Source organism: Prevotella sp. SGI.167 (assembly GCF_050313615.1).
Lineage (GTDB): Bacteria > Bacteroidota > Bacteroidia > Bacteroidales > Bacteroidaceae > Prevotella.
Genome location: NZ_JBNPLT010000029.1, coordinates 1 through 42563 on the forward strand (window position 1 = coordinate 1; position 42563 = coordinate 42563).

A 42563-nucleotide genomic window follows, 5' to 3' on the forward strand; every position below is an offset into this window, starting at 1 on the left:
GTAATTAACAACATTGAAGACTTTTGTCTTTTGCATTTCTGTTTTGTCTCTTGTTTCTTCCATATTATCTGATATTTTTGTGTTACGAATTTATATCTTTATGAATATAGAGTGAAACTAGTAACCATTTCTATCATCAAAAATCCCTCAGCCCATTCGATTTTATATCAAATTGAGCTGAGGGAGACGATTTTCTTTATTCTGTAATTATTCTCACCTATATCATAGACATCCTTATTTTTAGCTTGTTGTTGTATATTTTATCTCCTTAATCACAAATACTGTTATTTTATAAATCTTTCCAATTTAGGCTTCAAATCCTCATGTTTGGAATAGTCAAACAATAAGCACTTGTTTGCATCCTTAAAAGGTATGACAGCATGATATTCACCTGCCGCAAAGCAATCAATCTGATAAGGATGGTAGGTCAGGATGATTCCTTCTGGTAACACCGCAAAATGAGTCAAAGGAAAATCCTTCTCAGTAAATGGCTTTTCATTGTAACCTTTCCATCCAGCCCATTCATCACAAGAATAATTATGATCAAGTAAAGACAGCATGACATCATCCATGCCACTCATTTCTAGCATAGGGCAATGGAAAGAAAAAATGCTATGTGTAAAATCCGCCCATGAACTTTCACGTTCATAGCAGAAATCATACTCTTTCTTCAAACTTTTCAAAACCAGATGCCGAAACTGTTGCATCATAGCAGGTTTCACGGAGTTGTTTACATCAAGCAGCCCTCCTCTTCTCTTATCGTAAGTGATATAGTATTCACGAGGCAACTCATGAAGTCCACCATTATACAAACTTGCTTTATAATAATAAGTGGTATAGTCATCACAATCCACTATCATCCTCACCTTAATGTCACAAGTCATTCTCAACCTTAAAGTGTCTCCAGTTTGATATTCTGCCCGGCAGAGTTTTTCCCATAAAGCTCCATATTCATCCAATGAATGCTGCATATCATTTAGCGTCTCACACTTACCTGTTGGAATTTCAATATTGTGTTCTAGCAGGAAAAAAGCATCATCCTTTATGGCAGCTATTATCCATTCGCGAATAGCCTTGTCTGCTTCAGAATTAGCCTTCGGAACTTCCAAATCCACGCTAAAACCAGCTTCCATACTTTCATGTTTGCTACGAGGCTTGATATAGTAGTTCTTCATCAGCTTCTCTGTAGATACATCTTTTTTATTGCCTCCGGTCTTTTTCGCATGATATAGGTTGCCAAATGGGACATCTATTCTTTGCGCTCCTGCCACCAGAGTCAACACACCATTTTTCTTTGGTTTGCGGCAGAACACATCATCTTGAAGTCCAACATATTTCCCATCGGAGAAACAAATCGTATCAGAGTTTGCAAAAAGATGCAGGTTGTTCCATTTGCCAAGATAGTACAATCCTGAAGCATCACATTGAGACGAGAACAACACTTTTTTATCTTTTATGTCATAAACCTCCTTGTCGTCTATGCTCACAAAGTCAGTAGTATTATCAATTGACGTAATATCACTCCCACCAATTTGAGGATAATAGAAACCATTACGCTCATACTTTAAAAGATAGCATGGTGTTCTATCGTTAGAATGAGTATAGTTCCATACGATAAGCAGACTATCACCAATTCTTTCCCTGATATCAAATGTATCACCGTCCAACGTTATCTTATTTTCATCAAGTATTACACCCTTTAGACCGACACCTATTTTCAAATCTGAGCATGACAATAGGGATAGGTACATCATGATAACTGCCAATACTACATAATATTTCTTGTTCGTCATCGTTAATTTTTTATCTTTTCCATATCATCACCATTTATTTTGCAGTTTCATTTTCTATTTGCCGTGGCTTAGCAATCAACTCCAATCGTTTTATATCATCCTCTGTCAGTTGAATATTTCCACCACTTTTATAATAGTCAAGTACTCGTGCAGCACCTTTTCTTCCAAGCACAGCCCTTTCTTCTGCCTTCATATAGTATTCAACCGCTAGTTGTTCTTCTGTCTTACCATTTTCGTCAGGCTCATAATAGAGATTGCCAAGAAGGCTATAAATAAGCGGCACTTGTTCTGCAATCATCGCAAGTTTAGCAGCGTCAGCTCTTACGAGGTCTTTTCCATCAGGAACCATGGAGAAAATTTCTGCCAAAGAGCAACCTTTATTTGCAGCTTCTCTGATAAGGTTTTTCGCTGTAATTGTATCTCCTTGATCCATCAAAACAAAGGCGAGAAGCGTTTGAGCTTCGGGACTATCATTTCCACGAAGTACTTGCATCACACTGTCGGCACTTTCTTGAATATATGACTTGTAACTACCCATCAACATATACAAAGTTTTGAATTCATGCTCGTTTGGCAAATTTTTAAAATAGTCATCCATTGTTTGAATACCACCAAGTTCCTCTGCAATAGCCGTCATTGTTATCATCCCTAACAAGTCCTTCTTTACTCCAAAACCGTCACGATAGCAATCTGCTAATTTAAGATATGCCGAACTATCCCCCCAACGAGCTTGATTGAACAATGACGCAACAGAGTCTTTAGGAGAAACCGTCATGACTTTCTGTGCTGTCAACTTTTGTAGAGATGACGTTTCTTCCATTACCTGTTGTTCCGAACAACTTGCAAGGAGCAACATCATTATTATATATAAGTAGCAATTCTTCATCTTAATATTCTTTTTATTCTTACTCAACATAGCGTTTACTTTTCCTTATATGAATACCCCCAAACTTATTATTATTCATATCTCAATACCCTAATCCGTGTCGGGTGCAACTTCTAAAAATGTTATCGTCATTTTATTGCCTTTCCTGTCAACTAAACGATTTGATTACTAGAGCCATATTATCACTCAAGCACACATTGATAAAAAACTAGTTGATAGTTCCTAATCTTGTAGTACCTGTAGTTGTTGTTCCACCCTTTCCTTTAGCAGAGCACTTAACAAAATATTTCGTATCTTTCTTCAAACCAGTTATGGTTGCAGTAATAAGGACTCCCGATACTGTGGCTGTAACATATTTAGTTGGGTTGGAACTTGTACCATAATATATTTTGGCAGATGTCACTTTGGCCTTATCCCTATTATGTATTTTATAAACTACCTTCATCTTGGTTGGATAGGCAGTATAATCATAATAGTCTATATCCGGTTTCTCGTAAGAAGTAGAAGGAACAGTACCACCTGAACCACCATTATCTTCATTTGGCTTATCGTTAGAATCCTCCTTCTTATCATCTGAAACGTGATTTCTTACACCTCTAACTGATGCTCCATAACTAACATTATAGGCTGCTGGTAGTTTATTTTGTCTTCCGACATAGATATATTGTGCACTGGTAGATTTTGGTTCACCTGTTGCGGTCCAATAATATCCCGTAATACCCTCTCCAAAGCAAGTAGCATTTGCACCATAAGTATACCCACCAAAAGGAAATAAGATGCTATTACCATTCTTTGAAGTAAATTTCACACACGAAATGCCATTAACAGTTACCACTCTATGAGTGCAGTTCTTAATTAATTCCTCAAACTCTTGGGTTGTAGGCATTCGCCACCCATTGCCAAAATTTGCAGCAACTATGTCCATGTCAGAACCACTAATATTCTGCATTATATTATCAGCAATATAACTTACCTGAGTTCCTGTTGGATCTCCCCAACAATAATGTCCGCCATACTGCGTTGGAGTTTTTGCACCAACATTACAACTTGCCCAATCTACACTGAGTCCCATGTCAACTGCTTCCATCGTAGTAGACATAGCCAAAGACTCATTTATAGGCATAAACTCATCGTCATCTTTGCTGCATGACATCATTACTACACATGCAAAAATAAGAAGGATATTATTTAAAGCTTTCATTTTTCATACAATTTAATTAGTTAATAATTTTATGCCCTAGATTCGTGTCGGGCACAACTCTAATTTTTTCAGTAATTTAAATCTATTTTCCTTGTACTAGAGAGAGAACCAGTAATGTCTATATAAAACCATTAATAACTGGTCGGAATTTCCTCTATATAATGATTGTAATCAATTTTATATCTGAGCAAATAGATATTATCTCCATAAGGTGATATGGGCTCATTCATTTCTGTCAGTCCATAATCATCCCCATCGCAATCTATCGAGAATGTTCCATCGTCATATTCATAAACAGGATACGTCTTCTCACTTCTTGTTACCTGTCCATCTCCATCCATCTCAAAAACACTTGCATACCCACGAAGTCTTCCTGAGTGTAAATAAATATCAGTCAATAGCTGAACTTGTCTTTCAGTATTACCACAAGATGTTATACCAGTAAGACAAATAAGCATCACGGCAACCAATAAATAATAGTTCTTCATAACTTAACACCCTTATCTGTGTCGGGCACAACTTCTAAATTGTTTTTACCGTTTATGAAAAGTATTGAAACAAAGTAACCTATTTTTTGCAAATTATTTTCTCTTTCAAATACCCTGAGGCAAAATCCAAAGTTTTAATGATATGCGGTACTATATCTTTTGCAACCACTTTATCAGATATTTTATGGTCATAATCTAAAGATACCTTACCCTTATCTTTCTCCGACAACAATGCTTTAATGAATTTCACATTTCTATTGGTTTCATTTACTGCCTCTTTTAAAACATTTAAATCCTCTTCAGCAATTCCCGATACAAAAGGAATACAAAAGCGAATCATACTTTCGTCTTTGCCAACCACATAGAAATACACCTGGTCATTGTACCTAAAGTGCCAGCCTAATGATGGCAATAAAATGATATTACCACACATTCTACGAATCTCGTTTACTATTTCTTCCTGTTTCATAACTAAAATCATTTTGTTTTACTATTTATGAAATCTAGGAGAAAAAAGTAACCTTTAGTCTCAGAAATATCAAGTACTAAGACTGATGTCTGTAACTAATCCAGCATGACAAATGCGGCCCAAAGGTATGGATCAGGATGCTTTTTACGAATAATCTCTTTGGCTTCCTCAAAAGCTTTTCGTTTGTTCCAGGCATTATTCTTATCTGCTAGCCGTTCATAGAAAGTAGTCATAAACTCGGAAGTAGTCTTATCACTAACACTCCATAAAGACATAACAATAGTACCAACGCCTGCCTTTTTAAAAGCACGTTGTAAACCATAAACTCCTTCAGAAGTTATTTTCCCTTGTGCTGTCTGACAAGCAGAAAGAACAACCAAATCCGTTCCCCTAAAATCAAGATTAGCAATATCTTTTGCTGTTAATACGCCACCAAGAACCCCATCGACTTTTTTCTTTCCTAACCATGCCGCATTACCACCAGCAAAAACCAAACCCGACAAAGACATAGCGTCAGTATAACCCTTCAGAAAATTTTTGTCTTTAGCCTCAATAGGAGTATAGTAGAACCCATGTGTGGCAATATGAAGTATTGATGGGGCTTTACCACTCAAAGCAATAAATGATTCGGCATTACCTTTAGATTTTATGAACGTATTTATCTTATAGCCACTATTTTTTAAGGTATTCCCTATGTTCATTACCTCCTCTTTAGTTTTGCTCAAATCTTTAAACCCTTTTTCACCATATTCAGAACGCTCCACCCATGCTAAATCAGATTTATCATAACATTTGCTTTCCTCTTTCATCTTTTCCGGTGACAGACTATATTGCAAACCACCATAAAGAACTGCAGTTTTATCATTTGTCTTAGCTTTCTTCTTTAATATTTCTCTAGCAGAAGTGAGCCTGACAAAATTATAATGCTGCCCTAATGTTGTTCCATCAGCAAGAGGCAATGCTTCTAATGCTATGGTATGGATAACTCCCGACGGTATATAATATATAGTACTACCTGTTGGAATTGATTCTTTCAACGGCATCCATATCAATTGTGTTGCCTTATCTTTCAACAGTTCATAATTATAGAGCGAAAACGAATTCATTCCACCTAACAGCGAATCTAACTGCTCTTGAGTAAAACATTGTTTTAAAAGAGGATACTCCCTCTCTTTATCACATATAAAAACTACATATTGATGTATTGTATCTTCCTTTTGGAAATACGAGAAATCCATCAACACTTCATTTTTTGTCAAGTGATTTTTAACCATGTCATAGTCAATATCTAAATAGGCTTCATATTCTTTAAAACCCTGACATTTACTACTCAACTGTTGCTCCAATTCTCTTTGATAAATTGTCAAACTATCAATTTCATTTCTATTGTATTCATAATTATTTTTGAGAGCCAATAATCTATTATTCAATGCCAACAAGTTCCGATAACAAGAAATATCTTCTTCTGAACCCTCATTGCGAACTATATCAAGAACCGACTTTTCTGATTCCAATAATAGCGATTTTGAAAACAACAAAGCATTATAACAACTTTCTGTCAATTTATTATTGTCGTATCCGCATTTTACAGCAAATGATGCCATACCACTAAGATTTTTCAACGTTTCCATCCAAAACAGTTCTCTTTGTGACGGAGTTGCATATCGCCATAATTGTTTTAAGTTTCCAATAAAGTAATTCATAGAAACCCGAAACAAACGGTCTGCCTCTGTTATATTTCCTCGAGCACCTTCAATGTTGGCCAAAGCGAATAAAGTCTGATAATAAGAACCAGATTTATCTCCATATTTATTCTTACATGCTCTTACATATCTGCTATAAGTAGCAAAAGCATCATTATAACGTTTTTGTACGAAGTATACTTCTGCCTTGTTCAATAGACTTGCAAATTTTGAAGGAGAGTCCTCTGTCCTTTTGCCAGCAAGAGAGTTGTATGCTTTATTAAAATACTCTATTGCTGTTTCGTATTTCTTAAAATCGGCATAGCAACAACCTTTAATATTATAAAAATTAGCAATTACTTCTTTATCTTGATACGAATGACCAACGCCGCGTTCCAAACTGTCCAAACAAGCAAAGGCTTCCGTGCTGTCATTGTTCAAGGCATAGAGTTTACATAAATTACTGTAAGAAAGGTACTGCTGATCACTGCTTCTACCATTTAATTTCTTAGTCTGTTCTATATGGCTCTTAGCAAATCTGATTGCATCTTTGTATTCCTTTTGTTGTTGTTTCAAGTTCATCATGTTGCTGTAATAATCAAGTTTTGCCTGTTCGTGGTCAGAAAAAGACAAATCCTGCATCGAATTCCAACACTTTTGTAATTGAGTCTCTGCCATGGCTAACTCATTTCGGGCAAAATATTCTTTTGCCCAATATAAGTGATATACAGTCTTTAACTTGGCAGAATTGGTCACATTATAAAGAGAGTCTAACTCTTTCTGATAATGGTTGTAGCCAACAATGTTACCAGTAGTTCTATACAAAGAAATTAAATTGACCACAATTTTTGCTTGAACAAAGTCATCTTTGTATTCTACTGCCATTTGCAAAGCATCCTTATAATGATTGTTAGCTTTTTCCCATTCGCCCAATGCCACATTCAATGTTCCCATTGCCTCTACGGCTTGAATCTGAAAAGCTATATCACCAACATCACGATATCCCTTTTGTGCTTTACGCAAATGTTCATATGCTACATCGAATTTTCCTGCTAAAACATCGAATGAACATTGAGCCATCCAATAATGTGGACTTCCGTATCTGTACGGATTTACTTGAGCCCATGCGCAACATACAGACATGAACCATATTATTGCGCCCGATACAAGATATTTATACTTCATGACCTGCTTTATTCATGCTGCAATATTATGGTATCTGTTGATATTGAGTCAGTTGCAGAACTATCTGCTGGCACTTCCATTTCAAACACATCGTTTTCTTCACCACGCACATTACTATTTGTGGATTCATAAACAAACAAAGGTTTAATAGCAAAGAAGCCAATAACCAATATGGCTGCAATACCCGAGAACCATACCAGTTTCTTTCTGAAGTTAGACTTATGTCCTACTATTTTTATATCTTCAGCTACCCTATACTCAGGACGAGGACATGAACAAGCCTTAATACGCATTTCATCCTGTGCCTCATATTCCTCCTGGAATTCAGCCATAGCTTTCAGTTTATCACCACGGCTTTTCAATGCCTTCTTTATATTCTTTGTCAACTCATACTGCTCCTTTTTATCAGCATCCTCTTCTATCTCTTTCAGAAACTGTGCCTTGGCTTCCTCCGACATATTGTCTCCATGAAGCAGGTATTCGTCTATTCTATCTTGAAAATTATTATCCATATCCGTCTGCCTTTTTATGAGTTCAAATAGTTATGATAAATGTTCTTTGCAGAAGTGCGCAATGCCTCCATGCACTTGTGCTTCTTCGTTTTGAGCGCATTCTTCGAGTCAATGGTCGGAATCTCCAACAGAATAGTATCCAAGTCCTTCTCCTCATAATAGAACTTGCTCAATATCTCGCTACACCGCTCCGACATATGAGATATTACATCAGCAATGATATCGAGCATCTTGTTGTCTTCTGAGTCATACAGCATATTGATGTACTGCTGCGCATCAAAACCTTCCTCCTTTACTTTTCGTCCCATTTCCGTTTCTGGGTCAGCGTAAGAAGGATGTTCTCTAACCCATTCCAGGTATTTGATTCGTGCGATTCCCATAAAGTAGGTAAGGATGCTGCCACTCAACGGCTCGTCATTCTTGCCCATCACTCTATCTTCACTTGCATAAATCTTTCTTCTCTCTATGTTTTCCCAAAACGCAATAAATGTATTTTGAAAGATTTCTGTAGCTGTTTCCTCATCTGCAAAGAATATACCACGATAACTTGCCCAAAAGTATCGTGAGCAATAAGCATACAGTTCAGATTGAGCTTTTTTATTTCTATTGAACATACCCGCAATAAGCCTAGCCTCCAGCTGCGGCGTTGTGCGCATTTTCATTATCTTTTCCATTTATTTATAATAAAACAGTGTCACCACAGCCTACAATAATATAGGCTGAGATGACACTAAGTCATAAAAATACAATATATATCTTACGTATTTCAATTTGCTTCTACCAATTTCCCAAATTACTTGTAAGAATGAGATGACTTTGGATGGCCACAACAACAGATGGAAGGATGATTGTTTGTCGGAACAAAAGCTGGGCAACGGTAGTTTCCGTTCTTAAGACCACACTTTGTACAGTGTCCATCACCGTAACCTTCAACATGTACATCACTCATTTCTGAAGTATGATTTGCTGAAGCAAACGAACTTAAACCAATTGCAGAGATTGTAGAAACTGCAATCATTGAGAACACGAATAACATTTTTCTCATAATCATATACCCTAATTCGTGTCGGGCACAACTTCTAAGTTTTATAATCTATCTGTTTATGAGAGATAGAATTTAAAAGTAACCCTCAAATCATAAAAATAATTGTTTTTCTTATTTTTTCAGTATATCAATTATTTTATATCTGTTTATATCATCCCCTGTCATTACAGCATGCTGAGACCTACCAATCGTATTTATATCTACAAGTCTCTTGAGCTGCCTCATAAATTCAGCATTATTTCCAGTCGGATTTCCCACAAGCAGTTTAGATAAGGCATAAGTCAATTTCCCTACAGTCGGTTTTTTCATCTCCAAATTCACCTGGTCACTCTTACAGGCACTGATGGTTATCCACCTTTCCGAAAGGGGTTGAGCTCTAGGATTAGCAACCTCTTCCTTCACAAAGAAAGCTTTAATGGCTTGGAATACTTCCTCTACACCACGAACCACCTCTTCTTCACCCCTAGTAGCATCTCCACTATGACAGGCATCTATCGCAACCAATATTTTTCCTTTATCCCCTACTTTCTTGCGAATGGCATTAAGATAAAAATTAATCTCATCATCGGTCAGATGTTTCTCTCCATGATCCTTGGCACATGCAAACCTATAAGCATCATACGGTATCCAGCACTCATCAAGCCCATCGGCTTCATCATTATGAATATCCTTCATCTGCTGACCATGCCCAGAATAATGAACATATACTATATCACCTGGCTTACTGGCAGAAATCATTTTCTTGAAACCGGCAACAATCCCCGCCTTCGTTGCTTTTTGATTAATCAAAGTTGTTACCGATTTAAAGCCTGCTTTTTTTAGATAGCCTAAGACATAAGGAACGTCCTTATCACCATTGATTTTATTCCACTCCTTATCTTCCTGCTGTCCCAACCCAATAACCAAAGCTCTCTTTGTCTGAGCAGTAGCAGACAAAGAGAGCATCAATGAAAGTATATAAGGCAATATTACTTTTGCCATATCATCACTCAATCTCACATTAAATTTTCGTACGTATAATCATTGGTCATCCCAATTTTTCATTTCTTCATCCGTGGTTCTTGCTCCATGAATTAATTTTTCGATGCCCTCATTGCTATTTAGAAATTCCAACAAACTCGCCTTTTCCCCATAAAGGACTATTGTGGATGCGTCACACATACAATGAGGATGTAACAAATGCAAGGAAAGATAGCCATAATCTTCATTATGTTCATTTTTCCGTATTTCTAAAGCGACAGATCTCGCAAACCAGTCATTGGAAGCCAATACAAAACTTTCACTGATGTTATATTCTATGTTTTGCATGGAAACAAGCTTTTTGGATAGAGCTGATGTTATTTGACGAAATTGCTTATAAACAAATTCATCCTCTTCATTTACAGGTTCTGGCTTTTCCCGACGGAATAAATTCTTGAAATATGTAAATAATCTCATTTCTTTTTTACCCTAAATCCGTGACGGGCGCAACTTCTTAGTTTTGTCATTTTACTTTTTTATGAGATACATAAGATAATAGTAACCTATTAATCATCCCCAAAAGCTATTCAAATCCAGACCTTTCACCATCCAAGCGTAAAGTCATAGCAGACTTATCGCTAGTAGAAATTAGCTGTTTTTTGGTTTCATCCCATATAGCATATTTCCAAATCAAGCGATTCTTGTCAAAATAGTAAGACTCCACATCACCTTCCATTGGAGCTTTATGACAATCAGCAACCCGGCGAATATCATCTTCGCCTTTCACCCAATAAAGCCATTGATTGAACTCTAACGAGGTATTATTGTCAGAACACAAATAATATTTTCGCTTCTGAGCATCTTCAAGTTGAAAGATACTACGTACAGCAACAAAATCTCCAAGGCATATCGCCTCATAACCTTTCTTGCGTTTCAGAAACAAATACGACCACCAAGGTTGCCGATTATAACTAGTACCATAGTTGAAGATTCCGGCACAATGATCAGGAGTTTGCATTTCAACCAGGTATGTAATATCAGGGCTATAAAACGCAGCGCACATCATAAGGCATTCCCCATAAACCATATCTGTATATTCAGGTCCATGGTTGTTGACGATAGCTGTATTGAAAGATATGGATCTCAAACATTCGCTCACAAGAGTATCCGGGAAAAACTGAGCCTTTCCTTTACGATATGCTTCGATTCTTGCAACACACCTCTTTACCTTTTGATTAGTTGTATCCTCTTCAGGCAACCAAATAGGAATAGGATGTTTTGCTAAGATAGAATCAAAGAAAGATACCAAGTTTTCTATTTGATCAAAATCATAATACCCCATCTTTGCGTGCACTATCCTCTCATCGTCGTCACTGATGGTTGTAGTATCAGCAATCCCCATTTCTCTAATATTTACTATAGAATCATTATCTGAGTCCTCGCTACTTTGTTTATGATGGCAACCTGCCTCCATAAACAAGACTATCAGTATTAATAAATATTTGATTTTCATTTAAGTTATTTTGAGCGGTATCGTCAAAGTATCATAAGCTGTACATTTGATATTATCAACTAATCATCAAATCCAGTCAAGCAAAGCACTGATAATAATCAACACTCCAATAATCTTCAATATCGTTGCTATTATACCACGAATGTTCAACCATGCAGGAACTCTGTTTATTAACAGCCATCCAATGAGGATACGAACTGCGGTATGAATAAATGCATTAATCATATATGTATAAAATAATATTTATTCTATGGTTTGCAAGAGTTCTACAAGATGATTAACTTTTATACCAAAATTAAAATTTTGCGTTTTGTCAAATCCTGCAAAATTAACAGCAACTACTTTACCTTGCGAATCTAAGACTGGAGAACCACTAGAACCATGAAGAGAAGGAATCGTATACATGATTTTGTCTTCATCGGTATTTTGGCTAACTTCACCCTTGGTAATCTGAGCTTTCAATCCTTCTTTCGTAAGGGCTAACTGTGGACCTAAATTAAATCCTATCATATATAACGTTTTACCTGCTAAGGAACTTGCTCTTTTTTTTCTTTTATTTTCTTCATCATCTCCATTTCGCATCGAGCGTTTAGAAGTTTTGCTCATAGACATATCAAAAACAAATAACTTTTTAGGAGTTTCTTTTGTTTTCAATTGAATTAGAGCCAAATCATGTTCCTCATCAGTAGTCACAGTAACACAATCGGTAAAATCATCAGTATTCCTTACATGGGTATTATTAAAAGCAACCCCGATATCACTATGACGAGAATAATCACATTCTGCTGAATTGATCCGATTAATTGCATTGACTAGTTTTTGATTACCGTCTCTTTTCTGTGCAAGTTCTTGATATTGACTCATATATTCAGAGTTACCTGCATCAATTAGCAGCCTAAGTTCTCCTAAGCGCTCAGTCTGTTGATTAACAGCATCTTGTACTTTATCCGACAAATTATTGAACGCACCAACTATTGCAGCCCTAACATCCTTTGTTGAAAATGTAGGACTAGCAACATGTGCATTCGTAGCTATCAAGCCATCTTTTGAAACAAAAAATCCTGTACCATAGCACGTTACTGGCTTTACCTCATTTTCATCAAAGGTTACTCCTTGAATATTTCCCTCATCATCTATACCTGTAAAATATACGGTAAGATTTGAATCGAAATCAATACTATAATAATATGTATTTTTTATCAGTACAACCCCAGATGCTTGCTTAGCTTCTAACGACTGAACAGATACTTTTTTATTTTTTGTTTGTGTTCCCCCACATGCAGATAGGAAAACACACAGAATTGCAAATAAATACTTTTTCATCATTCTATGTCTTGTTGTTTGTTCAAAATGTTTTTAGGTATAATATAAATCAAAAAACGCTGATTTGACACTTCATTAGCTTCACGCATGGAGTTTGGATTAAATCGACCATCACCGCTACCTGCTATCTGTAGCTCACATTTAGAGCCAAAATCTAACTTACAAGTAGCTTGCCAAAATACTGCTAATGCAGCAGCTCTCTTAAAACTCAACTCATAGTTACTCCATGTGAGTTTGTCATTATCATACGAAGCTTGTCCTTCAATAATAAGCAAATACTGATTAGCACTATGCTTTTTAAAGAAATCTTCAATTTGCTTCCCTGCCGCAGCCAATTTCCTACGAGTTTCAGAACTAACGCTAGTCAGAGTATATTGAGCGATAGGAAAATTACAATTTACTTTCAATATGAATTTCTCATAATCTTTGCGATACTCAAAATATTCTCCGCGTAAATCTTCAGTAGAAGCCTCTACCTTTCGAATATTTTCAAGTTCTCTTTCCGTTGCGTCATTTTTCTTTTTAAGCATTATAGTGGTCAGAGCAAACAAGACCAACATAATGAAAAAAAGACTTGTCATTAAATCAGAATAACTAGTCCAAAAGTATGTATTCTTTTGCTTTTTCATAGCCCACTATTTTGTGATTCTCTTTTGTTTCCCTTGCTCATACCACTGTCCTTTAGAGTTACTATCAGGATTTTTAGCAGACAAAAATTTTTCTACTGTTGTAGTTGCATTTTTCTTTTTTCTCTTAAAGACATTAGATATTTTAGACAAAATTCCTCCTCTTACTGTAGATTCAGAAACACTTTCATTTATTATACTAGAAGTTGTCTTACTACTAGCATTCGATATCCTATTCTTTCTAATAGCTTCAGCCAAATTATTGATAGCATTTATTTCTGCTTTAGCTGCATTATCTGATTGTTTTACTGCATTATTCAAAGTTTTTTCCATCCTACCGAGTTGCTTTGGCATAGATTGCATTTCATGTACTAATTCCACGACCAAATCAAGCTTTGCTAATTTATCCGTTAACGCCGTGCCTTGCTGTAAAGCCAATTTTTCCATTTCATTCTGCTGCTTCACGTAAGTTTGTTTTAGTCCCAATAAACCTTGCTCAGTATTTGTCTGCAACGAAGCTAAAGCTTTCTGCAATGTATCATCAACTGATACTACTGACGATTTTATTGCATCCTGACGAAGTGCTATTTCATTCATCTGTTTTTTATAGAAATCTGCAATAATCTCAAGACTTTCGGTCTCTTTTAAATGAGAATCCAATTGTTTGGTCAACTTGCGAACCTCAGATAAATACTTGGTAGAATTATCCATATATTGCGCAAAATCTTCGAGATTTTTTGAAGAAGAATCCAACGCTTTTAGAATCTTCACATTCGCTGTAGCCATTTGGGACATATCTAGTTTCTCTATTCTTCTCAGTATCTCTAACTGTTGTCCATAAGTCTCTCCCACTTTGGAAAGTTTTTCATCTAATTTTACTATGGTATTCCCAAAACTTGCATTAAACTTGGTCAAATTACGTTCCAACAATGTCAATGTAGAAACTGTATTGCTAGAAAGAACTGGTAACAATTCGGTTTGAATCCACGTATAAAATTTGTTCTTATTTGCCTCGATAACAACATTACATTTTCTTGATTTCCAAGAAATAAACGTGGTAGTAAGCACACCGACAAGACTAGCAACCATTGCACAAGCCACTTCAGACATCAAGGAATCAACGACCTGCTGTATATCTCCAAAGCCTGTAGTTAAACCAATAGCACCTAACCCTACAATAATACCAAGCATCGTTCCAACCAATCCTAGATATAATGGCATAGGTGTAACCGATTCAATCTCAGCCTCAACAGCTTCACAATTTCGCTCCACGATATCTTTTATAAGGTTAAAGTCGCTAACGGCTCCTTTATTTTTTATTAGGTATGTATTGATTGATTTTTCTATTTCTTTCGCTACTTCATTCTCATTATTAATGATTACAACTTGAATTTCTTCTTCATTTGACAAAGAATTCACACAATATGCTCCTAGCTTTTCTTTGATTTCCTCCCAAGTTACAGCCTTAATATTTTGCTTAGGAACATAGATGGTATGCGTTTCAAACTTATTCTCATTTGCCTTTGATGATGAATTAAAAACATTTTTTAAAATAGCTATTTTTAACTTAGCGTCTTTACCCAAAGATATCTGTATAAATATCAATATGGCAACAATGATTAAAATTAAAGAAAGTTCTATCATAAGTTATAAAATTTTTATTTTGGCTGGTTCCATGACTATCCAGTTGTTGTTATTTTTCACTGCAGTTCCTGCTTCTACTATTTCAAACTTAGTAGGATTTGGGGCGACTTCTACAATTTGACATGCAAGCAAAGAAATACTTCTGTTGTTTATATACATTGGGGTTGCAGTATTGTTTAAAACATAAAATTTACATACCTGTTCATTCAACACCTCTAATCTAAACAAAGAATATTTGGTTTCCTTTGGAGAAATCTTACGCAAAATAGTACCAGTTGCATCAGGTTCTGCATAAAGATAGGATTCTTTGGCTTGTTCTTTTTTTTCGTTAGTCTTACTAGGGATTTTATTGACTATTTTTGTATTCTGTTCAAACGAAAGAGTCTTAATCGTATTTTGTAAATCTTCTATCGAACTAGCGAAAAACTCATTGGTCTCTATTAATTCTTCCTTTTCGTTTGAAAGAACTTCTTTAGCTTGTTCACACTGTTCCAAGGCCTCATTTAAAGCTTTCTTTTCTTTCTGTAAGGTTATGATCATATTTTGAAGCCTTTCAGGTTCATTATGGACTTGATATTCTGTTTCATCAACAACATTCTTTTTATTTTTGTTATGCCGTCTATCATAATTCTCCACAATCCCTCTCAGAGCAATATCAACTAATAGTCTATCAAGCACCCTACATATTTGTTTCGCTTTTTTATTTTCTAAAAGTCGAAACAAAATCAGAAGAACCAAAAGAATGCACAAAATATAAAACAAGACGACAACTAACATTATATATTCCCTTTAGCTTTTATGCATTAACCAATTTAATTTGTGCCTTGCTCTTTACTAACCACGAATTTCCTTGTTTTTCAGCTATTCCTGGCTTCACAACAATAATCTTCTGAAGACCAGCAGAAGATTCTATTTCGCAAGCTGGCACTAAATGCATTTGGCGACCCTCGATTATAGCTTTAGCTGTATCGTTATCAAATTCTTTCAAAGAAAACTCTGCCTGTTCAGCTTTACTATCTTTCAAATTCAACACATAAAAAGCATTGCGTGAATCACTCTGAGAGACTTTGAAGGAACCGTCATTTTGAAGTTGTCCATAAAGGCAATAATCGTTTTGTTTTTTTACACCATTTTCTGCAGTTTGTTCATTTTCACCATGAGAAGACACAGTGTTGGCAAACTGTTTTTGCATAGATTTTCCAACAATATGATTTTCAATACTCTTTTGGTGTTTATTAATCTCAGAGAAAATCATATCTCTAATTTGCTTTTCTGTTAATCCTCCCTTCGCATTATTCTCAGTATTACCATAATTTTCTTTCACTTTGCCAGACAAGTTGAAAATAGCGTCTTTATTATTACTAATTTCCCTTTCTAACTCTTTCTTTATCCTATGAATTTCCCTTTCATTTTTAGAACTCTTAGATTTTGCAAGTAAATAGATTATGCAAACTACACATAGGATAACCGCAAATCCGATAATTTCCAATATTATCAACAAATCCAACGAATTATTTTCCTCATTTTTTTCCTTTCCACTCGCATCTAAATTAGAATCATCCATTTCTTTCTCCAAATTTTGTAACGCATAATCAAATTTGGTAAGTTGTTCATTGATGATTTTATCAAAACCTTCTTTAACATCGATGTTTATTGCCTTTTGCTCTTTAAAAACAACATCAACATAAGCACCTAAGCCTTTCTGAACCGTATTCAAAGCCAAAGGGACTATATTGGACGTAGTATCTTGCTCATAACATATCTGAGCTTTATTCACAATTTGATTAGCCTTTTCCAATAAGCTATCATTGGAAGCAAGTAGTTCTTTTTTAACTATCGTATCTTTCTTTTGTTGTAGAATTTTATATTGTTCTGCCTTTCTAATATCGACTAATTTACTTTTTAACAAAGTAATGTTATTTTGTAAAATTTTACATTTACCGGCAATTTCTTGCTTAGTAGGGGATGCTCCCTGTGCAGAGGCACAGAGAGCAAAAAACATCATCGTTATTAATAATAGAGACTTTTTCATTTTTACAACATTTTAGGAGCAAGCTCATTCAACAACTGGGTAATCGGATAGAAGAACAAGGTGTTCTCGATAGGAGACGGTGCATTTAACTTATGATAGAAATTAAGTGCATTTCTTGTTCTGTTAACAGTATTAGACGTAAATTCACGTTTATACTTGCTTAAATTAGCATAAGACATAACGCCAAATGCATCATTCAAATTCATGTCCTCAGCCAACTCATAGAATTTTTCAGTAAAGTCTGCTACTGCATCCTTTACGCTTTCAAAATCAGCATCGGTCAAATTGCTATATAGTTCTGTTCCTACAAAACGAGCATCTTTCGTACCTAACAAGGTTGCTGACATATGACGTATCTTTATAGGAGTAGGAATTGCCTCTAAAGACAATCCACCTTTAGAAGTTGCCTCCTTAGGATGCAGGGAGTCTGTTACGACTTTGATTCCATGATCTGGATACTTTGCACCCATTACTTTTTCAAACATTTTCTTAGTATATTCTGAAAGCATAGCTTCACCAACTGCAGTATCTACTCCAAGAATATTTAATAGCTTAGAACCATTTCCACTAAAAGCAATATATTCAGGCACGCGAATATTGTCGTTTCCTTTATTTATTTTGGCCTTTATAAATATTGCCATATGATAAATTATTGCAGCATAGAAGATGAGCATCAGAGTTTTTGCCCCTTCTTCTTTTTGCAACATTTTCATAAAGTCCACATTATTTTGGCAACCTTTCAAAACCACATCGCTATTCTCTTTCAAGGTAAAAAGCAAAGAAATATAATCTGCAGATATTTTAGAACGCTCCACAGCTGATAAAACATTTGTTACCACAGCTAATCCATTTGCATTCAAAGCTTGTTCCATCAGCGGCTTGAATTTCTTCACAAACCCATTTGTATCTGCACCAGCTATTTTTAAAGCATCACCAAAAAGAGAATTTGCCGCAAAACGGAAAGAGGTTATAAATGCAGGTTCTGCATTATTATCTACAATAAAAGCATCAGACGTTCCACCTCCAATATCTATCGTCAACACATTCACACCAGCTCCAAATTTACCATGATAATAAGTATAAGGAGCAATAGACTCTGGAATAGAAGCCAATAATGTATTTGCGTTTGGACCGATATAATCAGAATATAGTTGATTCCAAATGCCAGAAATAATACCCAATTGATTCATAGACATACTCGTAGGATAGAACCAAACAATTCGAGTATTTGGCAGATTTCCACCCTCCATAAGTACCTTATTGCGAATAAGCATTATGATACTTGCTAAATAACACTTAACCATTTGGTGAGGTGAACTCCATTTCAAGTCTGATTCCAAGCTATTAAACTTATTGTTTACAACAGAACCATAATAGAAAGGCATATTGCCAGTAATATAAGGCCAGAATGGCAGATTCCAATTTGTCGCTGTCTTATAAGATAACAAAGTACGCATTGGGAACTTGATATCCACACCTAATTTATATGGAATCTGATTATTTCTTATAGATGGTAATATGTTAGTATTCTTTAGAGCATCAACATTGAGACAAGACATTTGAATATGCCCATTAGTTATGTCTAAAGCTTTACTAGGTCCAGCATCTACCTTATACTCAACATGTGTGTTTGTTGTTCCAAAATCAACTGCAAACTCATAAGTACTTCCTCCTGCGCTTCCACGCCATTTTGGAACGATTATTGCATCATATCCATTAATATTTAAAGTAATGAACTCGAAATTATCTTCAACAACATACATCGGCTGATTAGGTGCCAAGATTTCTTCACGCTCTCCAGCACTGTTCATATTCCGATCCATTTTTATCGTAGGCTGTACTGTAGAATTATCCTCCCTCACACAGGAGAGTTCCATCTGATAATCATCTTCCAAAGTCAACAAAGTAAGACGATAATCAGGCTTTGTTCCTTGTGGAAACTTCACACAAGGGAACATCGTCATTGTAAAACTCATCTGAATGATGGCACCATCTTTAGGGTTCATCATATCTCCATCAGCAGCTTGGATTATATAATTACGTTCATAAGTAACAATACCTGCTTTCACAGGAATATCCAAGGATACTTTGACGCGCATACCTACTCCATCAGAATTATGGCACTCCATTCTCAATGCCTTTTTCAACTCATTTATCGTAAAGTAGTTGAAATAAGTTTGCTTTATTGGCAGCAAGAAACTGTGAGAAAAACCTGAATCATCGTTCATATTACCATAGAAGAAATCAGAAGAAACACACTCGCTATCCATTTCCACAATATTTTTCTCCAAGAAATCGTCCATCGTAAGATAAGGCCAAGCAGTATTGTCCTGTGGCAAAGTTCTGGCATCTATACTGCGATTATCACCAACAGGAACTTGAATATCAGAATTCCAAGTTGATGTTGTATATCGCCATGCTCTAGAAAATGCGCTACATGGCAATGCCAAAGGCACCTTTGCTAATGGTCTAGAGGTTTTCAACGTGAAATCACTTACCGCTCCAATATCTACAGGTCGCAATTTTCCCAATGGATACCCCAATATTTCTACTGGCACTCCAGACTTATAATCTAGCTCATCATAGTTTGCTGAGATTTGAGTTCCCTGAGCTACAGCATTAACATATTGTTGCAACTCATACGACAATTCACCAAAGCTTTTGTTCAGATACTCATCTACCTCCTTAAATTTCAATGCAAAATTAGGAATTGAAGCTCGCAAATCATACATATACTTAATGAAATTAGCATCTCTCTCAGAAAGTCTTACGAAGACATCAGGATCTAGAGCCTTGTGGGTGCCAAATTTTATATAGTTAGAAACGCAAGAGTTATCATTTGCAGATGTAAAGAACAATGTTGCTGGAGAAGTCGCACCAATTATGTTAAACTGCTTTGGAGAGTCAGGGCCAACGTATCTCAACATAAAAATACTCTGCAGCTCTCCAAAGTTATAAGTTGCAGCATCTTGGTCTAAGAACAAATCCAAAGTTCTTCCAAATAAACGTTCTTGAGGACTTGAACTATTTTTCAACGTCTGCACATTTGCTTTATCCCATTTTATCATATCCAACAACTTGGCGTTCTTCAACGTATCGTAGTTAAAGAACATTTGAGCAACGTCCAATGCATGCGAAACCATCTTATGGTGGATGGTTTTTCCAGCTAGGCCCTTTGTGTTGACAAAAGCGAAAGCAGCTTTTACCAAGTCCATTCTTGCAAAAGGACTAGGAATTGATGTTATTTCCTTACTTGCCGTAGCTCCTGCAGGATCCTTTATTGATTCAGGGTCATCCCCATATACCTTATTATTATATTTAGAAGAAATTCCCCAACCCTTAATATTATCTCTTCCTTGATGATATCTAAATACTTTACTCATAGCTTTTAAGTATTAAAGTTTTATCTTTTCATTTACCAATTTACTCATAGCAGCATTCATATGGGCTACAAATCTACCCAATGTTTTTGACTGCGCCCTTGACACCTTTCCTTTATCCACAGAATTATTCAATCTATCATTTACCAAATCCCAATTAGACTTGGTACTCAACACTTTTTTGGTATCAACATTCTTTACAAACCCAAAAACATTATCATTGGGCACATTAAGATTAAAAGGTTCGAAAGAACGATCATTATTTTTCATTTCTTCCAGCCATGACAAATAATAATCTACAAACAACTGCAAATCATTATAATCCATATTGCCCAAAAACTTTTGCTTGTAGTTTGGTTCGCCTTGTATAATCCATTTCTGGTCATCAGAGCTTTCCAATTTATTCTGTATATACTGGCAAAACAGAGTAAACTCTGCCATTGGTCGAGCTATCGCCAAATAATCCACACCCTCCAAATCTGTCAAAGTGATTCCTCTGGTATCATTTTTAATACCATACTCTTTATAAATAGTATTACCTTCCAATGAACTAGCATTTTTAGCAAAATCGATAACCGCTAAAGCAGATGCTAGCTCTATAAAATGTGCTTTGTTTTTTTGATTGGCACCCCCAGCTACATTTTCATATGACTGATGAGCAGGATCGCCAATATAATATAGAGCATCTATATTATTTAAGTTGTTGTCATAATAAGCTAAAGCAGACTTTGTTTTTGCCATAAAGGTATCAGAATCTGGGTCAGTTTTTTTACCAGGGGTCAAGCCAAAATAAGGCAATACCGATATAGCACCTATCTTACTATCCATGATTGCTTGTGCAGATGGAATGTGCAAGTTAGGATCTATATGACGAAGGTTCTTTAACAAAAGCGGAAAACCACTAGCACCAGTTCCACCAAAAATAGAACTTATAATAAATATGTTGTCTCCTTCATTAAAGTCATTTGCAAAAGTTGTAAATTGAGGAGACTGCGCAAACTGATTGAGTACAACGCTACCAATATTCGGGTTTCCTGTGAAACCTACCGTCATGTCTGAGTTCAGATTTTCATCAGAAAATAACATATTTACCAATGCTTGATTTTCCTCAGAAAATGAAGAAAACATCATATAGTTATTAAACTTTTGATTAGTTTGCCCACCTAAAGGCAAAACATAATCTCCTGACGGAAAATTCAACTTTTCCAAAGATGTTTGAAAGAAAGTTGCATTAGGATCATTGTAGTCTATATTACCATGAAATTTTCGATAAAGATCCATTATGTTTACAGTATCTGTTTTATTACCACCTGCAGCATCAGGATCTATAATAATAGGTACAATTTTATCTACAGGAACATTCACACCACTTGCCATCAACATAGTCAGTGCCTTTAGTACACGAGAACCAGTTCCTCCAATTGCAAAAACATATAATTTACTCATAGCTGTATTTATTTTCTAAAAGGTGAGAATTTTGCATTACCATTATAAAAAGTAAGGGGTATACAACATACCATAAAGAAGATACTTCCAACGAAAAGATTAGACAAGCCAAAACCTAGGTAATTATTAATACCTGTTTCATCCGTCAAAGCTTGACCATCATAATCGTCGCCCAAAATAAGAGCACAAGCTTCTTCATCATCACTCACAGACAGCACTCTTGAATATCCCATGCCTACTCCTACACCAAAGTTTAAAAGCATAGATATCAAAAGCATAACGATCCAAGATTTCCATGACTTAAAGCTTGGATTATTGATAGGCCATATATAGAAAGCTACAGCTATCAATAAAGATACTACCAACGTAACTATACCAACAACATAAAGGCTATCAGCAAATAACAGTTCATCATTGTCAGAAATGATTTCTCTTACAGTGTCCCACATCACATCATTGTAGAAATTATGGAACCAAGAATAAATTGTTTCAAAAAACGCCATAGTTATACGATTATTTTATTAATATTTTAAAATTAGCAATATTGGTTTCATAAGCATCATAAATACCGTCAACATATGATTTTAAGCCAAATGTACGATTAGTTTTTCGAATATTCCCATTCAAAAAATCAATACCTTTTTCATCTGTATCTGCAACTACCCAACCAGGAATCTTTGGGTGTTTCAAGACAATTTCTAGCAAGGTATTCTTTTTCACATTTCCTTTATTTTTTACAATTCGGATTTCATGGGTATATTTACTATCTTGTTTCTTACATTTTCTTACCTTTTCTATAACATAGTCAGAATTCTTAGGCAAATCATAATTTGCCACATTCATCAAATAAGCATCATCCAACGGAAGAGTTCTAAAATCTACTTTTACCCAAAAAGAAAATATTCCTTTTACCTCCTTTGGCTCTTCTATATGCTTTCCTCTAGCCTGATTACATTTAGCTGATGGGCAATAATATGGGAGGCCTTCAATTGTATTCATCGCTACAATAATATTCTTTCCAGCTCTGCTCTCCACATCTTTACCAAGCAAATTTCTCACTTCTCTGAGCTTGTTTGCATCTCCAAATATCCACATATAATAAGGACGTTGAGTGTTAGTCAAGTATGTATGAGGTTTCACCTTATTATAATAGAAACCTGTAAAAGAAGACATCAACCTATATACAACAACTCCAAAATTAGAATCTTTTCCCAACTTTCTTTTTAAGGCTGTTTGAATGGTTGTCTTTTGTTGTCCCAAGCGTTTCTCGATATCAGGGTCATTTTGGGGATCAAAAACACAATCAGATACAAAAACAGAAATGCCCATCGAATCAGTCTTCTGAATAATTTTCTCTAACAATTCTGCTATATTAGAACTCTCTCTATTACCACCCCATTTTTGAAATACTCCTACAGACATGCCATTTGAAAAATCATAATCACTTAAAATTGTCCGTATAATTGTATCTGCATTGATAAAGAATTTATCAACAGGTTCTTTTCCACCCAAAAGTTTCACCACATTAAACAAATCTGTTTTGAATTCAGTATTTCCATGAACATAACCATCCATACTACCTGAATTTTCAACATATAAATCAACTTTACTAACCTCACATTTGTGAGATACCAAGTATTGCTTTTCTATTTTATGTATTTTAGCTAGTTTTTGGCAATTAGGGTTATGTTCACTACAAGAAGTACAAAATCCAAGAAATCCTAATAACACTAAATATATTGTTGTTTTCATTTTAATTAATTAAATACAGTTATAAACGTCAATATAGTATACCAATCGCTTTCAATCTCATTAAAGCGACTTTGTTAATAATTTTTTAAAATTCAGTATTGACTAAAGCACATATTCTACCGACACCCCAAAAGTGTTCTTCTTGGAGGAGACGCAAGAGGTAAGTCTTGTGTAAAGAAGGCTAAAGCCTCCTCTTTGGAGTGTCACATTAGACAATGTGCTCATAATTATACTTAAAAGTTACATGATATTACAAGAATACCATTTACTTTTTGTTTATGAGTACAAAATTAACAAAAAAAGTCGAAAACTACAAATGGGATTTTGACGGAAAAGGTATAAGATGCAAGCGCATCAGTATATGTGGTAGTAAATTAGGCCTATCTGCTATATTTTATTGGTATCTTAAAAAGAGATTCTGAATTTACACTTACGAAACCTTAGCTTAGTATACGCACGTATAAATCTTTTTTCTCAAAAAAAGTCTCAAAGTATCATTCTTAGGCCAAAATACGGACTTATATCTTTAATGCACAGAGCGTTAACGGAATGAGACTTCTCTAAAAATGGAGGGAGAAGTATCATGAAACAGCGAGAAGTATCATCAAAATCCGGCCATGCTAAGCATTTTATAGCCAATTCGTGGTTCACAATTGCAGAAAAAACCACGAATTGGCTTCAAAAAATCATCCTTCCTTGATAATCCAGTCGCTGATAGTTCGCTGGGTACTATCGTAATTGGCAGCAAGAAGCTTCTCCATTCCAATCTTCACCTCCTGGTTAGGATAACCCAACTTATAACTCTTGGTGAACGGCTTGTATTGCTTGATGGTGAGATAACCACTCTGATAAAGCAATGGCAAGGCAGAGGTCATCTGTTCTGGTGACACATCGAAATCGTCCACACTCACGCTCTTCTGCTCGATATCAGTCACGTTAACATGATATTTCTGCAAACTCTTGATGAGAAAGCTTGGCGTACCTGAACCAAACCAATAGGCATCAATCTTCTGACCAGACAACGCTCTTATCAGGCTGAACGGATTGAACACATCCTCAGAATGCTCGCTGAAATGATAACCATCATAATATTGGCGCAATTCATCCAGGCATTCCTCATAAGATACACCTAAGGACTCACCCAAAGCCTCTACATCAGGCTTCAGAGATGTGACAAGCTCGTCCTTACTGATGCCACAAATAGCAGAGTACTGGTCAAGCATGCTGATATTGTCGAGGTTATTCAACTCGCTGAAGATACTGAGCTGGGAGAACTTGGTAATGCCCGTAATGAAGCAGAACTCAAGATATGGGTCGAGCATTTTCAAAGGACTGTAGAAATTCTGCATGATACGACGCAACTGACTAAGATTATCCTTCTCATGCACAACATCCAGCAATGGGGCATCATATTCATCTATAATAACAACCACTTTTTCACCCGTCTGCTCGCAAGCCTTCTTTACCAGGTTTTTCAATCTGAGATTGGCATCTTCCTGATGCGACTTGTACCCCCAGATTATTTCCTTCTCTTCAAGCATATCAGCCAGATATCTTTCCAGTCGCTCTCCATCAAAGTGCTTGGCACCGCTCATATCGAAATGCAGTACAGGATGCTTCACCCAATCCTTCTCATAATCAGCAATGGCCAATCCTTCGAAAAGTTCCTTTCTCCCCTCGAAATAGGCTTGCAAAGTAGAGGCAAAAAGCGATTTTCCAAACCGCCGAGGGCGACTTAGAAAGATATACTTCATTCCTTTCTTCCTGAAATCTGCGATGTATTTCGTCTTATCCACATAGAGGTATCCTTCCTCACGAATCACGTCGAAAGTCTGTATCCCCACAGGATATTTATTCACTATTTCTGCCATAATCTTACCCACTTTACGTTTTGCGCTGCTAAATTACAAAGAAAATCTGAATATACCAAGTTTTCACTCTTTTTTTCTGCTACATTCACTATGCGATTAAAGACATGTATATAGAAGAGTTGATAAAATTCTGCCCACAGTCAGGAAAGTCAACGTGAATTATAAATAAGTTTTAACAGAGTCAACTCGTCTTACAAATAAAACTAAAATCGTTAAACCACAGAGACTTTGAGACTTTTTTTCGAGAAAAAACTTTTTCACGTAAGTGAAAAGGCTTATCTTTTAGATGAGGGGCGGATTGACCTGTAGCAAACTATATTTGAATGCTTCTGCCCCTAATTTACCAACCAGTCTAGTACATAAATGCAGTGCGCTGCAAATTTTATTCGTTTTTATATGTTTTTTGCAGCGCGCTGCATTTTTACACTTCATATTTATTGGGTAAAGCCATCAAATTCTCTGAATAAAGGCACTGGGAATATAGGCTGTCGTGATCAGGCAGATGCCTGACAGCTCTACCACTACCCTCTGCTGGCCGGCAACTCTCGCTACCCTACCTTCAATTCCTGTAAATTCGCCTTCTATCACCTTTACCAGGTCACCGCTCCTGTAATGACACTGGTCAGGATTCACCAGCCGAATATGTTCATTATCAATACTCGTGAGACGGATGAAGTTCATCATCTCACGATAAGGAACCGTGAGCGGCGGATTCTTGCCCTGTTCGTCCTTCCTGAAATGATTATAATAATAGGTAAGGAAAGAAAGATCGGGGGTATTCTCAACCAGTTGCCTCACGCTTTCTGCCGTGGCATAAACGAAAAGCAACTGGGGAAGATAAGGCTCCAATACTCGCTTGCGTCTGCCATTGATGTATTTCAAGACATGATGCAGAGGGAGATAAACCTCTGCATCAGCATGACTGCTACTGTTGACGATATAATCGTAAGCTTTCTGTTGCCTGTTATATGTTGCCCTCAAAACAAACCATTGTTTTGAGGGATCGGGTGTATGTTTCAAGTATGACATAGGCTTTATGCTTTACAAACTATGAAAATGATCTATCAGCTTACGGCGATAGACGCGGCTCACCTTCACATAATCTATCGCATCAAACGGAGGATAGAAATGGCAGACATTATCTACCACCTCTATCAGATAATCCATATTGATGATGAACTTCTGATTGATCTGCACAAACTGATCGCTCAAATCGAGCAGAGCCTCGCTCTTGAGATTACGCTTCAGACGGATGGTCTTCTTGCTTCCGGCAACCACCACCTCCCAACAGCGCTGCTCATGATTGTATTGGAAGAGTCCGATATCGCGCTTGTCTATCAGCTTGAAATCCAAAGTGTTGGTATAGAACAGGAACTTAGAACTCTGCTTGCGGAGATTGTTGTTCTCGTCCGGATGAAGCACAAAGACGTCTTCATGGGTTAGACGATGCATGATGGTTGCCAACTCTGCATCTTCGATAGGCTTGAGCAACACATCAAAAGCCTTCTTGCGGAATGCAGGCAAGATATATTCATCATACGCCGTATACATCACGACACGACATTTGCCGTGGGTCTGACTGCTCATCTTCTCCAGAAAATCAAGACCGGACAGGTCGGGCAACTGTACGTCGAGGAAGAGGACATCGGGCAGGACCTGACCGACTAGAGCCAATCCATCCATGCCATTGAGGGCAATGCCCCCAATCTCCACGTCATCGAAATCACCGAGACGCTCTGCCAAATCCTGGGCAGCTTGCTTATTATCATCAACTATTACTGCTAACATAATCTGACTATTTTTTAGTATTTTATATTTATAGGTATAAAGAAGGTACACTGACATCCCAAGATTTTTCCATCAGCATCTACCTTGTTATGCTTCTGGAAAATTATCTTGTTCTTATTGCGTTCGTTCACGATGGCAATGGTCTGGCGGATGATGTTGAGTCCGGTACGATGCTGAAGTGCCATTCTGGTAGCATCAAACCCAGGTCCATTGTCCTCTACCGTGATACGGACACCCTCTTTCTGTCCCTTTTGTACCTGTATCGTGAGGCGTTTCTCGCCTTCCCATCCCTTCAGGCCATGCACAAAGGCATTCTCTGCCAGAATCTGCACAAACATGGACGGTATCATCACCTTGTCCAGGTCGATGGTTTCGTCTATCTGGACGTCAAACTTGAAGCCATCTTCTATCAGTTTGCTCTCTACCTGCACATATTGTCTTACGAATTCCAGCTCCTTCCTGAGAGACGTCTGCATCTGGAGCGACATGTCCAGGTTGGCCCGAATCAGTTTGGTCAATTCCAGCAATTCGTTTGCCTCCTCCTTATCAGATTTCACTATCTTGTTGTTCAGGACATTGAAGACGAAATGAGGCGAGATACGGTTGCGGGCATTATTCAGCTTCAGGTTCATGATGTTGAGCTTAGCCGCCTCCTGCTTTCTGCGATAACGAACCACAAACAAGGCTGCAGAAAGAATCAGAACCAAGAGAATGCCCACAATCAGATAGATAAAACTTCTAGCCTGCTGGATCTCCACATTCTTATGTTCTATTGCTATGCGATGATGCAGCTGCAGGGTGTCCTGGGCAAAACGCTGCATGATATCAACGGAGCGCATATGGGTTCGATTGTGTGCCAGGGAATCCTGCATCAGGTCATCTGCCTTCATAATATGATAAGCCTGGCGATAGTCGCCCCTAGCCTCATAATATTCTACCAGATACTGATGACGAATCTGGCGCAACGAGAAGTCCATCTGGTCATCCGATTTCTCTACTGCCAGTATCCGGCTCACGGCACTCCAATCTTTTTTCTTTACTGCCAGTCCGATACGGATAGTATTGCAATAGTAGATGGCACTCTCATCGGCATTCTTACGCATGTAATTCTCGGCTTCATCCAGATACTTCTCTGATAAGTCCAACTGATTGAGATTCAGATAGACATCTGCCAGATTGAGCTTGCAGAGATACATACTGAAGGTTTCATGCTTATCGTGTTTTTCCAGCAGTTTCATCAACATCAGAAATTTCTTCAGAGAAGTATGGTAATCCTTGGTATAGTAATAATAATTACCATAATTGTTCAGGAAATAAGCCTGCAGGTTGAGCGAGAGATCAGAAAAATACTTCTCGGTCTGCTGATAACATTTCACGGTTGCCTCATAGTCTTCCAGCAGCAGATAGATGCGTCCCAGTCCCATATACAGGGATGCGGTCTGCTCCTTCGGCATTTGGAGAGAATCGGCTATGAACAGCGCCTTTCGATACCAAAGAGCAGCCTGGGGCAAGTTGTTGTCGAAGACATAGGCATCTCCCAGATTGGCACAGACATCCGGCATCAACTTTGGGGAATCGCTGTACCTGAGCAGTTCGTATGCCTTATGATAGAGCGTGATGACATCTTCTCTCTTCTTATGAAAGTTATGATAATTGCCTGCCTGACAATTGTAGGCATAAGCCAGGAGACTGTTTCGGCGAGGAGATTCCGGCTGATGCTCGGCAAAGGCTACGACCGGATTGATGTATAGGGGCATGGAATCCGGCGAAGAAGAAAGCACGAAGAACTTGCCCAGTCTGGACATATATTCATAATAGGTAAGACTATCCGGAGCCTTCTTCATTCCATCATCTATTTTCTGACGGACAAACCGGGGGTTAGCCTCCATCGAATCCTCAATGGAAAGCAAGCTGTTCGTATCGTCCCCGCTTCTGTCATGCTTTTCCTGCTGGCAAGCTATCAACATCCAAGAAACCAAAAACAACCATAATATATGTTTTACTCTCACCATTTAGTATTATCCAGTGTTAGTTTTTAAACTTTTTACAATTGCAAAAATACACATAATTCTTGATTTCACCAAGTTTTTTATGAATTTATGTCGCTGATATAGAATATTTTATTTACCTTTCTTACCATCAAAAGACAACATATACCTGCTTTCATACAACATAAGCACATATCCTGGTAGATAATCCTCATTTTCGTTATCATAGACACATCTTCTATTCCTCTGAGGGAAAGAGGAAGAAAAAAACAGAAAATAAGGAGGAAAGTCAGTTTTTTATTGTATCTTTGCAGCGCATATCAAAACTATTAATTTATGAACAACTACAAGAATATAACAGCAAAGGTTTTGCGAATAGATGAAGAAGAACATAAATTCGTCATCGAAGTAGAAGATAGAATCTATAAAGTAGCACAGATTGACTTCCAGAGAAGGCAACCTATGCCAGAAACCCTCAACTGCCTGATGGTAACCACCCACCTGGGCAAGGTTTTCATTGCCCAGAACATAGAACTCCTCATGAGGCAATATTATAAAGAAGACGATGAGGTAGACTTCAAGATAAAACTGACCATAGGTGACTGCTACCATCTGGAAGATCAATACGGTTTTACGGCCATACTAAAACGAGATACCGTCATCAATGCTGCTCTTACCCCAAGAGTAAGATGCAGGATTACCAAAATCCGCCAGAAACAGATGGAAGTACAACTGGTAGATGTTTTGGGCGCCGAGAAATCAGAATTTTCACTCTCCGACAAGGATTTCTGCGATATCATCGGCAATGAAAGCTGGAATACACCGGAATTCAGAAAACTGATGCTCGGAGATACCCCATCCGACATTTTCGACCTGGAATGCCTGCGCTGGATAAACGGTATTTCCAGCAGTCTGAATCAAGACGAACTACAAGAACAACTACAGAACATCCATGCCCGTTGCCTGGAAGCCCTTGAAAGCGAGAGCCTTCTGCCACGCTGCAAGGAAGCCGAGCGCATCCTGCTGGAACAACGATTCACGGATATCATCGAACTGATATCCTATTATATCCAAGCCATCGAAATCTTGAGAAACGGAACGGCAGAGGATACCATCAGCCATATACTTTCTACCCTCTCTACTTGCGCCTACATCTATCATCCACGCAAGCAGTTCTGCATCATGCAATGTATCTTCATGCTCGACTTCTCGATGATGGAAAAGCATATCGATACCATCCTTGCTACCCTTCGCAGCCAGGAAGTATACCTATGGAACAGAAAGCCATTCCAGATGCAATGGCTCAAACTGCTGCAGGGATACGTAGACAATATCTATAATCAGACCGACAGACTCTCCAGCGACCTAACCACTAAGGAGACGATGATACAGGTACTCATCATTGAACTGATACTGGGCAGAAATGCCACCCACAAGATTTACGATACTTCACTGAATCAGGCCATTCTCTACCGACTGGTTTCACTGATGAACGTGAGTGATCCAAACAAGACCCTACAGAGAGCTTTTCTCTCACTCTTTACCCAGGCAGAGTTTGATGCTGCCCTGCCTTTCAACAGTGATGATGCCTTCGTACTGTCCAATATGCTCTGCTCGCAGAACAACGATACCGTAGAAAGTTTTGAACCCGCCAAATATGAGAGTGACATGGCTTTGCTTTCTGTCAACGAGCAGGCCATCACCATCCAGCCAAAAGACCTTGACAGGGATAATCTCTACATGCCGCTTTCTGCCCGAATGGGACTCTGGCATGGTCTTTCCATCCGTCTTGACGAAAAGCCACCGGTAAAACTGAGAGGCAAGGTGGGTACTACCATCGAACACTTTAAGGAACTCTGGGAGTATATCAACCACTCTCTCTTCTCCAAAAAACGCAAGACATCCAAGAAACAGAACAGAAAACTCTATATAGACGATGAAACCGTAATCATCGTTACCAAACAGCTGCCCGCACAATACGTCTTCGAATGTAAGGTGGTAGAAGATGGTTGCGAGGGAGAAGGTACACTCGATGTATTGAACGATGTGGTATCTTTCTACCCTGGAGAAATCAATATCCAATCCTTTGAATATCAGGGAATGCCACTCATGCTGCGTGCCTATGTAAAGGACATAAAGAGTGACGGAAGCTATGTCTTTGCCATGCACGACATGATAACGGAATATGAAGACGACGTGAGAGTAAACGACCTTTTCTACAACTCCCGTCTCACCTGTCTGCTGTCTAACCAGGTGCCGGGCGTGCCTCGCATTCCGGCTGTCAGCAGCGAAGGTTTCTCTGTCTCCGTGGCTCCAGCTCCCGGCATGGAACTCAGCGACCTGAAGAAGGGCATGATAGTAGAGGTGGATAACATCACGGAAGGAAGCAACGGTTACCTCTATGCCACCTTCCTGCGGGAATCTCCTGAAAGCAGATTCGGAATTACCGAAGCCTTCCACCAGCTTATGCGCGGCTATGCCAACAACGAGGTATACAACCCTAAGGAAGAAAAAGATGAACTGGAAAATGCCGTCAGCATGAATCCGGTATACGTAGCCGAACTGATGGGAATCATCGATGCCAAGGCAACACTGGAAGAGGACAACATCAAGGCTTACAACTATCTCAACTTCTGCCGTTTACTAGCCATCATGCTGGACAGCAAGGAGCGCGTCAGCTATTACGACAGTCGTCTTACCCTGCTGGAACTCCTCAACGACTTTGCTGCACTGGACAAGGTGGATACAAAGAAAATCAATCTTATCGCAGAGACAGAACCGGAACTCTTTGAACGCAATGCCATCCTGCGCCATGACTTCATGCAGCTGCGCATCATCGGCTGCCTGGACAGTGAGGAACATTACGAGGAACTCTATCGCTGGAGCAGCCTGACGGAAGATCCACATCTTCAGCAGCTGGCATCGCTCGTACTCTCCCACAACTTCGTGAAGAAATCGGGACTGCTCACCCAGGCGGTTGATATTCTTGACAAAATCCGTGCGCTGCTGAAGCTGCAGAAGTCTTCTTCCAACAAGAAGAACTATGGCAAGGAAGACTTCCATACCGAATTCAAGACCTCTATCATCTACCCGGAAAATTCCATGCGAGCAGATGTCGAGGCACAGACCATCAAGATCATGCAGGAGATTTGTGCCTTCCTCAATGCCGAAGGCGGTCATCTGTATCTTGGCGTATCAGATATCGGTTACGAAATGGGTCTGGAAGAAGACCTGAAGAATACGCTCTTCAAGGGTTCAAGAGATAAATATGAAACATACGTCAACAACAAAATGGTTTACTATCTCGGACAGGAGGGGGCTCACTATGTGCATACCCACTTTGATGAGGAAGTAAGCAACGCCGTGCTCATCATCGACATCGAACCATGCCCTACCCCAATTTCTGTGGGCTACGAATATTTTGAGCGTATGGGAACTTCAGCACGCAAGGTAAACGAGAACTATAGAGATAAGTTCCTCGCCATCAGAAAGCAATGGGCTGAAGAACATATTCCGCATCTGGCTGTTGCCTCTGCACCGGCTTCAACAGCCGAACCAACTCCACATGAAAAGGAGACAAAGAACAGCAGCCGACTCGTGGAATCGGCTCCTATCACCGACCATATCCAGACCTCGCGTTTCCGCAACAATGTGCTCCACGACTATGAGGAAGGTTATCGTCCGGTCACAGCTGTTATCTGCCTGATGGATACCGATGAATATAAGGTTCTGGATGACGATGACTGGCAAGACTATCGACTGAAGCTCGCCGTTCACGAAGACGAAGAAGATGGATGGCTCATCCTGGTATACGAGAGCGGCAGGGTATGCAAGGTTTCCATGGCCGAACTGCTGCAGCGGGAACGTGGCAGAGAGTTTAAGCGTTATGCTGGCGAAAAACTCATCTTTGCTTCCATTGCTACAGAAGCCGATGCGGTATGTGTAGGTTTCATCGACGGCAAGTCAAACCGCTATGTAAGATTTGACGACTTGTCAAAGTTCGAACACTCCAAGATGCAAGCTGAGGGTACCCTCCCTATGGATGTACCAAACTCCGGTGTTCACTACGTAGAAGTACTCAACAAGGATCTGGTTCCTATAAACAGAAACATAGGCAGAAAGACCATTGGCTGCATTCTCAAGACTGCTGAAGGCAGGAGATGTATGGAAGTTTTACCCGACTGCAAGATGAAATAAAACATAAAAGTGCAATAAAAAATCAGCAGATATGCATTTTTTTTGTAACTTTGCAGAATAAAGCTAAAAATGTAGTAAATAATTATATTAATAACCTAATGAAAAAAGCAGTTGTGTTAATGGCCTTACTTAGCCAATCCTTAAGCATGATGTATGCTGATGATCAAGCCGGGACAAGGGGTATCGGACAATATCCTGGACGCCCTTCTCAATTTACGGCTCCAAGAATGGTGAAGGACAACACCTATCGGAACATAGCATTGAACCGAATGGTATATACTTCATCCAATGCAGATTTCAACCTTACGGGACATCTCGTAACGGACGGTATCATCACCAGTAAAGCTCCTTCGTTCCTCAGTGTGAAAACCAATGAGGGCGAACTGTCCAACCGTGACAAGGAGAAAATGATTGACGGCAATACGGTTACGAGCCAATATATCAAAGGTGAAAATGCATTTGTAGAGTTTAACTGGGAAGCCATGACGGTGAATCTCAAGAAATTGGAATTTACCGGTGAACTGGCTTTCTATAAGGATAAGGCTTCGCAAGGCTATACCATCCGGGTGATGGGCTCACACAATGGAAAGAAATGGGAAGTCCTGGGAGAAGAAAAGGGTTCTGACCTTCCTGGTGTTGCTACCAAGCAGCAGGTTAGTTCCGACCCTAATAAGTTCCAGGACGTAGTGAAACTCCCACTTAGAAAATTAAATGTTTCCATCCCGCTGAAGAAACCTGGCAACTACGAACATGTACGCATCGAGTTGATTATGCCGGGTGCTGCCTGGTGGCGTATCAAACTCATCGACAACACCACTTCATGGCGTCCGTCCATGCACTTCTCCAGCGTCTGGAAGTCGGGCTTGGCAAATAAAACAGATGCCAAGGCTCAGTGGCTCTATGTAGATTTGGGCACAGAGGCAGACTTCGACCAGGTGAATCTCTTCTGGGTGAACAAGGCTCGCCAGGGCAAGATTCAGGTATCCAATGATGCCAGGAACTGGAGCGATATTGCAACCCTGGGACAGCAAAAAAAGAAAGGGTTGATAGAAAAGGTGGCTTGCAAAGGTCATGGCAGATATGTTAGACTGCAGCTTACCGAACCGGATGCATCCGGACACTATGCCTTATCTGAAATGCAGGTAATGGGTAAGGGTGGCCTGCGTGCAGAAACTGCCAATACGCTGGCTTCAAAGAATGGCAAGCAGATGCTCAATCAGTGGCAGTTGCGCCGAGAAGGAAGTGATGTCTGGATTCAGGCTACGGTGCCTGGTACTGTACTCACCAGCTATATGAATATCGGGGCAGTGCCTGATAACCGCTTCGATGACAACATGCGTCAGATTTCTGAATCGTTCTTCAACTCTGATTTCTGGTATCGTACCACCATCGAACATAAGCCGTCTGCCAACAAGCAGCAGCATACCTATCTCAACTTCGATGGTATCAACTGGAAGGCTGATATATTACTGAACGGCGAAAAGATAGGTAGAATTGATGGTGCCTTTATCCGCTCTCGTATCGACGTAACCAACTTGTTGAAACCAGGTTCCAATAAGTTGGAGGTACATGTCATCAAAAATGCTCACTTTGGCGTTGTGAAGCAGAAAAATCTCCAGAACACAGACCTGAATGGTGGAGAGCTGGGTGCTGACAACCCTACCTTCCACGCTTCTATCGGCTGGGACTGGATAACCAATACACCAGGTCGTGAAATCGGTATATGGAATGATGTCTATCTTACCCATGACAATGGCGTAAGTGTTTCGGATCCTGTGGTTACATCAACCCTGAACTTGCCTGACACCCTGGCATCAATGACCCCATCTGTCTTCCTGCAGAATGCAGATGCCGTGGCTAAGACCGTGAAACTGGCTGGTTATATCGGCAAGATCAAGTTTGAGCAGGAAGTTAGTCTGCAGCCAAACGAGAAGCGTGAGGTTTCCTTCGCTCCTACCGACTATCCACAGCTCAAGAATCAGCGCATGAATCTCTGGTGGCCTAACGGTTATGGTTCACCTTATTTATATGATGCCGGTTTCAAGGTATCAGACAAGGCTTCCGGCGAAATGATTTCTGAGGTAACCTATAAGGCAGGTATCCGACAGATGAGCTATGCTGACCTGGAGACACAGACCAAGATCTACATCAATGGCAAGCGACTGAACCCACTGGGCGGTAACTGGGGATTCTCGGAAACCAACCTCAACTATCGTGGACGTGAATATGATGCAGCAGTACGTTATCATAAGGAGATGAACTACAACATGATTCGCGACTGGGTAGGTCAGATTGGCGATGAGGAACTTTATGAAGCATGCGACAAGTATGGTATCATGGTATGGCAGGACTTCTGGCTGGCTAACCCATGGGACGGACCAGATCCTGATGACAACAAGATGTTCCTGGAAAACTCAGCTGATTACATCTCCCGTATCCGCAACCATGCCAGCATCGGCATCTACTGCGGAAGAAACGAGGGATTCCCTCCGGCAGCAATTGACAAGGTATTGAGAGAACAGGTGAAGGATATCCATCCACAGTTGGGATATATTCCTAGCTCAGCCGACCTGGGTGTGAGTGGACATGGTCCTTATCAGATGAAGTCGCCTTCATTCTACTTCGCTAACCAGAGTCATAAATTGCATTCAGAACGAGGTATGCCGAATGTTCCTACCTTCGAATCGTTGAGCAGAATGATGGAACCGGAACATCTGTGGCCACAAAGCGATGCATGGGGACAACATGATTATACATTGAAGGGGGCTCAGGGAGGTGAATCTTTCAACAACATCATGGAAAAGCGTTATGGCAAACCTCAGAGTGCAGAGCAGTTTACCAAGTGGGCACAGTGGCTCAACTATGATGGCTACCGTGCGATGTACGAGTCTTCCCAGCAAGATCGTCTCGGTTTGCTCATCTGGATGAGTCATGCCTGCTGGCCAAGCATGGTATGGTGTACCTATGATTACTACTTTGAGCCAACAGCCGCTTACTTTGGTGTGAAGAAGGCTTGCGAACCATTACATATCCAGTATAACCCAGTGAAGAAGGTTGCCGAGGTGGTTAACTTCGCTGGTGGTGCCAAGAATGGTCTGGTTGCCAAGGCTCAGATCTTTGATATGTACGGAAAGCTGCTCAAGGAAGAAAGCAAGGAAGTGAACGTGGGTGAAGACCAGACCGTAGATGCCGTTAGCGTTAGCGAACCGGATGAGGAAGTTTACTACATCAAATTGAGCCTGGAGCAGAACAGCCAGATGATTTCAGACAACTTCTATGTACAAGGCAAGGAAGAAGACAACCTTCAGGCACTCTCCAAACTCCCTAAGGCAACCGTTTCCATCAGCGGCAAGCACTTCGTTCAGCAGGGTGAAGAGTGGATTGGAGAAGTAGAGATCCGCAATACTGGCAATGTTCCTGCCCTCCTGATTCGCTTGAACCTGAAGGGTGGCGATGGTGAGCAGATACTGCCTGTCATCTACAGCGACAACTACTTCTGTCTGATGCCGGATGAGTGCAAGATAATCAAGGTATCTTATCGCGATGAGGACGGAAGAGGTCAGGCACCATACGTAGAAATAACCGGTTTCAATAAATAATCATTGAAATCCATTGAATCATAAACAAGACGCTCTGCAAGAGCAAAAGCATGATTATTCTGATGCTTTTGTCTTGCAGAGCGTCTTTTCTTCTACTGCAAAAATAGTTTCTTAGTGAGTTGAGACAATTATCATCTAAAATAGAAAACTCAAATCTACACCACATTGAAATGGATTGCCACGCTGCGCAAAATATTCGCGCTTTCCGGTTGCGGCATTGTCTACAGCAAAGGTATTGTAATTGGTGTCTGTGAGGTTCTTGCCCCATAAGTTCAATTGCAGGATGCCGAAATCGAAGGCAACATGAGCACCCAATACGGCATAAACATCCTGACTATAGGTATTGGCATTATCCCAATAGGTTTTGCCCTGCATGTTTACGTTTGCTCCGAAAACCATGTTACGCAAGAAACTGGAGTTGAAGTTAACACGAGAGTCTGCCATGGCACAAAGGGTATGCATCGGAACGTATGGCACACGCTTGTCTTTATAACTAACCGCATTCTCACCTTCACCGTCAGTATATTCATCGAAGACAGCATGAGTATAGCCATAATTCAACATCCAGTCGAGCTGACCATTGGCAAGTTGGCCTCGCAAAGCTGCCTCAATGCCACAGCTATGACTCCTGCCGGCATTCACCATCATTCTACCAAATCCATAGTTGCCTGCCATCACTGAGAGTTGCTGATTTCTTACCTTCATATAGAAGGCACTCAGGTCGAGATGAAGAGCATGATTGAAGAGATTGAGATGAGAACCTACTTCATAATTCCATGAAACCTCTGGCTTGTATGATATCGTCTGGTTCACCTTCTCATAATCCTCGGCAGTATGAGGCACATCGTAATCACCACGCAATGCCTGCTGACGATTGGCATTCAATTCCGTCTGAAGGATATCGCTGAACATCTGAATATTATAGCCACCGGCACGATAACCCTTACTGATATTGGCATAGATATTACTCTGCTGATCATCAAGACGATAAGTAATACCAATCTTTGGAAGGAACTGGCTGTAATCATCATTCGTCTTTTCATCCAGAGCACTTCTAAGCGTATAGGTAGCCTTCTGCCCCATCATATTTGCTGTCATTGCCATATAGGCAGACGACTGATAATGAATGCCCGTATGCAAATAATCATATCGCAAGCCCAGTGTTGCCACCAGACGGGAAGTAATATCAAAATTACTCTCATGATAGAAACCGAGATTGGTCTGCGGAGTATGATAAAGTCCAGGAGCACCCATGCTGACACCCATGCTGATGCCTCCAGCCTTCTCAATGGCAGCACTGGCAGCAGCCTTGGCTGCCACTTCCGGCATTCCCTGCGCCATCATTTTCTTAACCATCGAAGCATGAATGGCAGTATACATCTGCTGCTGGATTGCATTGCCAATCGGAGCTGTCATCGCATCATCGAAAAAGACCGGACCGTTGGTCTTCAACCATTGCTTGGAGAAAAAGCCACCTACTGTCCAATGCCAGAAGTCTCCCACTGCCTTGTTGCTCTTCAAGGAGAGTTCCTGGGTAAAGGAATTCTGCAATTGTTCCTGTAGGATATGCATGTAGTCGGCAGAAAGATAATCCTGATCCATCAACATACGGTCCTTGACATACTGATAGCTGGAAACGGAAGTAAAATCATATCCCTTTCCGGTATATCCCAGTTTCAAACCTGTTATCAGGTTATTTCTCAGATACGTTCCTGGGAAAGTAGAAGCAGGAAGGTCTGCCTTCCCCGTCTCTAAATCAAGCTTTCCATAAGGAAATCCATTCTGGTCAACATACTGATAATTAGCAAGAATATCCATCTTCCAACCCGAATCAAAACGGGTCTTGAGAAGCATCTTGCCTCCCGCTTCGTTATATTGATCCGAACGGTCGCCTGTATTGGTATTTCGGAAGAAACCCTTCTGACCCTCATAGAAACCTGCCAGAGAAAGAGCTACATGCTGATTGAACTTCTGATAATGAGCTGCTTCTACATTACGAAAATACTTACTACCATAGCTAAGTCTGATATCTGTACCTTGATAATCGAAGGGATTACGGGAATACATCTTGACCAATCCACCCTCGGTATTCTGACCATAAAGCGTGCCTTGTGGACCACGAAGCACATCTACCCTACTCAACTGGTAATTGTGGAGATTAAAAGCCGACTTACTCATCACCGGAATACCATCGAGATAAAGACCAATAGCAGGACTATTGACACGGCTTCCTATTCCTCTGACATAAACAGAGGAAGAAAGACGGCTACCATAATTTGGCATTACAAAATTAGGAACAAACCGGGAAAGATCACGTAAATCGGATACTCCCATCTTTTTCATCAAAGAGCTACTCAGCGATGTACTGCTGAGTGCCTGCTGTCGGAGACGCAACACCTCCTTTGGCTGTGATACGACCACTACTTCGTCAATATCGAACACCTTGCTGCTGTCCGATAATGCCGTATCAGCTGAAATCGGTAAAGCAATGCCTAAACCAGCCATTGCCATCATCATTTTATAATTCATTTTCTCTTATATTTTTCCGCATGATTCAAATTCGGGTGCAAAGGTACGAAGAATATCGGAAATGAGAAATCCTTATTTATTAGGAACTGGCCAGCACAGAAAAAATGTGAGCCCCTTCTGCTACATAGCATAAATAGTGAGAGCTCCCATCTCCTCTCTCTCTCAACTTCCTGTTTACATAGAAACATGTTTTCATGTTGTTATCCGTAATAGTAATAGTAATCTTCTTGTTGAAGTTTATTTAAGTCTGATATCATTTATACTTCTATTTTTAGAAAATCTATTCAGGTCCACCCAATTCCAAATACCCGGTACTCTTCCATGGCGACTAAATTGCCAGATGTCGTAATGAGGTTTGCCAGGTAGTACAGGCTCATGATTATAGCTGGCTATCCAAAGATAATAATTATCGAATTCTGGACTCAGATAATCCTTGAAGTAACTCTCGCTACAATATATAATAGGTGTATGTCCATAATAAACCTTGCAAAGTTTGCAGAAAGTTTTTAATAACAGTTGAATCTCTATTTTACTCATTCCCTTTGTACCATCATCCTCTGCATCTATTACGGGGAGCAAGTCTTGCTTATCTTTATCATATACGGAACGGAAATTTTCAAACTGTAAGGCTGCAGGAGCCTTGGAAAGGAAATGATAAGATCCTACAGGAATGCCACTTTCTCTGGCATTCTTGATATTCGATTCGTACCACGGATCTTGAATGTTTGTTCCTTCTGAAGATTTTATATAGATAAATTGCAAGCGCTTGATTTTACCCAATTTATCCCAATGAATTCTGCCCTGATGACGCGAGATGTCAATTCCATCATAGCTGCCAGAATATTCACCAGTGGTAAGATCGTGGATAGGCCATTGCTTATCAGATGCTCTCCTTATGAAATAAGATGAAATCATCCGATATGCTTCAAATCCGATAATAAAAGTAAGGACAAGACCGAAGGCTATATAGCATAATCGCTTGCCCATATTATTGTTTTTTCTTTTTCTTCTAACCATGAATTTTACATAATATGTTGCTTCAAGTAACAAAGGTAATGAAAATAAGAGAAATACCAAAAGAAAATACCATAAAACTAATTTCTATTTTATTAAAAGAGCATGATATGATATCTTTTCTTGCTAAATCAGAAGGATACGCCAGGAGCTAATGACTTATATTTAATGTAAACATTTAAACATGTTTGCATGTAAGCATGTCTGTACATCAATATTTATAGCTAAAACTAACTCATCATAGAAGATATAGGAAAGAATGATATTAATGGATATAACACTATTGAAATGAATATCTACAGAACTGTTTACTAAAAACTACGAAACCATTTACTTATATCTACGAATCTGTTTACCAAAATCTACGAAATCATTTACCAATAACTACGAAAACATTTACCTTATCACGGCTAACCTGTTAAGTATCAAATATTTACAAAAGTCATAAGATTATAAAAACATAATTGAAACTTATAAATAAAGAAGAAAATTAAGAAACAGACATAATGCCTTGTAAATCAATTCTTTACGAAAACAATGTAAACGGTTTCGTAGATTTTGGTTAATCAACTTAAACGAATTAATATCTACGAAACCATTTACCTCAAATTAGTTTACACGTTGAAAATTAGCTAAATACAAACTTAACAAAACTTTTCATGCATGATATTCAACACTATAGTTTATTAAAAAAATACTTTACTATTATATATATAAACATCTGTATATCAACTCATTACATAGTTATAAGTAAATACTTTCGTAGATGAATTTAAGGTTGAGATTCAGGTAACCAAAATACTTCTCAGAATAATTTCCATATTCAAAAGACTTCTACACAGCTCTGATAATAATAGAAAAGCTATCCAAAATCAGTAATATCTACGGAACTGTTTACAAAAAACTACGAAACTGTTTACTTATATCTACGAAACCGTTTACCAACAACTACGAAACTGTTTACATACATCTACGAAACCGTTTACTGGTAATCTACTAATTCTCTGGTTTTCATTACATTACAGAATCCCTAATTAAATAATCTAAGTAAATTCTAATTATAAAAATAATTTTTGTTTTAAAAGAATATACCTAAAGTACTGAATATTAAACACTTATAATATTTTCGGTAAATGATTTCGTAGATTATGATAGTTTAAAAAGATTTGGTTAACTATGTTTTGTGCTTTTCGATAATAAAATGTAGACGATATCTTTTATATCTACGAAACCATTTACGCTAAATTTGTAACTATCATAATACCAAGGAGTTACATATTACTCGTTGATATACTATTTCATAGTTATCGTGATTTTAATTATAAAATTATAATAATGATAATTGCCTTAATATCAGTAAGATAAGCAATGTTAGGTAAATAGTTTCGTAGATATAAGTAGTTAAAAAGCTACTACATCTACGATACTATTTACCTGGATGAATGTAACACATTGATAAACAGCAAGATATATAATATAAATATTTGTCTTTTGATATCTTACGTTTCTAAAGTTTATATTTTAATTTTCTTAACGTGCTAATAATTAGTAAGTTATATATAATTAGGTAAATGGTTTCGTAGATATAAAAAGAATCGCAGACATGGTATTTAATGTCTGCGACTCTTGGTTGTATGCTT

28 protein-coding genes are annotated in these 42563 nt (G+C 38.7%); 2 read left to right on the top strand and 26 right to left on the bottom strand.

Annotation, left to right across the window (positions count from 1 at the left end; all coding sequences use genetic code 11):
- Window positions 1–284: 284 nt before the first annotated feature.
- The 24 genes from ACQRBJ_RS12700 to ACQRBJ_RS12815 all read right to left on the bottom strand — a co-directional run bounded on the left by ACQRBJ_RS12700 (window position 285) and on the right by ACQRBJ_RS12815 (window position 29563).
- Entirely contained in the window at window positions 285–1793 is a 1509-nt protein-coding gene (locus tag ACQRBJ_RS12700) for an RsiV family protein (protein WP_445303819.1), read from the bottom strand.
- Between the two features lie 34 nt (window positions 1794–1827).
- On the bottom strand, window positions 1828–2709 hold the full coding sequence (locus ACQRBJ_RS12705; protein ID WP_445303820.1) for a hypothetical protein: 882 nt from the start codon (window positions 2707–2709) through the stop codon (window positions 1828–1830).
- A 178-nt stretch (window positions 2710–2887) separates the two neighbouring features.
- Complete coding sequence (locus ACQRBJ_RS12710; protein WP_445303821.1) at window positions 2888–3880, bottom strand: hypothetical protein; 993 nt, start codon at window positions 3878–3880, stop codon at window positions 2888–2890.
- 131 nt (window positions 3881–4011) lie between these two features.
- On the bottom strand, window positions 4012–4368 hold the full coding sequence (locus tag ACQRBJ_RS12715; RefSeq protein ID WP_445303822.1) for a hypothetical protein: 357 nt from the start codon (window positions 4366–4368) through the stop codon (window positions 4012–4014).
- 79 nt (window positions 4369–4447) lie between these two features.
- A complete protein-coding gene (locus ACQRBJ_RS12720; RefSeq protein WP_445303823.1) occupies window positions 4448–4837 on the bottom strand; it encodes a hypothetical protein in 390 nt (129 codons plus the stop codon).
- A gap of 95 nt (window positions 4838–4932) precedes the next feature.
- Window positions 4933–7599, bottom strand: a complete 2667-nt coding sequence (locus ACQRBJ_RS12725) for a CHAT domain-containing protein (protein ID WP_445303824.1) — start codon at window positions 7597–7599, stop codon at window positions 4933–4935.
- A 113-nt stretch (window positions 7600–7712) separates the two neighbouring features.
- Window positions 7713–8216, bottom strand: a complete 504-nt coding sequence (locus tag ACQRBJ_RS12730) for a hypothetical protein (RefSeq protein ID WP_445303825.1) — start codon at window positions 8214–8216, stop codon at window positions 7713–7715.
- A 14-nt stretch (window positions 8217–8230) separates the two neighbouring features.
- Window positions 8231–8878: an RNA polymerase sigma factor gene (locus ACQRBJ_RS12735; RefSeq protein WP_445303826.1), complete on the bottom strand. Its 648-nt coding sequence runs from the start codon at window positions 8876–8878 to the stop codon at window positions 8231–8233.
- Between the two features lie 494 nt (window positions 8879–9372).
- Window positions 9373–10242: a caspase family protein gene (locus ACQRBJ_RS12740; protein WP_445303827.1), complete on the bottom strand. Its 870-nt coding sequence runs from the start codon at window positions 10240–10242 to the stop codon at window positions 9373–9375.
- Between the two features lie 39 nt (window positions 10243–10281).
- Complete coding sequence (locus ACQRBJ_RS12745; protein WP_445303828.1) at window positions 10282–10698, bottom strand: hypothetical protein; 417 nt, start codon at window positions 10696–10698, stop codon at window positions 10282–10284.
- Between the two features lie 106 nt (window positions 10699–10804).
- Window positions 10805–11734, bottom strand: a complete 930-nt coding sequence (locus ACQRBJ_RS12750) for a hypothetical protein (RefSeq protein WP_445303829.1) — start codon at window positions 11732–11734, stop codon at window positions 10805–10807.
- Window positions 11735–11977: 243 nt separating this feature from the next.
- Complete coding sequence (locus ACQRBJ_RS12755) at window positions 11978–13057, bottom strand: S1 family peptidase (protein ID WP_445303830.1); 1080 nt, start codon at window positions 13055–13057, stop codon at window positions 11978–11980.
- Window positions 13057–13686: a hypothetical protein gene (locus ACQRBJ_RS12760; RefSeq protein WP_445303831.1), complete on the bottom strand. Its 630-nt coding sequence runs from the start codon at window positions 13684–13686 to the stop codon at window positions 13057–13059. The genes ACQRBJ_RS12755 and ACQRBJ_RS12760 overlap by 1 nt, the downstream gene beginning before the upstream one ends.
- A 6-nt stretch (window positions 13687–13692) precedes the next feature.
- A complete protein-coding gene (locus tag ACQRBJ_RS12765; RefSeq protein WP_445303832.1) occupies window positions 13693–15327 on the bottom strand; it encodes a hypothetical protein in 1635 nt (544 codons plus the stop codon).
- Between the two features lie 3 nt (window positions 15328–15330).
- The gene (locus tag ACQRBJ_RS12770; RefSeq protein WP_445303833.1) at window positions 15331–16104 is read right to left on the bottom strand and encodes a hypothetical protein; all 774 of its coding nucleotides are present in this window, start codon (window positions 16102–16104) and stop codon (window positions 15331–15333) included.
- 19 nt (window positions 16105–16123) lie between these two features.
- Window positions 16124–17359, bottom strand: coding sequence for a hypothetical protein (locus ACQRBJ_RS12775; RefSeq protein WP_445303834.1), 1236 nt, complete (start codon window positions 17357–17359; stop codon window positions 16124–16126).
- Window positions 17360–17361: 2 nt separating this feature from the next.
- Window positions 17362–20742, bottom strand: a complete 3381-nt coding sequence (locus tag ACQRBJ_RS12780) for a hypothetical protein (protein ID WP_445303835.1) — start codon at window positions 20740–20742, stop codon at window positions 17362–17364.
- A gap of 12 nt (window positions 20743–20754) precedes the next feature.
- Window positions 20755–22185, bottom strand: coding sequence for a hypothetical protein (locus tag ACQRBJ_RS12785; RefSeq protein WP_445303836.1), 1431 nt, complete (start codon window positions 22183–22185; stop codon window positions 20755–20757).
- Window positions 22186–22193: 8 nt separating this feature from the next.
- A complete protein-coding gene (locus tag ACQRBJ_RS12790; protein WP_445303837.1) occupies window positions 22194–22688 on the bottom strand; it encodes a hypothetical protein in 495 nt (164 codons plus the stop codon).
- Between the two features lie 10 nt (window positions 22689–22698).
- Window positions 22699–23937: a hypothetical protein gene (locus tag ACQRBJ_RS12795; protein WP_445303838.1), complete on the bottom strand. Its 1239-nt coding sequence runs from the start codon at window positions 23935–23937 to the stop codon at window positions 22699–22701.
- A 686-nt stretch (window positions 23938–24623) separates the two neighbouring features.
- A complete protein-coding gene (locus ACQRBJ_RS12800) occupies window positions 24624–25808 on the bottom strand; it encodes an AAA family ATPase (protein WP_445303839.1) in 1185 nt (394 codons plus the stop codon).
- A 450-nt stretch (window positions 25809–26258) separates the two neighbouring features.
- On the bottom strand, window positions 26259–26837 hold the full coding sequence (locus tag ACQRBJ_RS12805) for a UpxY family transcription antiterminator (protein ID WP_445303840.1): 579 nt from the start codon (window positions 26835–26837) through the stop codon (window positions 26259–26261).
- 12 nt (window positions 26838–26849) lie between these two features.
- Entirely contained in the window at window positions 26850–27596 is a 747-nt protein-coding gene (locus tag ACQRBJ_RS12810) for a LytR/AlgR family response regulator transcription factor (RefSeq protein WP_445303841.1), read from the bottom strand.
- Between the two features lie 14 nt (window positions 27597–27610).
- Window positions 27611–29563, bottom strand: coding sequence for a histidine kinase (locus tag ACQRBJ_RS12815; protein WP_445303842.1), 1953 nt, complete (start codon window positions 29561–29563; stop codon window positions 27611–27613).
- Window positions 29564–29920: 357 nt separating this feature from the next.
- Between ACQRBJ_RS12815 and ACQRBJ_RS12820 the strand changes: the two genes are divergently transcribed.
- A complete protein-coding gene (locus ACQRBJ_RS12820) occupies window positions 29921–33781 on the top strand; it encodes an AlbA family DNA-binding domain-containing protein (RefSeq protein WP_445303843.1) in 3861 nt (1286 codons plus the stop codon).
- Window positions 33782–33930: 149 nt separating this feature from the next.
- Window positions 33931–37380 (top strand): glycosyl hydrolase 2 galactose-binding domain-containing protein, encoded by a 3450-nt coding sequence (locus ACQRBJ_RS12825; protein ID WP_445303844.1) that lies wholly within the window; start codon window positions 33931–33933, stop codon window positions 37378–37380.
- A 135-nt stretch (window positions 37381–37515) separates the two neighbouring features.
- Here ACQRBJ_RS12825 and ACQRBJ_RS12830 read toward each other — a convergent pair whose 3' ends face one another.
- The gene (locus ACQRBJ_RS12830; RefSeq protein WP_445303845.1) at window positions 37516–39909 is read right to left on the bottom strand and encodes a TonB-dependent receptor; all 2394 of its coding nucleotides are present in this window, start codon (window positions 39907–39909) and stop codon (window positions 37516–37518) included.
- Between the two features lie 237 nt (window positions 39910–40146).
- On the bottom strand, window positions 40147–40926 hold the full coding sequence (locus tag ACQRBJ_RS12835) for a glycoside hydrolase family 25 protein (protein ID WP_445303846.1): 780 nt from the start codon (window positions 40924–40926) through the stop codon (window positions 40147–40149).
- Window positions 40927–42563 lie beyond the last annotated feature (1637 nt).

Coding starts and splice junctions, on each gene's coding strand:
- ACQRBJ_RS12700 (WP_445303819.1), bottom strand. CDS start 1,793: ATGACGAACAAGAAATATTATGTAGTATTGGCAGTTATCATGATGTAC.
- ACQRBJ_RS12705 (WP_445303820.1), bottom strand. CDS start 2,709: ATGTTGAGTAAGAATAAAAAGAATATTAAGATGAAGAATTGCTACTTA.
- ACQRBJ_RS12710 (WP_445303821.1), bottom strand. CDS start 3,880: ATGAAAGCTTTAAATAATATCCTTCTTATTTTTGCATGTGTAGTAATG.
- ACQRBJ_RS12715 (WP_445303822.1), bottom strand. CDS start 4,368: ATGAAGAACTATTATTTATTGGTTGCCGTGATGCTTATTTGTCTTACT.
- ACQRBJ_RS12720 (WP_445303823.1), bottom strand. CDS start 4,837: ATGAAACAGGAAGAAATAGTAAACGAGATTCGTAGAATGTGTGGTAAT.
- ACQRBJ_RS12725 (WP_445303824.1), bottom strand. CDS start 7,599: ATGGCTCAATGTTCATTCGATGTTTTAGCAGGAAAATTCGATGTAGCA.
- ACQRBJ_RS12730 (WP_445303825.1), bottom strand. CDS start 8,216: ATGGATAATAATTTTCAAGATAGAATAGACGAATACCTGCTTCATGGA.
- ACQRBJ_RS12735 (WP_445303826.1), bottom strand. CDS start 8,878: ATGAAAATGCGCACAACGCCGCAGCTGGAGGCTAGGCTTATTGCGGGT.
- ACQRBJ_RS12740 (WP_445303827.1), bottom strand. CDS start 10,242: ATGGCAAAAGTAATATTGCCTTATATACTTTCATTGATGCTCTCTTTG.
- ACQRBJ_RS12745 (WP_445303828.1), bottom strand. CDS start 10,698: ATGAGATTATTTACATATTTCAAGAATTTATTCCGTCGGGAAAAGCCA.
- ACQRBJ_RS12750 (WP_445303829.1), bottom strand. CDS start 11,734: ATGAAAATCAAATATTTATTAATACTGATAGTCTTGTTTATGGAGGCA.
- ACQRBJ_RS12755 (WP_445303830.1), bottom strand. CDS start 13,057: ATGAAAAAGTATTTATTTGCAATTCTGTGTGTTTTCCTATCTGCATGT.
- ACQRBJ_RS12760 (WP_445303831.1), bottom strand. CDS start 13,686: ATGAAAAAGCAAAAGAATACATACTTTTGGACTAGTTATTCTGATTTA.
- ACQRBJ_RS12765 (WP_445303832.1), bottom strand. CDS start 15,327: ATGATAGAACTTTCTTTAATTTTAATCATTGTTGCCATATTGATATTT.
- ACQRBJ_RS12770 (WP_445303833.1), bottom strand. CDS start 16,104: ATGTTAGTTGTCGTCTTGTTTTATATTTTGTGCATTCTTTTGGTTCTT.
- ACQRBJ_RS12775 (WP_445303834.1), bottom strand. CDS start 17,359: ATGAAAAAGTCTCTATTATTAATAACGATGATGTTTTTTGCTCTCTGT.
- ACQRBJ_RS12780 (WP_445303835.1), bottom strand. CDS start 20,742: ATGAGTAAAGTATTTAGATATCATCAAGGAAGAGATAATATTAAGGGT.
- ACQRBJ_RS12785 (WP_445303836.1), bottom strand. CDS start 22,185: ATGAGTAAATTATATGTTTTTGCAATTGGAGGAACTGGTTCTCGTGTA.
- ACQRBJ_RS12790 (WP_445303837.1), bottom strand. CDS start 22,688: ATGGCGTTTTTTGAAACAATTTATTCTTGGTTCCATAATTTCTACAAT.
- ACQRBJ_RS12795 (WP_445303838.1), bottom strand. CDS start 23,937: ATGAAAACAACAATATATTTAGTGTTATTAGGATTTCTTGGATTTTGT.
- ACQRBJ_RS12800 (WP_445303839.1), bottom strand. CDS start 25,808: ATGGCAGAAATAGTGAATAAATATCCTGTGGGGATACAGACTTTCGAC.
- ACQRBJ_RS12805 (WP_445303840.1), bottom strand. CDS start 26,837: ATGTCATACTTGAAACATACACCCGATCCCTCAAAACAATGGTTTGTT.
- ACQRBJ_RS12810 (WP_445303841.1), bottom strand. CDS start 27,596: ATGTTAGCAGTAATAGTTGATGATAATAAGCAAGCTGCCCAGGATTTG.
- ACQRBJ_RS12815 (WP_445303842.1), bottom strand. CDS start 29,563: ATGTTGATAGCTTGCCAGCAGGAAAAGCATGACAGAAGCGGGGACGAT.
- ACQRBJ_RS12820 (WP_445303843.1), top strand. CDS start 29,921: ATGAACAACTACAAGAATATAACAGCAAAGGTTTTGCGAATAGATGAA.
- ACQRBJ_RS12825 (WP_445303844.1), top strand. CDS start 33,931: ATGTATGCTGATGATCAAGCCGGGACAAGGGGTATCGGACAATATCCT.
- ACQRBJ_RS12830 (WP_445303845.1), bottom strand. CDS start 39,909: ATGAATTATAAAATGATGATGGCAATGGCTGGTTTAGGCATTGCTTTA.
- ACQRBJ_RS12835 (WP_445303846.1), bottom strand. CDS start 40,926: ATGGTTAGAAGAAAAAGAAAAAACAATAATATGGGCAAGCGATTATGC.